Origin of the sequence: Kosakonia sp. S57 (genome assembly GCF_016516575.1) — a bacterium.
Lineage (GTDB): Bacteria > Pseudomonadota > Gammaproteobacteria > Enterobacterales > Enterobacteriaceae > Kosakonia > Kosakonia cowanii.
Window position 1 is genome coordinate 57672 of record NZ_JACVUL010000017.1, and the last position, 57384, is coordinate 115055.

55 protein-coding genes and 2 pseudogenes (2 of these 57 running past the window's edge) are annotated in these 57384 nt (G+C 55.7%); 35 read left to right on the forward strand and 22 right to left on the reverse strand.

Annotated features, from left to right (window positions below; translation table 11 throughout):
- Nucleotides 1–165, reverse strand: the 5' portion of a protein-coding gene (gorA, locus tag IAE48_RS16560) for a glutathione-disulfide reductase (RefSeq protein WP_200135025.1). 1188 nt of this gene lie to the left of the window's left edge; only the first 165 of its 1353 coding nucleotides appear in the window; its start codon is at nt 163–165; the stop codon falls past the left edge of the window.
- An 84-nt stretch (nt 166–249) separates the two neighbouring features.
- A complete protein-coding gene (locus IAE48_RS16565) occupies nt 250–1092 on the reverse strand; it encodes a 23S rRNA (adenine(2030)-N(6))-methyltransferase RlmJ (protein ID WP_200135026.1) in 843 nt (280 codons plus the stop codon).
- Nucleotides 1093–1272: 180 nt separating this feature from the next.
- Here IAE48_RS16565 and prlC point away from each other — a divergent pair, with 180 nt between their 5' ends.
- Together prlC and rsmJ are read left to right on the forward strand one after the other, a co-directional pair.
- On the forward strand, nt 1273–3315 hold the full coding sequence (prlC, locus tag IAE48_RS16570; RefSeq protein ID WP_023482076.1) for an oligopeptidase A: 2043 nt from the start codon (nt 1273–1275) through the stop codon (nt 3313–3315).
- 3 nt (nt 3316–3318) lie between these two features.
- Nucleotides 3319–4071, forward strand: a complete 753-nt coding sequence (rsmJ, locus tag IAE48_RS16575) for a 16S rRNA (guanine(1516)-N(2))-methyltransferase RsmJ (RefSeq protein ID WP_200135027.1) — start codon at nt 3319–3321, stop codon at nt 4069–4071.
- Between the two features lie 65 nt (nt 4072–4136).
- Here the strand turns inward: rsmJ and uspA are convergent, their stop codons facing one another.
- Complete coding sequence (gene uspA / locus IAE48_RS16580) at nt 4137–4574, reverse strand: universal stress protein UspA (RefSeq protein WP_042713217.1); 438 nt, start codon at nt 4572–4574, stop codon at nt 4137–4139.
- A 453-nt stretch (nt 4575–5027) separates the two neighbouring features.
- Between uspA and uspB the strand changes: the two genes are divergently transcribed.
- Nucleotides 5028–5363, forward strand: a complete 336-nt coding sequence (gene uspB, locus IAE48_RS16585) for a universal stress protein UspB (RefSeq protein ID WP_200135063.1) — start codon at nt 5028–5030, stop codon at nt 5361–5363.
- A 284-nt stretch (nt 5364–5647) separates the two neighbouring features.
- Here the strand turns inward: uspB and pitA are convergent, their stop codons facing one another.
- Entirely contained in the window at nt 5648–7144 is a 1497-nt protein-coding gene (gene pitA / locus IAE48_RS16590; RefSeq protein ID WP_042713216.1) for an inorganic phosphate transporter PitA, read from the reverse strand.
- Nucleotides 7145–7373: 229 nt separating this feature from the next.
- On the opposite strand from pitA, the gene IAE48_RS16595 reads away from it, so the two are divergent.
- The 6 genes and pseudogenes from IAE48_RS16595 to IAE48_RS16620 all read left to right on the forward strand — a co-directional run.
- A complete protein-coding gene (locus IAE48_RS16595) occupies nt 7374–8573 on the forward strand; it encodes an NAD(P)/FAD-dependent oxidoreductase (RefSeq protein WP_200135028.1) in 1200 nt (399 codons plus the stop codon).
- 387 nt (nt 8574–8960) lie between these two features.
- Nucleotides 8961–10883, forward strand: a complete 1923-nt coding sequence (locus IAE48_RS16600) for a type VI secretion system Vgr family protein (protein WP_200135029.1) — start codon at nt 8961–8963, stop codon at nt 10881–10883.
- Entirely contained in the window at nt 10883–11302 is a 420-nt protein-coding gene (locus IAE48_RS16605) for a DcrB-related protein (RefSeq protein WP_054802667.1), read from the forward strand. The genes IAE48_RS16600 and IAE48_RS16605 overlap by 1 nt, the downstream gene beginning before the upstream one ends.
- 2 nt (nt 11303–11304) lie before the next feature.
- Complete coding sequence (locus IAE48_RS16610; RefSeq protein ID WP_200135030.1) at nt 11305–15819, forward strand: RHS repeat-associated core domain-containing protein; 4515 nt, start codon at nt 11305–11307, stop codon at nt 15817–15819.
- Nucleotides 15816–16286: a hypothetical protein gene (locus tag IAE48_RS16615; protein ID WP_200135031.1), complete on the forward strand. Its 471-nt coding sequence runs from the start codon at nt 15816–15818 to the stop codon at nt 16284–16286. The genes IAE48_RS16610 and IAE48_RS16615 overlap by 4 nt, the downstream gene beginning before the upstream one ends.
- A gap of 152 nt (nt 16287–16438) precedes the next feature.
- Nucleotides 16439–16903: pseudogene (locus IAE48_RS16620) on the forward strand (RHS repeat-associated core domain-containing protein); the annotation flags it as partial.
- Between the two features lie 934 nt (nt 16904–17837).
- Here the strand turns inward: IAE48_RS16620 and IAE48_RS16625 are convergent.
- Entirely contained in the window at nt 17838–18434 is a 597-nt protein-coding gene (locus tag IAE48_RS16625; RefSeq protein ID WP_200135032.1) for a DUF4291 domain-containing protein, read from the reverse strand.
- 261 nt (nt 18435–18695) lie between these two features.
- Between IAE48_RS16625 and IAE48_RS24350 the strand changes: the two genes are divergently transcribed.
- From IAE48_RS24350 to IAE48_RS24355, 4 genes and pseudogenes are all read left to right on the forward strand, one after another.
- Nucleotides 18696–18938 (forward strand): HNH endonuclease, encoded by a 243-nt coding sequence (locus tag IAE48_RS24350; RefSeq protein WP_200135033.1) that lies wholly within the window; start codon nt 18696–18698, stop codon nt 18936–18938.
- 2 nt (nt 18939–18940) lie between these two features.
- A complete protein-coding gene (locus IAE48_RS16635; RefSeq protein ID WP_200135034.1) occupies nt 18941–19384 on the forward strand; it encodes an SMI1/KNR4 family protein in 444 nt (147 codons plus the stop codon).
- 165 nt (nt 19385–19549) lie between these two features.
- Nucleotides 19550–20074: a hypothetical protein gene (locus IAE48_RS16640; RefSeq protein WP_200135035.1), complete on the forward strand. Its 525-nt coding sequence runs from the start codon at nt 19550–19552 to the stop codon at nt 20072–20074.
- 156 nt (nt 20075–20230) lie between these two features.
- A pseudogene (locus IAE48_RS24355) lies at nt 20231–20278 on the forward strand (hypothetical protein); the annotation flags it as partial.
- 3 nt (nt 20279–20281) lie between these two features.
- Here IAE48_RS24355 and IAE48_RS24360 read toward each other — a convergent pair.
- The gene (locus IAE48_RS24360; protein WP_370569031.1) at nt 20282–20470 is read right to left on the reverse strand and encodes a hypothetical protein; all 189 of its coding nucleotides are present in this window, start codon (nt 20468–20470) and stop codon (nt 20282–20284) included.
- A gap of 100 nt (nt 20471–20570) precedes the next feature.
- On the opposite strand from IAE48_RS24360, the gene IAE48_RS16645 reads away from it, so the two are divergent.
- The 7 genes from IAE48_RS16645 (at nt 20571) to IAE48_RS16675 (ending at nt 27609) form a co-directional block, all read left to right on the forward strand.
- The gene (locus IAE48_RS16645) at nt 20571–21800 is read left to right on the forward strand and encodes an RHS repeat-associated core domain-containing protein (RefSeq protein ID WP_370569032.1); all 1230 of its coding nucleotides are present in this window, start codon (nt 20571–20573) and stop codon (nt 21798–21800) included.
- Nucleotides 21801–23288: 1488 nt separating this feature from the next.
- Complete coding sequence (locus IAE48_RS16650; RefSeq protein WP_200135036.1) at nt 23289–23615, forward strand: hypothetical protein; 327 nt, start codon at nt 23289–23291, stop codon at nt 23613–23615.
- Nucleotides 23616–23699: 84 nt separating this feature from the next.
- Nucleotides 23700–24074: a hypothetical protein gene (locus IAE48_RS16655; protein ID WP_200135037.1), complete on the forward strand. Its 375-nt coding sequence runs from the start codon at nt 23700–23702 to the stop codon at nt 24072–24074.
- Nucleotides 24075–24085: 11 nt separating this feature from the next.
- Entirely contained in the window at nt 24086–24589 is a 504-nt protein-coding gene (locus tag IAE48_RS16660) for a hypothetical protein (protein WP_233631624.1), read from the forward strand.
- A 76-nt stretch (nt 24590–24665) separates the two neighbouring features.
- Nucleotides 24666–25166, forward strand: a complete 501-nt coding sequence (locus tag IAE48_RS16665) for a hypothetical protein (protein WP_200135038.1) — start codon at nt 24666–24668, stop codon at nt 25164–25166.
- Nucleotides 25163–25516 (forward strand): SMI1/KNR4 family protein, encoded by a 354-nt coding sequence (locus IAE48_RS16670; RefSeq protein WP_200135039.1) that lies wholly within the window; start codon nt 25163–25165, stop codon nt 25514–25516. The genes IAE48_RS16665 and IAE48_RS16670 overlap by 4 nt, the downstream gene beginning before the upstream one ends.
- 200 nt (nt 25517–25716) lie before the next feature.
- Nucleotides 25717–27609, forward strand: coding sequence for a methyl-accepting chemotaxis protein (locus tag IAE48_RS16675; protein WP_370569033.1), 1893 nt, complete (start codon nt 25717–25719; stop codon nt 27607–27609).
- Between the two features lie 40 nt (nt 27610–27649).
- Here IAE48_RS16675 and IAE48_RS16680 read toward each other — a convergent pair whose 3' ends face one another.
- The 9 genes from IAE48_RS16680 to IAE48_RS16720 all read right to left on the reverse strand — a co-directional run bounded on the left by IAE48_RS16680 (nt 27650) and on the right by IAE48_RS16720 (nt 35874).
- Nucleotides 27650–28642, reverse strand: a complete 993-nt coding sequence (locus IAE48_RS16680; protein ID WP_200135041.1) for an alpha/beta fold hydrolase — start codon at nt 28640–28642, stop codon at nt 27650–27652.
- Nucleotides 28643–28659: 17 nt separating this feature from the next.
- The gene (locus IAE48_RS16685; protein ID WP_200135065.1) at nt 28660–29454 is read right to left on the reverse strand and encodes an SDR family NAD(P)-dependent oxidoreductase; all 795 of its coding nucleotides are present in this window, start codon (nt 29452–29454) and stop codon (nt 28660–28662) included.
- Between the two features lie 74 nt (nt 29455–29528).
- Nucleotides 29529–29942, reverse strand: coding sequence for a nickel-responsive transcriptional regulator NikR (gene nikR / locus IAE48_RS16690; RefSeq protein WP_200135042.1), 414 nt, complete (start codon nt 29940–29942; stop codon nt 29529–29531).
- On the reverse strand, nt 29930–30715 hold the full coding sequence (nikE, locus tag IAE48_RS16695) for a nickel import ATP-binding protein NikE (protein WP_200135043.1): 786 nt from the start codon (nt 30713–30715) through the stop codon (nt 29930–29932). Before nikE ends, nikR begins: the two co-directional genes overlap by 13 nt.
- On the reverse strand, nt 30712–31476 hold the full coding sequence (gene nikD, locus IAE48_RS16700; RefSeq protein ID WP_200135044.1) for a nickel import ATP-binding protein NikD: 765 nt from the start codon (nt 31474–31476) through the stop codon (nt 30712–30714). Before nikD ends, nikE begins: the two co-directional genes overlap by 4 nt.
- Nucleotides 31476–32309, reverse strand: a complete 834-nt coding sequence (gene nikC / locus IAE48_RS16705) for a nickel ABC transporter permease subunit NikC (protein ID WP_042713199.1) — start codon at nt 32307–32309, stop codon at nt 31476–31478. Before nikC ends, nikD begins: the two co-directional genes overlap by 1 nt.
- Nucleotides 32309–33250: a nickel ABC transporter permease subunit NikB gene (gene nikB, locus IAE48_RS16710; protein WP_200135045.1), complete on the reverse strand. Its 942-nt coding sequence runs from the start codon at nt 33248–33250 to the stop codon at nt 32309–32311. Before nikB ends, nikC begins: the two co-directional genes overlap by 1 nt.
- Nucleotides 33247–34818: a nickel ABC transporter substrate-binding protein gene (nikA, locus tag IAE48_RS16715; protein WP_370569034.1), complete on the reverse strand. Its 1572-nt coding sequence runs from the start codon at nt 34816–34818 to the stop codon at nt 33247–33249. Before nikA ends, nikB begins: the two co-directional genes overlap by 4 nt.
- A gap of 195 nt (nt 34819–35013) precedes the next feature.
- Nucleotides 35014–35874, reverse strand: coding sequence for a LysR family transcriptional regulator (locus IAE48_RS16720; RefSeq protein ID WP_200135047.1), 861 nt, complete (start codon nt 35872–35874; stop codon nt 35014–35016).
- A 98-nt stretch (nt 35875–35972) separates the two neighbouring features.
- Between IAE48_RS16720 and IAE48_RS16725 the strand changes: the two genes are divergently transcribed.
- From IAE48_RS16725 to arnF, 8 genes are all read left to right on the forward strand, one after another.
- Nucleotides 35973–36482: a phenolic acid decarboxylase gene (locus tag IAE48_RS16725; RefSeq protein WP_042713196.1), complete on the forward strand. Its 510-nt coding sequence runs from the start codon at nt 35973–35975 to the stop codon at nt 36480–36482.
- 410 nt (nt 36483–36892) lie between these two features.
- Nucleotides 36893–38029: a UDP-4-amino-4-deoxy-L-arabinose aminotransferase gene (gene arnB / locus IAE48_RS16730; protein ID WP_200135066.1), complete on the forward strand. Its 1137-nt coding sequence runs from the start codon at nt 36893–36895 to the stop codon at nt 38027–38029.
- A gap of 1 nt (nt 38030) precedes the next feature.
- Nucleotides 38031–39014 (forward strand): undecaprenyl-phosphate 4-deoxy-4-formamido-L-arabinose transferase, encoded by a 984-nt coding sequence (gene arnC, locus IAE48_RS16735; protein ID WP_042713194.1) that lies wholly within the window; start codon nt 38031–38033, stop codon nt 39012–39014.
- On the forward strand, nt 39011–40990 hold the full coding sequence (arnA, locus tag IAE48_RS16740; protein ID WP_200135048.1) for a bifunctional UDP-4-amino-4-deoxy-L-arabinose formyltransferase/UDP-glucuronic acid oxidase ArnA: 1980 nt from the start codon (nt 39011–39013) through the stop codon (nt 40988–40990). Before arnC ends, arnA begins: the two co-directional genes overlap by 4 nt.
- Nucleotides 40991–40992: 2 nt before the next feature.
- Complete coding sequence (gene arnD / locus IAE48_RS16745) at nt 40993–41895, forward strand: 4-deoxy-4-formamido-L-arabinose-phosphoundecaprenol deformylase (RefSeq protein WP_200135049.1); 903 nt, start codon at nt 40993–40995, stop codon at nt 41893–41895.
- Nucleotides 41892–43532 carry a lipid IV(A) 4-amino-4-deoxy-L-arabinosyltransferase gene (arnT, locus tag IAE48_RS16750; protein WP_200135050.1) on the forward strand — a complete coding sequence of 547 codons (1641 nt, stop codon included), beginning with the start codon at nt 41892–41894 and terminating at the stop codon, nt 43530–43532. The genes arnD and arnT overlap by 4 nt, the downstream gene beginning before the upstream one ends.
- Complete coding sequence (arnE, locus tag IAE48_RS16755) at nt 43529–43867, forward strand: 4-amino-4-deoxy-L-arabinose-phosphoundecaprenol flippase subunit ArnE (RefSeq protein WP_200135051.1); 339 nt, start codon at nt 43529–43531, stop codon at nt 43865–43867. Before arnT ends, arnE begins: the two co-directional genes overlap by 4 nt.
- Nucleotides 43864–44250 (forward strand): 4-amino-4-deoxy-L-arabinose-phosphoundecaprenol flippase subunit ArnF, encoded by a 387-nt coding sequence (gene arnF / locus IAE48_RS16760; protein WP_042713189.1) that lies wholly within the window; start codon nt 43864–43866, stop codon nt 44248–44250. The genes arnE and arnF overlap by 4 nt, the downstream gene beginning before the upstream one ends.
- Here arnF and IAE48_RS16765 read toward each other — a convergent pair.
- A complete protein-coding gene (locus tag IAE48_RS16765; RefSeq protein ID WP_200135052.1) occupies nt 44247–45296 on the reverse strand; it encodes an AI-2E family transporter in 1050 nt (349 codons plus the stop codon). The two genes, arnF and IAE48_RS16765, sit on opposite strands and share 4 nt — an antisense overlap.
- 147 nt (nt 45297–45443) lie before the next feature.
- Between IAE48_RS16765 and IAE48_RS16770 the strand changes: the two genes are divergently transcribed.
- The gene (locus IAE48_RS16770) at nt 45444–46634 is read left to right on the forward strand and encodes an MFS transporter (RefSeq protein WP_200135053.1); all 1191 of its coding nucleotides are present in this window, start codon (nt 45444–45446) and stop codon (nt 46632–46634) included.
- 68 nt (nt 46635–46702) lie between these two features.
- On the opposite strand, the gene IAE48_RS16775 is transcribed toward IAE48_RS16770, so the two are convergent.
- Together IAE48_RS16775 and IAE48_RS16780 are read right to left on the reverse strand one after the other, a co-directional pair.
- Nucleotides 46703–47260 (reverse strand): DcrB family lipoprotein, encoded by a 558-nt coding sequence (locus IAE48_RS16775; RefSeq protein ID WP_200135054.1) that lies wholly within the window; start codon nt 47258–47260, stop codon nt 46703–46705.
- A gap of 72 nt (nt 47261–47332) precedes the next feature.
- Nucleotides 47333–47998 (reverse strand): 7-cyano-7-deazaguanine/7-aminomethyl-7-deazaguanine transporter, encoded by a 666-nt coding sequence (locus IAE48_RS16780; protein WP_042713185.1) that lies wholly within the window; start codon nt 47996–47998, stop codon nt 47333–47335.
- A gap of 188 nt (nt 47999–48186) precedes the next feature.
- Between IAE48_RS16780 and tusA the strand changes: the two genes are divergently transcribed.
- Complete coding sequence (gene tusA / locus IAE48_RS16785; RefSeq protein WP_042713262.1) at nt 48187–48432, forward strand: sulfurtransferase TusA; 246 nt, start codon at nt 48187–48189, stop codon at nt 48430–48432.
- Here the strand turns inward: tusA and zntA are convergent.
- From zntA to rsmD, 4 genes are all read right to left on the reverse strand, one after another.
- Nucleotides 48429–50636: a Zn(II)/Cd(II)/Pb(II) translocating P-type ATPase ZntA gene (zntA, locus tag IAE48_RS16790; RefSeq protein ID WP_200135055.1), complete on the reverse strand. Its 2208-nt coding sequence runs from the start codon at nt 50634–50636 to the stop codon at nt 48429–48431. The genes tusA and zntA overlap by 4 nt on opposite strands.
- Before the next feature lie 75 nt (nt 50637–50711).
- The gene (locus IAE48_RS16795) at nt 50712–51338 is read right to left on the reverse strand and encodes a lysoplasmalogenase (protein WP_023482129.1); all 627 of its coding nucleotides are present in this window, start codon (nt 51336–51338) and stop codon (nt 50712–50714) included.
- Nucleotides 51339–51460: 122 nt separating this feature from the next.
- The gene (locus IAE48_RS16800) at nt 51461–51730 is read right to left on the reverse strand and encodes a DUF1145 family protein (RefSeq protein ID WP_223284346.1); all 270 of its coding nucleotides are present in this window, start codon (nt 51728–51730) and stop codon (nt 51461–51463) included.
- Nucleotides 51720–52322, reverse strand: coding sequence for a 16S rRNA (guanine(966)-N(2))-methyltransferase (gene rsmD, locus IAE48_RS16805; protein WP_128481967.1), 603 nt, complete (start codon nt 52320–52322; stop codon nt 51720–51722). Before rsmD ends, IAE48_RS16800 begins: the two co-directional genes overlap by 11 nt.
- A 190-nt stretch (nt 52323–52512) precedes the next feature.
- Here rsmD and ftsY point away from each other — a divergent pair, with 190 nt between their 5' ends.
- The 5 genes from ftsY to IAE48_RS16830 all read left to right on the forward strand — a co-directional run.
- Nucleotides 52513–54003: a signal recognition particle-docking protein FtsY gene (gene ftsY, locus IAE48_RS16810; RefSeq protein WP_200135056.1), complete on the forward strand. Its 1491-nt coding sequence runs from the start codon at nt 52513–52515 to the stop codon at nt 54001–54003.
- 2 nt (nt 54004–54005) lie between these two features.
- Nucleotides 54006–54674, forward strand: coding sequence for a cell division ATP-binding protein FtsE (gene ftsE / locus IAE48_RS16815; protein ID WP_023482101.1), 669 nt, complete (start codon nt 54006–54008; stop codon nt 54672–54674).
- The gene (gene ftsX / locus IAE48_RS16820; RefSeq protein WP_200135057.1) at nt 54667–55725 is read left to right on the forward strand and encodes a permease-like cell division protein FtsX; all 1059 of its coding nucleotides are present in this window, start codon (nt 54667–54669) and stop codon (nt 55723–55725) included. The genes ftsE and ftsX overlap by 8 nt, the downstream gene beginning before the upstream one ends.
- A 266-nt stretch (nt 55726–55991) precedes the next feature.
- Nucleotides 55992–56849 carry an RNA polymerase sigma factor RpoH gene (gene rpoH / locus IAE48_RS16825; RefSeq protein WP_023482062.1) on the forward strand — a complete coding sequence of 286 codons (858 nt, stop codon included), beginning with the start codon at nt 55992–55994 and terminating at the stop codon, nt 56847–56849.
- 148 nt (nt 56850–56997) lie between these two features.
- Nucleotides 56998–57384, forward strand: partial view of a 4-aminobutyrate--2-oxoglutarate transaminase gene (locus tag IAE48_RS16830; RefSeq protein ID WP_200135058.1) — the 5' end (the start) only. Its footprint extends 876 nt past the window's final position; 387 of the gene's 1263 nt are visible here — the first part of the coding sequence; its start codon is at nt 56998–57000; its stop codon lies off the right edge, out of view.

Here is a 57384-nt window from a genome sequence, read left to right on the forward strand (position 1 = left end):
ATGCCACATCACCTTTTTTGGCACGCAGCCAACGTTAACGCAGGTGCCGCCCAGCTCTTTAGCTTCGATCAGCGCGCATTTTTGACCATACATGGCGGCACGGTTGATCGAGGCGATTCCGCCGCTGCCGCCACCGATGGCGAGGTAGTCATAATGTTTGCTCATGGTCGTTTCCTTAATCCTGAACGAAGTCGACAGTCGTGGCGCGATTGTAACGCGCCGGGCGTAATGCGCCACCGATGGCTGCGATTACTCTGCTACTACCTGGTTTACCAGCGTATGGCCTGTACCGGCCGGGACCAGTTTCTTGTGCAGCCACGGCAGCACGCTGTTCATTTGTGCTTCAAGTTTCCACGGCGGGTTAATCACGATCATGCCGGAGGCGGTCATGCCGCGCTGGTCGCTGTCCGGGCGCACGCCCAGCTCGATTTGCAGGATATTGCGAATGCCGGTCGCTTCCAGATCGCGCAGCATGCGTTTGATTTGCTGGCGCATCACTACCGGATACCAGAGGGCGTACACGCCGGTGGCAAAACGTTTGTGGCCTTCGCTGATACCGCTCACTACCGCCTGATAGTCGGTTTTGATCTCATACGGCGGGTCGATCAGGATCAGACCACGGCGGGAGACCGGCGGCAGTTTAGCTTTTAACTGCTGATAGCCGTCGGCGCGCGCCACGCGAGTGCGTTCATCTTTCTGGAACTCCTGACGCAGCAGCGGGAAGTCGCTCGGATGCAGCTCGGTCAGCATCAATGTGTCCTGCTCGCGCAGCAGCTGGCGGGCAATCAGCGGTGAACCTGGGTAGTAACGCAGCTGCTCGCCACGGTTAAAGTGACGCACCACATTCATGTAGGGTTCCAGCTCGGCGGGCAGATCGTCCTGCTGCCAGATGCGCGCAATCCCTTCCATATATTCACCGGTGCGCTCCGCATGCTCGCCGGAGAGCTGATAACGCCCCGCGCCTGCGTGGGTGTCGAGATAGAGAAACGGTTTCTCTTTTTCTTTCAGCGCTTCGATGATCAGGCTCTGAACGGTGTGTTTGAGGACGTCGGCGTGGTTGCCCGCGTGGAAGCTGTGGCGATAACTGAGCATAGCGTTGGAGATTCCAGAAATTAAACGAGATTTCGCACAGTCTATCGCAGATCGCGGCGGATTACCGCTCAACCCTCCGCTTATTGCAGCGATACCCGGCTTAAGCGCACCCTCCGGCATTGAAATCTCCATAAGTTAGCCCCATGCTAATCAAACACCCTTTTCAACAGGACTGCGCATATGACCAACCCCCTTTTGACGCCTTTCGAGTTACCGCCGTTTTCCCACATTCGTCCTGAACACGTTGTCCCTGCGGTAACGAAAGCGCTGGACGACTGCCGAAACGCGGTTGAGAGCGTTGTCGCGCAGGGTGGCCCCTATACCTGGGCCAATCTTTGCCAGCCGCTGGCGGAAGTCGATGACCGCCTGGGTCGTCTCTTCTCTCCCGTCAGCCACCTGAATTCCGTGAAAAACAGCCCGGAACTGCGTGAAGCTTACGAACAGACCCTGCCGCTGCTCTCCGAGTACAGCACCTGGGTCGGCCAGCATGAAGGGCTCTATAACGCCTATCGCGATCTGCGCGACGGCGACCACTACGCTGAACTGAGCGTTGCCGAGAAAAAATCGGTCGATAACGCCCTGCGCGACTTTAAACTGTCGGGTATTGGCCTGCCGAAAGAGACGCAGAAACGCTATGGCGAAATCGCCGCGCGCCTCTCTGAACTGGGCAACCTCTACAGCAACAATGTGCTCGACGCCACCATGGGCTGGAGCAAGCTGGTTACTGACGAATCTGAACTCTCCGGCATGCCGGAAAGCGCCTTAGCGGCGGCGAAAGCGCAGGCTGAAGCTAAAGAGCAAGAGGGCTATCTGTTAACGCTCGATATTCCGAGCTACCTGCCGGTGATGACTTACTGCGACAACCAGGCGCTGCGCGAAGAGATGTACCGTGCGTACAGCACCCGCGCCTCCGATCAGGGGCCGAACGCCGGTAAATGGGATAACAGCCCGGTGATGGCAGAGATCCTAGCCCTGCGCCACGAACTGGCACAACTGCTTGGCTTTGAGAGCTATGCGGATAAATCGCTGGCGACCAAAATGGCGGAAAACCCGGCGCAGGTGCTGGAGTTTTTAACCGATCTGGCGAAACGCGCGCGTCCGCAGGGCGAAAAAGAGCTGGCGCAGCTGCGCGCTTTTGCGAAAGCGGAGTTTGGCGTCGACGATCTGCAACCGTGGGATATCGCCTACTACAGCGAAAAACAGAAGCAGCACCTCTACAGCATCAGCGATGAGCAGCTGCGCCCTTACTTCCCGGAAAACCGCGCCGTTAACGGCCTGTTCGAAGTGGTAAAACGCATTTACGGCATTACCGCTAAAGAGCGTACCGATGTTGATGTGTGGCATCCGGAAGTGCGCTTCTTCGAACTGTATGACGAAAACAACGAGCTGCGCGGCAGCTTCTACCTCGATCTCTATGCCCGCGAGCACAAACGCGGCGGGGCGTGGATGGATGATTGCGTCGGCCAGATGCGCCGCGCCGACGGCACGCTGCAAAAACCGGTCGCCTATCTCACCTGTAACTTTAACCGCCCGGTGAGCGGCAAACCGGCGCTCTTCACCCATGATGAAGTGATCACTCTGTTCCATGAGTTTGGTCACGGCCTGCACCATATGCTGACGCGGGTTGAAACCGCAGGCGTTGCGGGGATCAGCGGTGTGCCGTGGGATGCGGTTGAGCTGCCGAGCCAGTTTATGGAGAACTGGTGCTGGGAGCCGGAGGCGCTGGCGTTTATCTCCGGTCACTTTGAGACCGGCGAGCCGCTGCCGCAGGAGCTGCTGGATAAAATGCTGGCGGCGAAAAACTACCAGGCGGCAATGTTTATCCTGCGCCAGCTGGAGTTCGGCCTGTTCGACTTCCGTCTGCATGCGGAATTTAACCCGCAAGAGGGGGCGAAAATCCTCGAAACTCTGGCCGAGATCAAACGCCAGGTCGCGGTGATGCCTGGGCCGTCGTGGGGCCGTTTCCCGCACGCCTTCAGCCATATCTTCGCCGGCGGTTACGCCGCGGGTTACTACAGCTATCTGTGGGCCGATGTGCTGGCGGCCGACGCCTACTCCCGCTTCGAGGAAGAGGGGATTTTCAACCGCGAAACCGGGCAGTCGTTCCTCGATAACATCCTGACGCGCGGCGGTTCAGAAGAGCCGATGGAGCTGTTCAAACGCTTCCGTGGGCGCGAGCCGCAGATTGACGCGATGCTTGAGCATTATGGTATCGAAGGCTAACACTTGAAGATCTGCTTAGTGGATGAAACAGGCACCGGAGACGGTGCCTTATCCGATCTTATCGCCCGCTTTGGGCTGGAGCCGGATGACGACAACCTGATGGCGCTGGTTCGCACACCAACCCATCTTGAGCTGCGTAAACGCGATGAACCGAAACTCGGCGGTATTTTTGTCGATTTTGTCGCAGGCGCGATGGCGCACCGGCGCAAGTTTGGTGGCGGTCGCGGGGAAGCGGTGGCGAAAGCGGTCGGCGTTAAAGGCAGCTATCTGCCGGAGGTGGTGGATGCCACTGCCGGGCTTGGGCGCGATGCCTTTGTGCTCGCTTCCGTCGGTTGCCGGGTTCGCATGCTGGAGCGCAACCCGGTGGTTGCCGCTCTGCTGGAGGATGGTCTGCAGCGCGGCTATGCCGATGCGGAAGTCGGCCCGTGGCTGCGCGACCGGTTAACGCTTATTCACGCTTCAAGCCTCTCGGGGCTTGCTGATATTACGCCGCGCCCGCAGGTGGTCTATCTCGATCCGATGTTTCCGCACAAGCAGAAGAGCGCGCTGGTGAAAAAGGAGATGCGGGTTTTTCAGTCGCTGGTTGGCCCGGACCTTGATGCTGATGGCTTACTGGAGCCTGCGCGGCAGTTAGCGATTAAACGCGTGGTGGTTAAACGGCCCGACTATGCGCCGCCGCTGGCAGGCGTCGCTACGCAATCTGCGGTGGTGACCAAAAGCCACCGTTTCGATATTTACCCCGGCTCCGGGGAATAAAAAAGCCCGGTGGCGTTGCGCGCACCGGGCGGTATTCAGGCTACTGACGAAAGGTCAACGAACGATTATTCGTCCTCTTCATCGCGCAGCGGGACAATCAGCATATCCACATGAACGGTGTTAATCAGCTGGCGCGCAGAGGACATCAGTTTGCTCCAGAAGTCCTGATGATGGCCGCACACCACCAAATCCATATCATATTTTTTGATCGCGTCGACCAGCACCTGGCCCAGATCGCCGCTGCCGCTGAGGGTTTCGGTAATCGGATAACCTGCGTTGGTGGAGAGCTCCGTCAGCGCCTGGTGCGTTTCGTCGGAGATGCGCTTTTGCATATCGCCGAGGTTAACGTCGATAAGGCCGGTGTAGAGATCGGAGTAGTTCACATCGACATGAATCAGGGAAATCTTTGCGTTGTAAGGGCGCGCCATTGAGACGGCTTTATCAACCAGCAGCTTGCTTTCAGGGGAGAGATCGACGGCGATAAGGATGTGTTTGTAAGCCATAATATTACTCCTTCCATAAGTTGTCGATGGCCATCCGGGGGAAACCCTGATGGGGTTGCGCTGCGCTCGCATCCTGCGTTGTACGTGAGCGTTGCGCCCGACTTTTCAGGTCGTATTCAAAATGATTCCTACCTTATAACGCTCTAACAGCACCGTCAATCAACCTGGATCACGATTCACTTACGTAATATTTACAGCGAGATGCAGGGATATGCGTTCGCTTGTGGCAAAAAAAGAGCGCTATCTCCTACACTATTAAGAAACCGTACGGAAGAGAGAGACGATGTCCCGAAGTTGTCCTGATGCTTTGCGCGAGGTCAACTACGGAACATCGCCTTCGTTGTGGTCCGTCCGGAGCCTTGGTTACACTCTTTGTTGTCTACCTTAGTGGGGTTTTCAGGAGCGTGAGCGCTGGAGTGAAACTCTGTGGGCTCTCGCCGGGGAGGGGATATGGTGATCAGCACTGTTGCGCTGTTTTGGGCTTTGTGTGTGGTGTGTGTAGTGAACATGGCGCGTTATTACTCATCGCTGCGCGCCCTGTTGGTGGTACTCCGCGGGTGTGATCCTTTGCTGTATCAATATGTCGATGGCGGTGGGTTCTTTACCGCCCACGGTCAGCCGAGCAAGCAGATGCGGCTGGTGTGGTACATATACGCTCAACGTTACCGCGATCACCATGACGATGAGTTTATCCGCCGCTGCGAGCGGGTGCGTCACCTGTTTATTTTGACCAGTTCGTTATGCGGGCTGGTGGTGCTGAGCCTGGTTGGGCTGATGATTTGGCACTGAGCGCTGTTTTGATAAATGCCTGATGGCGCTACGCTTATCAGGCCTGCGGGCTACCGGGCTGGGCTTTCGCGTAGGCCGGATAAGGCGCCAGCCGCCATCCTGCAATGTGCACGGTTTCGGCCACTGCCTGATGGCGCTACGCTTATCAGGCCTACGGGTTACCGGGCCGGGCTTTCGGCGTAGGCCCGATAAGGCGCGATCCGCCATCCGGCAATCAGCACGGTTCCGGCAATAAAAAAACGGGTCAGTTTCCTGACCCGTTTTTTGTCTCTCTGAGGCTTACGTTAAATAAGCTTCAGCGCAATCCAGTACAGACCACCGGAGAGGATAATCGACGCCGGCAGCGTGAAGATCCAGGCCATCAGAATGTTGGTCACGGTTTTACGCTGCAGACCGCCGCCGTCGACAATCATCGTACCGGCTACGGACGAAGAGAGCACGTGGGTGGTCGAGACCGGCATACCGGTATAGCTTGCCAGACCAATCGACACCGCTGCGGTCATCTGCGCGGACATCCCCTGAGCGTAGGTCATGCCTTTCTTACCGATCTTCTCGCCGATGGTGGTGGCAACACGACGCCAGCCAATCATCGTCCCCAGACCCAGCGCCAGCGCGACCGCCATGATGATCCAGATTGGCGCGTACTCGATGGTGCTGAGCATATCGCCTTTCAGTTTCTTCAGCAGACGCTGATCGTCGGCGCTGATCTCCGGCTGCTTCGCCACTTTATCCGTGATATCGGAGAGGCAGAGCATAATCCGGCGCAGCTGTCCGCGCTGTTCCAGCGGGATTTGATCGTAGCTTTCAATCCCGGTGAGCATCGCTTTCGCACGGTCCAGCGCACTGATAGCGCGGCCCGCGTGGCAGTGAAACTCGCCAGGCTTAGTGGCTACTTCTTCCGGCGTTGGGATCAGCGGATCGACACCGGTCGCTTTTTGCAGCAGCGCCGGATGTTGCTGGAAGTAGGTTTCCACGTTGTTGACGGCATCCCGCGTACGGGTGATGTCATAACCGGAGGCGTTCATATTGACCACGAAGCCCGCCGGCGCAACGCCGATCAGCACCAGCATAATCAGGCCGATACCTTTCTGACCGTCGTTTGCCCCATGAGAGAAGCTGACGCCGATAGCAGAGAGGATCAGTGCGATACGCGTCCAGAAAGGCGGCTTTTTCTTGCCGTCGATCTTCTCACGTTCCGCAGGCGTCATATGGATGCGCGCACGTTTCTTGGTGCTGCTCCAGTAGCGACGCAGCAGGAACACCAGCCCACCGGCAAATACCAGGCCGACGATCGGTGAAACGATCAGCGAACCAAAGATATTCAGCACTTTCGGGATGTTCAGCGCGTCGACCACCGAGGTGCCGGTCATCAGTGCATTGGTTAAACCAATACCGATAATTGCGCCAATCAGGGTGTGAGAACTGGAAGCAGGCAGGCCCAGATACCAGGTGCCGAGGTTCCAGATAATGGCAGCCAGCAGCATGGAAAAGACCATCGCCAGGCCGTGTGCGGAGCTAACATTCAGCAACAGATCGGTTGGCAACATATGCACAATGGCATACGCAACGCTTAACCCGCCCAGCAAAACGCCGAAGAAGTTAAACACTGCCGCCATCACAACCGCCAGCTGAGAACGCATAGCGCGTGTATAAATCACGGTTGCAACGGCATTCGCTGTGTCGTGGAAGCCGTTAATGGCCTCGTAAAACAGAACAAAAACCAGTGCAAGCACGAGGAGTAGCCCGGTATGGAGATCCAGGCCGGCAAACAAATGTACCATAGGTCGTTAAGCCATTTTGGGGACACGAACGCCGCGCATTATCAGGGACATTGGCGGTATGGGCAAAGTGAAATATCGACTTTTTTTGACATCATCGCTTACATTCCGCTGAATTTTTAAAATTATCTTATAAATTTCAATGGTATGTTTCTTTTCTCACCACACCGCGCTGGTGTGACCAGCCTGAACTCTTTACAATTCGCGACCAGGTAAGAGAGAGGGTGAAGATGTGGAAAGCTTTGATGCCATTATAGTCGGTGCTGGCGCGGCGGGGATGTTTTGTGCGGCGCTGGCGGGGCAAGCGGGCCAGCGCGTGCTGCTGCTGGATAACGGCAAAAAGCCGGGGCGTAAGATCCTGATGTCCGGCGGCGGGCGCTGCAACTTCACCAATCTTTATGTCGAACCGGCGGCTTACTTAAGCCAGAACCCCCATTTTTGTAAATCTGCCCTCGCGCGCTACACCCAGTGGGATTTTATCGATCTGGTGGGTAAACACGGCATCGCCTGGCACGAAAAGACGCTCGGCCAGCTCTTTTGCGACGATTCCGCGCAGCAGATTGTTGATTTGCTGGTGGCGGAGTGCGAGAAGGGCAATGTCACCCAGCGCCTGCGCACGGAAATCCTCTCCGTCGAGCGTGATGATAACGGCTACACCTTACAGCTGAACGGCGGCACGGTGCAGGCGGTGAAACTGGTGATCGCCTCCGGCGGGCTATCGATGCCGGGGCTGGGCGCTTCGCCTTTCGGCTACAAAATCGCCGAGCAGTTTGGCCTGAAGGTGCTGCCGACCCGCGCCGGTCTGGTACCGTTTACCCTGCACAAACCTTTACTCGAGCAGGTGCAGACCCTCTCTGGCGTCTCTGTACCCTCTGTGATCACCGCTGAAAACGGCACGGTATTTCGCGAAAACCTGCTCTTTACCCATCGCGGTCTTTCGGGGCCTGCGGTGCTGCAAATTTCCAGCTACTGGCTGCCGGGCGAGTTTGTCACTATTAACTTAGTGCCCGAGTGCAATCTGGCGGATTTCCTCAATCAGCAGCGCGACGCGCACCCCAATCAGAGCCTGAAAAACACCCTCAGCATGCAGTTGCCCAAACGCCTGGTGGAGTGTTTACAGCAGCTTGGGCAGATCCCTGATGTGACGCTAAAACAGCTCAACGGCCGTGACCAGGAGAAGCTGGTCGAGACCCTGACCGCGTGGCGTGTCCAGCCCAATGGCACCGAAGGTTACCGCACCGCAGAGGTAACGCTCGGCGGCGTGGATACCCATGAGCTCTCGTCGCGCACAATGGAAGCGCGAAACGTGCCGGGGCTCTATTTTATTGGCGAAGTGATGGATGTGACCGGCTGGCTGGGGGGCTACAACTTCCAGTGGGCATGGTCCAGCGCGTGGGCCTGCGCACAGGCGCTAGCGGAGCAAGAGGCATAAGCGTTTTTCGATCGCCCACGGTTTGCCGCATGTAATGCATCTTTTTCAGGCAATAAATTGCGAGAGCCCTCGCGAAACCGCAATGTGAGCATTTGACTCTGCGGCTGCGCACTCACACAATTCTTTTCACTTAAAGCAAATTACGCTGAAGGCCATTGATTTAAGCGTCTTTATTTTTGCGGGGTATTTATTAACTCGCTAAAAACAGACGCTTTTTTTGGTAGGTTTGCTATGGATTAGGATAATTCCTGGCACTTATTTCGCCGAAAAATCAGACAATAGAGGCCTTTTCGCTTTCAGAAAGGGTGCGGTAGCTTTCTATCAAGCCCGCCACGTTAAACCGATGAACGCGCCTGGAGTGGTGCGTTTTATGTCAGGATCCGCTACATGAGCAATCGCATCACTGTTCAGTTACCTGCCGAGGGGCTGCTCTTCTGGAAAATTTCTGGTCGTGAAGCCCTGTCCGAAGCATTCTCCTTTACCCTGCAATTGCTCGGTACTGACGCGCGCATGGATCGCAGCCAGCTGCTCGGAAAACCGGTCACCGTCACCCTGCCAACCCAGGGTTTGTCCGGCAGCCGCTACCTTAACGGTAAAATCACCCGCGTCGCCGTAAGCGCCGTCGAACTGAGCGGTACGCGTTATGCCGTTTACCAACTTACCGTTGAGCCGGATCTCTGGCCGATGAAGCGCGACCGCAACCTGCGTATTTTCCAGGGACAGACGGTGCCGCAAATCGTGAAAACCCTGCTGGGCGAATACCAGGTCAATATTGAAGATAAGCTGACAGGCAGCTACCGCACGTGGGAGTACTGCGTGCAGTACCAGGAGAGCAGCTTCGATTTCATCAGCCGTCTGATGGAGCTGGAAGGCATCGCCTACCATTTCAGGCATGAAGCGGACAAACACACGCTGGTGCTGACCGACGCGGCTACCCAACATCAGCCCTTTAGCGGCTATGAATTTATTCCCTATCACCAGACGCCATCGGGCGGTAGCACCGATGAAGAGGGAATTAGCCAGTGGGCGCTGGAAGATAGCGTGACGCCAGGGATTTACAGCCTGGATGATTACGATTTCCGCAAACCGAACGCATGGCTTTTCCAGGCGCGGCAAAACCCGAACTCTCCGTCTCCCGGCGCTATTGATGTTTATGACTGGCCGGGCCGTTTCGTCGAGCATGGGCATGGCGAATTCTACGCCCGCATTCGCCAGGAGCGCTGGCAGGTTGAGCATCAACAAATCGAAGGCACCGCCACGGCAATCGGAATTGCGCCGGGCTGCACTTTCCAGCTCACCAACGCCGCGTTCTTTAATGACAATGGCGAATACCTTGTCACCGCCGCGCACTACAACTTTGAAGAGAACCGCTACGCCAGCGGTGCCGACAGCCAGACGGTGCACCGCATCGACTTCAGCGTTATTCCCTCCTCGGTGGTGTTTCGCCCGCCGCAGCACACTCCCTGGCCGCGCACTTATGGCCCGCAGACCGCGCGCGTCGTGGGGCCGCAGGGGGAGAGTATCTGGACGGATAAATATGGCCGCATAAAAGTGAAGTTCCACTGGGACCGCCTGGCGAAAGGCGATGACACCAGTTCCTGCTGGGTGCGCGTCTCCAGCGCCTGGGCTGGTCAGGGCTATGGTGGCGTACAGATCCCGCGCGTCGGCGACGAAGTGGTCATCGACTTTATCAACGGCGACCCGGACCGCCCGATTGTTACCGGTCGCGTATACAACGAAGCGAGTATGCCGCCCTGGGCGCTGCCTGCTGCCGCAACGCAGATGGGCTTCCTCAGCCGCTCGAAAGATGGCTCGGTAGATAACGCCAACGCCCTGCGCTTTGAAGATAAAGCGGGCGAAGAGCAGGTGTGGATCCAGGCCGAACGTAACCTCGATACCCATGTGAAAAACGATGAGACGCGCAGCGTTGGCGGCTCACAGACCGTGAACATCACACGCGATCACAGCGGCAAAGTGGCCGGAACCCACTTCCAGGCGACGCAGCTATCCCACGACGAGGTGATCGGCGGCGATTTTACGCAGAAAGTGCAGGGTAATCTGACACTTGCCTCTGGCTCGAGCATCAAACTCGTTACCGGACAATCAGCCCTAATACTGGGGGCCAACGGCACGGTCACACTGCAGTGCAATGATTTTAAAATCGACGCGCTGGGCAGTGGGCAGATTAATACCAAAGGATTGCTGGATTTGAACTTATCAACACCGCAAAAACATGACGATGTTGCCCCCACCATCGACCAAATCCAGGCCGCGGTTACAAAAGCATTTAATCAAGGGAAGGATAAATAATGGCGACCGCACAGTTTGTTGTTTCGGAAGGCATCCTCAACCTGCCGGAAGCATGCCAGGATCGCAGCATTAACGTGCTGCGCTTTAATGAGAGCAACGCGACGCTGGTGATCACCCGTGCGTGGGACATCAAGGCAGGCGAGGAAGAGGCGTTTATCAGCCAGCAGCTGGCGAAAGTGAAGCGCAGCATGAAGAAAGTCGTAATGGGCGAAGTGGGAGATAGCCAGGTGGCGAACCAGCCTGCCCGTGAAGTTTCGCTGCGCTTTGAAAACCAGGGCGTGCTGGTGCATGAGAAACTGGCCATCACCCGCGTGGAGGATCATCTTCTGGTGCTGACGTTCAGCCGTACCGCGCCGTTTGACGCGCCTGCTGATGCATTCTGGGCGTCGATCAAATCGGGCTTACAGTTAGGGGCGTAAGGATGACGGATTACATCGCGGCCCGTATTGATGACCCACTCATCCACAGTTCAGCGCTGGCGGATTTTGTTGGTGCTGTCGTTGAAGGGGCGATTATCGCCGGGCTCCTGTTTGCTTGCTCTACGCCTGTCGGTGCAGTGTTGGCTGGCACGGCAATTGCCGTTCTGGTCTTCGGCGGCGGTCTGCAGGAAATCGGTGACGCCGCCGGGAGGCTGGTCGACAGCCTGATAGACCCCGGGCCCCCCGACGCGCATATCGTCACCGGCTCTGAGAACGTGCATATCAAGGGCAAAAAAGCCGCGCGTGCCGCCGGAACCGTGGATCGCGATTATCTGCTCGCGCCTCCTGCTCCTGAAGAGAGCATCGACTGGGCGGCTGTTGGCGTGCTGGCGCTGGCCACTGCGGCTGAAGCGGCAAAGCTCATCCTGACGCCCGGCGGCGTGACGATGGCGCTTGCCGAACGCGCCAAAGGTCTCACCCTCGATGACATGAAAAAGTGGGGATCGAACCTGTGGGAATCACTTTCGCAACCACTGGTTGAAAGTGCCGATCCCCATGCGACCCCGATGCCACTCGATAACGTCGACTGCAAAAAAGGCCATGCGGTCACCAGCAGTAACTTTATCGCCCAGGGTTCCAAAAGCGTCCTAATCAATAATCAGCCCGCAGCGCGCAATGGTGAGAAAAGCACCTGCGAAGCGGAAATCAAAGTCAGTGAAGATCCGCGGGTTCGCATCGGTGGTGACACCATCACCGTTCGCGATATCCGGAGTGGCAAAAACCAGCTGGCCTATATGCTGGGCGCGATTGTCGGCTCGCTGGGGGTTGCTGAACTGCCCAATCTGGCAAGAATGCTCTGCCGACGCATGCTAACCCGCAGCGTGCTGAAAAATATCGTCTGTGCTTTTGGCAGCGCGGTAGTTTCAGATGCGGTTTCTTCCGTTCTTATCTCCGCAGCGAGCACCGCTTTTCCGGTCAATATTGCCAGCGGCGCAAAGATCCTCGCCAAAGAGGAGGATCTCGACTTTGTGCTGCCGGATCGTATGCCGCTCTACTGGCAGCGTATCTACAACAGCCGCAACCGCGCCTCCGGCATGTTTGGCCCCGGCTGGATGATGCCGTTTGAGACGCGTCTTTACCGTCTGGCGGACAATCAGCTGATTTTCAAAGACATGAGCGGGCGCGAGCTGGGGCTTGGTGAAGTGCTCAGCGGCGATATGATCTCCTATCCGGACGAGGGGCTCAGGCTCTTCTCCAGCCCGAACGGTGCGATCGCGATCCAGACCGGCGAAGGCGATCATCAGGTCTATGAGCCGGATCCCACCCGCCCGGGCGAGTGGCGCATGCACCTCATCTACGACCGCCATGAAAACGCCCACTACTTCAGCTGGAACGAGCAGGGCCAGTTGGCGCGTATCTCCAGTGACAACGAAGCGCTGGATGTCGAACTTGAGTACGACGCCCATAGCGGGCGCTTACGCGCGGTTTACCAGATTGTTGACGGCGCACGCCAGCTGCTGGTGAGCTATCGCTACAACGACCAGGCGCAGCTGATTGCGGTCATCGATGCCGATGATGTGGTAACCCGCCAGTTTGGCTGGGATCGCGCCAGCGATATGCTGGCCTGGCACAGCTTCTCGACCGGCCTGAAAGTGCATTACCAGTGGCAGCCGAGTGCAGATGCAGAACACTGGCGCGTGAAGGCTTACCAGGTTCACGACGAGCAGGGCGCGGTGCTGGAAAACTGGCGTATCGACGCCGATGAGAGCAGACGCTACGCCCGCGTCAGCAATGATGAAGGCGTGGTCAGCGAACACTACTGGGATGAGATCTACCGCATCACAGCGTACACCGATGTGCACGGCGGTAAGTGGCAGTTCAACTGGGCGGGACAGTCCGAACAGCTATTGTCAGCCGTTCAGCCCGACGGCGGGCGCTGGGAGTATGCCTGGGACGATCGCGGCAATATGACACTGGAGCACGACCCGCTCGAACGCGCAACGCTGAAAACCTGGCATCCGCTGTACGACTTCCCGTTAAAAGAGGTGCTGCCGGACGGCGGCGTCTGGCAGTACGAATACAACCTGGCAGGCGATGTGGTGGCGCTGACCGATCCTGAAGGCGGCGTGACGCGCTTTGAGTGGAACGATCAGGGCGACTTAATCCGCCGCATTGATGCGCTGGAGAACAGCCACCGTTTCTGGTGGGATGCGCTGGGCCAGCTGATCCGCGAGGAGGACTGCTCCGGTAACCAGAGCCAGAATCAGTATGATGGTGCCGGGCGCCTTATCCGCAGCACCGACCCGCTCGGCAATACTGACAGCTACGTCTGGAGCCCCGCCGGTCGCCTGCAGACCTATATCCGTGCCGACGGGCGCGAGACGCAGTTCAGCTACACAAAATCCGGCCTGCTCTGCGGACAGAGCGTCGACGGCGTCAGCACGCGCAGGGTAAAACTCAATGCGCGCGGCCAGGTGACGGAAGCCACCGACCCGGCAGGGCATGTGACCCGTTTCCGCTTCAACCGGGCGGGCCGTCTGGTGACGCTCACCAACGCTAACAACCAGGAGTGGCGTTTCGACTACACCCCGACCGGGCTGCTGACCTGTCAGCAGGATTACGCCGGGCGGCAGACGGAGTATCACTACAACGCCGCGCAGCAGGTGGCTTCGCTTGTACGCCACCCGGAGCGCGGCAGCGACCTGCCGGCGCAGGTGCTGAATTACGAATATGACGCCCTCGGGCGCATGACGGCGCGGGAAACCCCGGAGCACCGCACCGAGTACCGTTACAGCGCGCTGGCCACCGAAATCCGCCGTTATGCCTACACCGAGTGGCGTCAGGCCGCGGTGGAGATGCGCGAGCCGGCGCACAGCGAAGCCATCATCCTCGCGCGTAACAAGCGTGGCGACCTGGTCCGCGAGGAGAACCATTCCGGCGTTTATCAGCATGAATACGATGCCTTAAGCAACCTCAGCGCCACCACCTTCCCGGACGGGCGGGAACTGAAGTTCCTGCGCTACGGCACCGGGCACCTGCTGGAGATGCAGCTCTCCCTGAGCGGCAAAACGCTGCCGGTCACCGGCTACCAGCGTGACCGCCTGCACCGTGAAACGCACCGCACGATGGGTGCGCTGGAGCTGGAGACGCACTACGACATGGCCGGGCGCATCACGCACCGGCGCTGTACCGACAACCTGCGCGACCGTCTGGTCTCGGAGCGCCGCTACCAGTGGGACCGCGCGGACCAGATAATCCGCCGCATGTACACCGACGGCGCACCCTCCACTCCGGCAGAGAAGTACCGTCAGTCCCTGTGGGGCTACGACGCGGCCGGGCGCATGACGCAGAGCCTGCAGCCGGAAGGTGAAGAGCGTTTCTGGTATGACGCCGCGGACAACCGCACCACGCCGGAACTGCAGCCGGTGTGGAACAACCTGCTGAAACGCCTGGACGGCGTCAGCCGGGAGTACGACGGTTTCGGACGTATGGCCGTGCGGCACGACACGCAGCGCGGCGTGACTCAACGCTTCAGCTACGACGACGAGCACCGTATAAGCCGGGTGGAAATCGACGGTGACGCGGAGTTCACAAAAGCCGAATACCGCTATGATGCCCTGGGCCGCCGCACGGAGAAACAGGTGTGGCGACGCCATGCCCGGAAACCGGAGCGCACGCAGTACGCCTGGTCCGGCCTGCAGATGGTGGGTGAAACCAGCGACAGTCACCCGGACGCAGCGGTGCAGTACATCTACACCGAAAACAGCTATGAACCGCTGGCGCGCGTCGACAGCCACGGTGAGCATGCGGAAATTTTCTGGTACCACACGGAACTCAACGGCCTGCCGGACAGCGTGACCGACAGCAACGGCGACACCGTCTGGCGCGGTGCTTCCACGGCCTGGGGCCGCAGCCTGCGCGAGAGCACACCGGTCGAGTGGGACACCCCGCAGAACCTGCGCTTTCAGGGCCAGTACCTTGACCGTGAAACGGGCCTGCACTACAACACCTTCCGCTACTACGACCCGGCGGGCGGGTGCTATACGCAGATGGACCCGATTGGTCTGCTGGGCGGGCTGAATACGTATACGTATGTGGTTGATCCGCTGGGGTGGGTGGATCCGCTGGGGTTGATGTGTGGTAAAACAACTCCTGTTTATCGTGTCGAAACTGATGTTGTAGCAAGTCAAAGGATTTTTATTGATGAGTTAGGAAATATTACTATTCCCGATAGAGAAAGAATGTTGTTTTTAAACTTTGGTAGTAAAGAAAGAGCTGCTGAATTTCGTGGTATGGGTGATAAACAAGTTAAAACTTTCGAGGTTAAACAAACCTTCCTGGACAAACTACGGGAAACGTCTATGACTGAAAGAGAGTTAGGTAAATCTAAAAACAAAGCAGATCGAAACAGGCCATTACGAGTTGATAAAAAAACGCCTGATCAATATGGATTAAGGCCAGAGCAGATTAATGAATTATTGGAAAACATCATACAAGGTTCTGGGAGAACATTATGAATTATTTGGATGTGTTGAAAGTGTACTTAGAAGATGAGGGGGAGAGAATTTCCTCATCTTCTTGTCTTAAAAAAAATAATGGGTTTATCGTCGAGTATACTACAACTTGTCGTGCTGGTTGCGGCGATTTTATATTGCAAAAAGCGAGAGATATATTATTAACAATTAATCAGAATACTTTCCCTAAGTGGCCCGATCTAGATTTTTGGCTTGCAATTTTACCTAAGTGCTTTACTAGTTCTTTTTCAAGTGATGGTGACGATTGGACCTTTGAGAATTGGCTTTACTGGTTTGAACCTGAAAACAGATTCTGGTTTTTATGGAGCGTCAATGCGATAGACGAGACCCACTTAAAAATTAGTATATTAGTACACGAACACCCTTTTCCATCAGAAGCTTTAGAGGTTTTATTCATGAAATTGGGTACTGATGAATTGGAAGAGGTGAATATTTGTTCTTGTAAATAGCAAATCAGAGGAAATAATAATCATCATGTTTTTTTTATTAGAGTTAATTTTTGGATATGTTTATAAACATAACTAATTGCAATAACGACTTTAAGGAATAATCTTTTTTTGAATCGAAATTTCAGTATATTAATGATACCTATACCACACCGGAACGTATGCAGTACGCCTGGTCCGGCCTGCAGATGGTGGGCGAAACCAGCGACAGCCACCCGGACGCGGCGGTGCAGTATATCCACACCGAAAACAGCTATGAGCCGCTGGCGCGCGTCGACAGCCACGGTGAGCACGCTGATATCTTCTGGTATCACACGGAACTGAACGGCCTGCCGGACAGCGTGACCGACAGCAACGGCGAGACTGTCTGGCGCGGCGCATCAAGCGCCTGGGGCCGCAGCCTGCGGGAGAGCACACCGGTAAACTGGTACACCCCGCAGAACCTGCGCTTCCAGGGCCAGTACCTGGACCGCGAAACGGGCCTGCACTACAACACCTTCCGCTACTACGACCCGGCGGGCGGGTGTTACACCCAGATGGACCCGATAGGGCTGGCGGGCGGGCTGAATACCTATACCTATGTGGTTGACCCACTGGGGTGGGTGGATCCGTTGGGGTTAATGTGTAAAACAGTGAGTAGCAATACTACCGAATCTATTTTTAAGGTTCAGGGAAGTACTCCGTCTAACGTCAACCGGGTTAGAATCATTTTAGATGAGTCTCGGAGTCATAAGATTCAGCGTGGGACATTGAATATTAATATTGGAGATAGTGCACATGCTCAATATTTTCTTGATATAAGGGAGGTTAATGCACATTAACTAAGATGAAAATATTTTAGTTATCTTAAAAAGATTCCTATTTTAGTAGTTTATCGCTTTTAAAGAAATGTAAGTTTCGTGAAAAATGGTATTGACCATTTGGATTTTGATGTTCATCAAGAAAGATAAAGTATCCTATTGTTAATCAACAAAATGCAGATGAATTGATATACTGTTTGATTGAAGATGGATATCTTTATAAGAAAAACAAGATTGCTGATGAATTTTATAAGCGATTATCAATACAAAATTCATGGTGGGGTATTTACGATCTTATGTCTGATTTTTATATTAACTTCGACGAGGAAAAAACTTTACCCACAATATGTGAAAAATATGCACTATGAATAGTATGTGCCACGAGATTGGGTGGGAGAATTACTTTATTTTTGTGCTGAGGATTTGTTAAATGATTGTCAATGTTTTTGGATAAGAAATTGTGTCGATCATAGAAAAGAATTATTGAAAAATTTATTTTTTATAATTAAGAGAATTTAGAAGGTGTGGAGGTTTAAATTAAATAATATTTATAGACTTAAAATAACGTCATAATAGATGTTAGGAAAAAAAATTGAATTATTTGTTAGTTTATTGATTTTTGAGAGGGCTGAGTAGAACTAGCACATTAGATGGTCAAGCGTCATATTAGAGTAATTAACTCCCATTTGTTAAAGCTAAACGTACGATACTATTGTGCCAGCAGCTTACTAAGGCAGTTTTAATTGTTCATTTTTTATAAGGTAACAACATAAACACTTTCCTTTGGTAGAAGGCTTCTTGCTTCGCTGATATTATCTGATTTAATTAATTTGTGTATGTCTCTGACATCTTTAGTTAAATCTGATATGTTAACTATCCATTTTTGACAGTAGTCAATTACGGCTTGATTCCGTAATCCGATCTGTATCGTACGATAATTAAGTTTATTTAGAAATATGTCTCGCTCTGGATCCCATTGTATAACGACGTCTGATTCTTTTATTTTTCTCTTCCATTCTGTATTCTGTTCTGTCTCATGGTGTTGATGCTTACTTAGTATCCCTTGAGAAAGGATCTCTTTAAAGCCTTGGTGGCTGAGGTCGATTGCCAAAATACGACTTTGATTATAGTCTTTTTTCCCCCATCCAGAACGATACATCATCCATAAAAAAGAGGGTTTAATCCATGTCATTCTCGACATGCTAAAAGGAGGAGAAACAAAGCTTTTATTATCAAGAGCACTGTCTGCAATATTGTCAGAGTATGCCTGGTAAACGCGAATAAAGTCTTCTGTATAGAATGCTCTAATCTCTTTTTCTGGTTGAGGGGCATTTATTGTGTTTTTTTTCATGAAATTCTCGCTCCAACTTTTACTATATAAGCTATATTTGTACTATCTTACCACAAATCATATTAAATTGAATATGTTTAATATTTGATTTAGACAGCGAAGTTTCAGTTATTAAATTTTACAAATATCATTTTTAGTTAGATGACTTCATCTGTTAAGTATCAAAAATTGCGATAGTCATTGCCTTAAGCAACCTCAGCGCCACCAGCTTCCCGGACGGGCGGGAACTGAAGTCCCTGCCCTACCGGGCACCTGCTGGAGATGCGGCTCTCCCTGAGCAGCAACACGCTGTCTATTAAAAACGTGCGTATAATACTTGGTAAGATAAGAGATGATGTTGATTTTGGCCGCGCAGATATCGCTGCAGGTTACAGCCCAAATAATCCTAGACCTAGAGGTTATACATGGCATCATCATCAGGATTCTGGTTACATGCAACTTGTTCCTACTGAAATACATGACGCTGTAAGGCACTCTGGTGGCATTGCTACAAACAGGAGATAATAATGGTTAATATCGTGAACTATAATAGTCCAGCTAGTACAGAAGAAATCACAACTTTCGAAAAAAGAGTTGGCGGTTCCTTTCCTGAGGATTATAAAGATTTTTTAAAGAAATATAACGGAGGCCAACCAGTCCCGAATGCTTTCAGCTTTTATTCTGATAGAGATGATGGTTCTGCAGTTGATTGGTTTCTTAGTTTAGGGAAGGAGAAATATAGTAATTTACAAAAGTATTATGATCAGTATAAAGATAGGGTGCCTCAGGGATTAATACCAATCGCGCATGATGCTGGTGGTAACCTTGTGTTGATTGGTGTAAATGGACACCAAGGAATTTATTTCTGGGATCATGAGTTTGAGGCTGATTCGCCTGATATGTCTAATGTTTATAAAGTGAGTGAGACTTTTACTGAATTCCTGGGTAACCTTCACGAAATAGAGTTGTGATTTTGCAGTGACCAATATGTTGTTACCTGCCTTTATTTTTGATAAGCGAAATTGCTTTCAACGAGCTTCTGTTACTAGCAGAGCAAACTACAACATTCTTGAAAGAAGATGACTTGGTGAAGTTAACGACGTATGGGCCAAAATTTTCAGTAAAGGAGGGTGGTAATGAATACAAACTATGTATTTGAACCGATAGATTTTATTTTTACAAATTCTTTTTTTAAAGGTTTATCTGCAGAAGATGTTAAAAGTTATGTGATTACAGATTCTTTGAGGGACGCCTGTGAATTTGCTTTTGAGAAAAATCTACCCGCGCCATATAAAGTCTGGGAGGATGTTATTGAAAATAATATAAAAGATTTAAGGGTTCATGATAAGTTTGATGATGCGGAAGAGGTTGTTAATGAATATTTAGCAAACTTACAAATCCAACATGCTGGTGTTTTATTGGAACACAGGAAGAAAAAAGTAAAAAAACTCAACACCGGTTATGATGATTTTTTATTTTCTGATGCTCGCGAAGATGCTTTTTTTGTTCTCTCCACAGTGGCAATAAATAGATTCTTAGATAATCCTCTACGCAATAACCTTTTTGAGGAAATATTTGACTGCTATAAAAAAGGCGGCTGGCCCTGTGGTCTTAAAGGCCATGACCTGATCGTATTTGATCCCAGTGCTTTAAAGAAATAAGTGTTCTAACAGCCCCGTCGGACCCCGCCATTCTGCATTCGTACCGACGGGCGCGAAACACGGTTTGCCTACACCGAGTGGCGTCAGGCCGCGGTGGAGATGCGCGAGCCGGCGCACAGCTAAGCCATCATCCTGGCGCGTAACAAGCTTGGCGACCTGGTCCGCGAGGAGAACCATTCCGGCGTTTATCAGCATCAATACGATGCCTTAAGCAACCTCAGCGCCACCACCTTCCCGGACGGGCGGGAGCTGAAGTTCCTGCGCTACGGCACCGGGCACCTGCTGGAGATGCAGCTCTCCCTGAGCGGCAAAACGCTGCCGGTCACCGGCTACCAGCGTGACCGCCTGCACCGTGAAACGCACCGCACGATGGGCGCGATGGAGCTGGAGACGCACTACGACATGGCCGGGCGCATTCACGCACCGGCGCTGCACGGACAACCTGCGCGACCGTCTGGTCTCCGAGCGCCGCTACCAGTGGGACCGCGCGGACCAGATGATCCGCCGCATGTACACCGACGGCGCACCCTCCACTCCGGCGGAGAAGTACCGTCAGTCCCTGTGGGGCTACGACGCGGCCGGGCGCATGACGCAGAGCCTGCAGCCGGAAGGGGAAGAGCGTTTCTGGTATGACGCCGCGGATAACCGCACCACGCCGGAACTGCAGCCAGTGTGGAACAACCTGCTGAAACGCCTGGACGGCGTCAGCCGGGAGTACGACGGCTTCGGGCGTATTACCGTGCGCCACGACACGCACCGGAGAGTGACGCAGCGCTTCAGCTACGACGACGAGCACCGCATCAGCCGGGTGGAAATCGACGGCGATGCGGAGTTCACAAAAGCAGAATACCGCTACGACGCGCTGGGCCGCCGCACGGAGAAACAGGTGTGGCGACGCCATGCCCGGAAACCGGAACGTACGCAGTACGCCTGGTCCGGCCTGCAGATGGTGGGCGAAACCAGCGACAGTCACCCGGACGCGGCGGTGCAGTATATCCACACCGAAAACAGCTATGAACCGCTGGCGCGCGTCGACAGCCACGGTGAGCACGCGGACATCTTCTGGTACCACACGGAACTGAACGGCCTGCCGGACAGCGTGACCGACAGCAACGGCGAGACCGTCTGGCGCGGAGCTTCCACGGCCTGGGGCCGCAGCCTGCGCGAGAGCACACCGGTAAACTGGGACACCCCTCAGAACCTGCGCTTCCAGGGCCAGTACCTGGACCGCGAAACGGGCCTGCACTACAACACCTTCCGCTACTACGACCCCGCGGGCGGGTGTTACACCCAGATGGACCCGATTGGTCTGGCGGGCGGGCTTAACACCTATACCTATGTGGTTGACCCAATAGGTTGGGTGGATCCGTGGGGACTGGCTGGCTGTTCATTACCGAAAAAAATTAATTTAACACATGAAGGTGTTCATCATGTGAAGCAAAGGCATGTAGGTAATAAGAGTGGTTGGGATCATAAAAGTAAATGGACCATAAGCAATGCGGAATGGAAGTCGACAGTCAGGGATGTTTTCCGTAAACCTGACAGAATAACACGTGATGGTTCTCGTTTTGTTTATGAAAAAACATTATCCAGAACAGTAGGACAAACTCCTGAAGGCGAAGCTTTGACGAAAGTCAGAGTAGTTGTTGAGGCGAACGGCGATTTAGTGACTGCATTCCCTCAGAGCGTATTCAGGGATGCGAAGATAGATGATCTAATATTTTGAGGTAATTATGTCTCTAGACTTACATGTAAAATGCAAAGATGAAGTTTTTTATTTTGAAATTAGCGAGACGCTACACTCATCAATATTTTCAAATTCGACAAGGTGGAGTTATTTTAAACGGTTACGGAAAATAAAAGATTATTATCGAGCTGATTGTTTATTCAAAAATGATGAAGGAGTCGCGTTCCTTCAAGAGTTTATTAGTGTTTGCGAGTTGGTTGATTCTTCAGGATTTAATATTGCGGAGATGAAATCATTAATGCAATCAAATAAAATAGAGTATGTAAGAATCAGTGGTGATTAAATAAGAAAGTTGGGATGCTAGAGGCGCGCCAGAATATTCTAATTTTTAATGAATAGGTAGTCATTCAAGAACCGCTGGCGCGCGTCGACAGGCATGGTGAGCATGCGGAAATCTTCTGGTATTACAAGGAAGTCTAAAGATCCGCGAATGATTGTAATCCAGAGTAAGATGAAAACTTTGGATATACAAATTAATACTGCCGAAAATGGAATTTTGTTGCCTTCTACTAGTAAAGTACAATTTTCTAAAGGAAGCACTATATCTAACGAATTCTTATAAAGAAGAACTTTTTGACCGCTTAAGTTCTATAAACAACATTAAATACTCCTTGGGTGAACTTAATAAAATAAATCCAGAAATGGATAGCGGTACATTATAAATTTTAGGAAGTATCATGTGTGAATTGTCAGCGCTTGAGAAAAGATATTTTGAAGTAAGCTCGGATTGTGAGAAATACTTGTCTGAATATACATCTTGCATATCGTCAAATTTGAATGACACTGTAATAAGTAAAGGTCCTTTGTATAACCTGCGGCCTATGAAATAGAACGAGTTGGTTTAAAAAAACAAGATAACTTAACAAGTTACCATCAGCTATAAAAAATACACACGTTTACTATTATGATAAATTAGATCGCATAATATTAGTTGAGATATATGGGCAACCTGAAAATATAGTTAATAGAGAATTCTGTGTATATGGTGATAATTGCTTGGAGCGTGTATGTTTTACAAGTGCAGGGACATTGAGGAATATATCTGTTTCCTTCTTTGAAGGTTCAGTAGTTAAAAAAGATGTTAATTGGGAGATGTATGGATGTAGCATATCTAATTACATATATAATGGATCTGTTTTAGAAAAAAATAACTGTGCAGCAAAAGGAGCATGATGATCCTTCATTTTCAGAGTTTGATGTCATCTTTAAGTATAAAAATAATGAGCTGGAAAATATTACAAATATTTTCCCTAACGGTTATCAGGAACAGCGATTCCCATAGTTCTACCTAAAAACAATCCATATAAGAAAATAAAGTTCCGTTTTTTTATTTTGCTGATTTTTAGTTATGTTTTAAACATAGCTCTGTCTTTCTTATCTCTCAAGTTATGGCCTGAAATCATCAAGCGTATTGCTCTTGATGGTTATTTGGTCTGGATTTATCAATAACATCCAGGAGGCAGTGAATTGAAATTGTTAGAAGAAAATGAAGAGATCTCTTTATCAGGAGAGGAGGCCGTTAAAATATTAACAGATGTTGAATATATTCTTATTTCATTAAGAGATATCGCCAGACATTATTACGATAATGTCGATGGTGAGATTACATCTGAGGGTAGATCTGCATATCGTGAAGAAACCACAAGATTTATAGATGAAAACGAGATTACTAAAAAATTAGCAAATATAAGAAGAGTAATTAGTGAAAAGTTTAACCTTGAGCCAGGTGATGATGAGATGGATGATATTGAAAGAGAATTAGAAAATATTCGTTATTGGAGGTCACGTTCGTAGTAAGGTACTGATAAATCGTAATTTTGTAGGGTTCTTTATCAGCGCTACTTTTTGTAAATAGTAATATTATATTGGATTTTTATCGTGGTTATTAAAAAGAGCACTCTTAAAGATGGTTTGTTTTTTATAAATGACGATAACCCAGGCGAGTCAGTTATAGTTAATTTCTACACGTTTGTTAGCCTTATCAAAGGCATAATGGTCGCTTATGGTAAGAAATCAGAAGGCGAGGCAGAATCTATAATTAATAACTCACCTATGCTAACCGTACCACCCCAAAATTATCTGGAAGCTTGCTTGCTGGGACATGAGGAGGAATATTATTGGGCTATGGTTATTTCGCACGGTGATCGCTATTTTGAAAAGGGATTTAGTTATGCTGCGCCCGATAGCTATGATGAGTGGGAAAGCAAATATATAAAAGATAACAATCTTAAAACTAATACTTTGATATATTAAGATGGGGAGTGATGGAATTGCTGGCAAATAAAAAAGCGCTGATTCTAGAGCTAATGATGAAGCAAATTAATCTCTCTGAATTTCTATGCCAGTTTGGTGATGGTTCCGGAGAGTTAGATCTCTGTAAGGAGTTAACCCTTGCGCGAGAAGCCAAAGACGCCGAGCTGGTTGACCTTCTTCTTTATCTCAGCGCGGTAGTAAAATTTGATTACTACGATGTCGACATATTAAACCAGCTTTTGACAGATCCCTGGCATCAGAAACATGAAGAGATCGTAAGATTGTTAGATCATTATCGGCAGCCCTCCAGCGTGAACCCTCTTTATAAAGCCGCGCTGCTCAATCTTGATTACAGGGATTACGATGAAGATTTCATACTGGCAAATAAATGCATACGGGCGTTGGAGAAAATCCAGGACCAGAATGCTATTGAGAAAATGGAGTTATTAGCCAGCGCTGATAATGAGTTAATCCGTCAATATGCACAAAAACACTTAAACAGAATGCGTCGCTAAAGCAGAGCAAGGTGACTGGATTGACAACCACACCTCGCCACGCTAGTTTTCCCGAAAGCCCTCGACCTGTAAAACCATGATTGATTTTAACGCCGACATCATTAGCTTTACCTCGCTTGCCGATATCTGTCTCGGACATTCCGTGGATATTTACCTTGAGGAGATGCTTACCCGCTTTACCGTCGAGACGAAAACGTACCCCTCTTCATCGCCATTGGGCGGCGATATGCACGGCTATTTTCTTGATGACAACACGATATCGATCTTCACCGATGCGAACGACATTATCGTCTCCGTCGTCTGTAACCAGAACTACCACGGGAGATATCAGAACAGGCTCTATGCCGGTATCACCATGGAGCGGCTTACGCTTCTCAGCAAAAGCGTCCTGCTGATTAACGGCGCTCTGATTGTTGATGGTGATTACGGGCTCGCTTTCTCTCTCCCTTCGCCCTATGACGAAATTGCCGATCATCTTCAGCACATCCCCGGCGATCTGCAACTCAATGAGATTGTCGTCAGCGACCACTCTTCCTGGGCACCACAAGCTTCACGCAGAGGACGTAAAAAAAGATGAATAACAGCCTGTTGCAAACCACCCTGGACGCTTTCAAAAGCACTCACCATTTAACTTTCCCCGAACGTTACACGCGCTTTCTCGCCGCGCAGCTCGACGCTACTGAAATCACCACGCCGGAAGGTGATGCTATCTATTTATATGCCCACGGCGATCTGCTGGAGCGAAACGACACCTACGCCATCCAGCAGGCGGAGCCTGAGTATCTGCTGATTGGTCAGGATGGCGATATTGGCTACTTTATCCACGGTCAATCAGGCCGCGAGACGATTTACCGTCAGGATCTGGGCGCGCTTGGCGCACTGCCGCTAGAGCCTGCCGCTGAGAGTATCGACCAGCTGCTCGCCTGAGCGTTTTGCCTTTGATTTTCCTCACAAAGCCCTTTCCAGTACTGCCCGCCCGCGCATCACACAAAAATTTAATTTAAAGCCGGTATAACTTTTGCGCACATTCTTCCGATATATCCGTCATGCGCCCCGCGCCACGCCATATCGGAGAAGTTATGTCAGTCAAAAGAAACACCGGGAAAAAGCTCAAAGCCAGGACGCTGATGTTGATATCCATCTTTGTCACGATAACCGCCGGTTTTCTTGTGACCATTGGCCTGCTGATATGGCAAGCGATGGCGCAGCAGGAGGCGGTAGCAAAGAAACATCTGCAACAGATAGCTCAAACCGAAGCCCTGCAGGTCAGCCAGCAGCTTGATTCCGCGCTGGTTGCGGCACGCGATGTCGGCAACAGCGCCTGGTCACTGCGCGAAGCAGGCCTTGCGGATCGTAAAGGGCTGGACCAACTCCTGCGCGATTACTTGCATGCGCACAGCGATTTCCTCTCGATGTCGCTGGCCTTTGAACCGAACGCTTTCGACGGCAAAGATGCCGAATTCGCTGGCAAACCGGAGCAGGATCCTGCCGGGCGTTACGCCCGTTATGTTGATCGCGACTCGGCAGGCAACCCGGCGCTGCACAACCTGCTCGATTACGAAACGCCGGGCAGCGGCAACTACTATGTGCTGCCGCGCCAGCGCCAAAAAGAGGTGATCATCGAGCCCTATATCTACCCCTACAACGGGGTCGATGTGATGCTTACCTCCATCGCCGCGCCGATTATGCGCAACGGTAAATTCCAGGGGTCGGTCACGTCCGACTTCTCACTGGCGACGCTGCAAAAACGGATTGGTGCCATCAAACCGTGGGATGGCGTCGGCTATGCCGTGCTGCTGTCGGCGGAGAATAACGTCGTCTCCAGCCCGGACAAAGCGGCCATCGGCAAGCCCTACAAGGGCACCATTACGGGCAGTGAGGTGGTGCGTTTTGACGATCCGCAGCTTGGCGAACCGGCATTCATCACCTGGCGCACCATTGCGGTCGGCAACAGCGGCACGCCGTGGAAACTGGCGATTATCACCCCGGTCAGCGTGGTGATGGCGGAAGCCTGGCACTTCCTGATGAATGCGATTGTGATGATGGTGCTGAGCATTATTATCGTCAGCCTGGTGGTGGCGCTGGTCTTTACCCGCAAAGTCGCGCGCCCGGTGGGCGGTGAGCCATCCGAAGCGGCGGAGATCGCTCTCTCGGTTGCGCAGGGCGATCTTAGCAGCACCATCCCCGTGCAGAGGGGTGACAGCAGCAGCATCTTCTACGCGCTGCACGCCATGCAGGGGCAGTTGCACCGCATTGTCAGCACCATCACCGATGCCAGTAACTCGGTGCGTGCGGGCAGTAGCGAAATTGCCGCCGGTAACCTCGATCTCGCTTCACGTACCGAAGAGCAGGCGGCGGCGATTGTACAAACCGCGGCGAGCATGGAGCAGATTGCCGTCACGGTGAAAAATAACGCCGATAACGCCCACAAAGCGACGCGTCTTACCGAGCAGGCGACCGACATTGCCGGGCAGGGCGAAGCGCTGGTCGACGAAGTGGTCGATGTCATCAATAAAATCGACGAAAGCGCGCAGAAGATCGGCGATATCAACAGCATCATCGACGGTATTGCTTTCCAGACCAATATCCTTGCGCTGAACGCCGCCGTGGAAGCGGCGCGCGCCGGTGAGCAGGGGCGTGGCTTTGCGGTGGTTGCGGGTGAAGTGCGCAGCCTGGCGCAGCGCAGCGCCAATGCGGCGAAAGAGATCTCAACGCTGATTGATGAGTCGACCGGCCGCGTCAGCAAAGGCGTGGCGCTGGTGAATGAAACTGGCGCGATGATGAAGCAGATCATCGAGGCGGTGACCAATGTCCACCTGGTGATCAACGAAATCGTGCAGGCGCTGGATGAGCAGACCAAGGGCATCAACCAGGTCAGCGTGGCGGTAAACCAGATGGATAGCGCCACCCAGCAGAACGCCTCGCTGGTGCAGCAGATCTCCGCCGCGGCCATGTCGCTGGAGGAGCAGGCGAAATCACTGGAAGAGACGCTGGCCTTCTTCGCCGCGCGTCAGGTGTAATGCAAAGGCCCGCCTGGCGCGGGCCTTTCTCTTTAATGCGTCACTTTGCCAGATCGTCGAGCAGCGCCCGGTGAAACGTCGCCGGGTCCTGCATCTGCGGCGCATGGCCTAAACCATCAAACTCCACCAGCCGGGCATTGGGGATCAGCTCCGCCGCCTCTTTGCCCAATACCTTGTAGTTGCCGACCGCCTTTTTCACCTCCGGCGGCGCATCATCGCTGCCGGGCGCGGTTGTATCGCCGGTGCCGATAAACAGCGTAGTAGGCACGCGTAAATCCTTGAACTCATAGAACACCGGCTGGGTGTAGATCATGTCGTAGATCAGCGCCGAGTTCCACGCCACCCGCGTCTTGCCCGGCCCGTTGTTTAACCCCGCCAGCATCTCAACCCATTTATTGTATTCCGGCTTCCATTCACCCATGTAATAGGTCTTCTGCTCGTAGGCTTTAATGCTCTGCGCGGTAGTTTTTAGCTCGCGCTGATACCACGCGTCCACGCTGCGATAGGGCACGCCCTTCGCCTTCCAGTCCTCAAGGCCAATCGGGTTAACCATCACCAGCTTCTGCGTCTCTTGCGGGTACATCAGCGCATAGCGCGTCGCCAGCATGCCGCCGGTGGAGTGGCCGATAATTACCGCTTTTTTCACTCCCAGCTTCGCCAGCAGCTGATGGGTATTCTCCGCCAGTTGCTGGAAGCTGTACTGGTAATTGGCCGGTTTAGTGGAGGTGCAAAAGCCAATCTGGTCCGGGGCAATCACCCGATAACCGGCCTCATGCAGCGCGGTAATGGTGCTCTCCCAGGTGGCGGCGCAAAAGTTTTTGCCATGCAGCAATACCACGATTTCACCGTTCGGTTTATCGGCGGAGATATCCATATACCCCATGCTTAAGGGCTGGCGCTGGGACTGAAACTCAAAGTGCATCAGCGGCCACGGGTAGGTGAACCCTTCAAGCTGGCCACCATACTCTGCGGCCTGTGCCGCACTGGTGAAGAGCAACGCGAGCAGTAGCGCGCGGCGGGGAAAACGTCGCATACAACCTCCTGGCTCGTTTAAACGATATCGTCCACCACGCCGCCATCGACGCGCAGCGCTGCGCCGGAGGTTGCCGACGCCTGCGTTGAGCAGACATAAACCACCATATTCGCCACCTCTTCAACGGTGGCGGCGCGCTGGATAACCGATGAGGGGCGATTCGCCATCACAAACTCTTTTGCCAGCGTCTCCAGAGACTTACCGGTTCTCTCCATCTCTTCCTGCATCATGGCCGCGAAACCGTCGGACATCGTTGGCCCCGGTAATACGCTGTTAACCGTGACGCCGCTACCGGCAACAAACTTCGCCAGCCCGCGCGCCAGCGACAGCTGTGCCGTTTTGGTCACGCCGTAGTGGATCATATCCGCCGGAATATTCAGGGCAGACTCGGAGGAGATAAACACCACGCGGCCCCAGCCCTTATCGACCATCGCGGGCAGCAGCGCGCGCGCCAGCCGCACGCCGGACATCACGTTGGTCTGCCAGTAACTCTCCCAGGTCTCATCATCGGTGGCGTAGAAATCCTGCGGGCCATAAATACCGGCATTATTAACCAGGATATCAACGTCAGAGGCGGCTTTAAGCAGGGAAGCCACGCCTTCCGCCGAGCCAAGATCGGCAACGGCGGTGCGCACACGCGCGCCGCTCACGTGCTGGGTTAACGCCGCTTTGGCCTTGTTGACTGACTCGTCGCTGCGCCCGTTGAGGATCACCTCTGCACCGCTCTGGGCTAGCCCGGTCGCAATCGCGAAACCAATCCCGCCCGTCGAGGCGGTGACCAGCGCCACTTTTCCGCTCAGATCAATCTTCATCATTCGCTCCTTATCACGTGGATTTGGCAAATAAATAATCCTGGCACATGTGGCGCGGTGCGGGCGAAAAAGCATCAGCTGTGGGGATGGGGTTCCTGCGCCAGACACTGTAAATGGCCGTGGCGCACGCCGCGCTGGGCGATCACCTCATCGGCGAAATGCTCAATCTCGCCGCGTTTGCCTTTTAGGACGGCGATCTCAAGGCAGTCGTCATGGCTGATGTGCACGTGCAGGGTGGCCACCGAGAGATCATGATGGTGGTGCTGAGTGGCGACCAGCCGGCTTGCCAGCTCGCGCTTCTCATGTTCATACACGTAGGTCAGCACACCGAAGCCCGGTTTATCCTGATCGGCTGGAGCCTCCTGCGCCAGCGCGCCGCGCAGCAGATCGCGTGCGGCTTCTGAGCGGTTGTGGTAGCCGCGCCGCTGGCTTAGCGCGTCCAGGGCGGCGAGCAGATCGTCATCAAGCGTTAGGGTTACGCGTTGCATAGCGGATTCCTCGGGCGAAGTGAAGGGAGGGCGGGTAACACCGCCTGTTGTAGCGCCCGGCCTGCAAGGGAGCTAAAGCGCAGCGGCGCGCTGACGGTGACGTTTTCGACGATCTGCCCGGCGTGCATCACCAGCACCCGCTGGCAGAAGCGCTCCACCAGGCGCAGATCGTGGGTGATAAACAGGCACGCCGCGCCGGAGCGCTGTTGCAAGCGTTGCAGCAGGGCGATGATGCCGCTTTGCACCACGCGATCGAGGCTGGAGACCGCTTCATCCAGGATCAGTAACTCTGGCGCGACCACCAGCGCCCGGGCGAGGCAGACACGTTGCAGCTGACCGCCGCTCAGCTGCATAGGGCGTTTCTCCAATAAATCAGGTTCCAACTCGACATCTGCGAGCAATTGCATGATGCGCTGTAGCTGCTGCGCTTTACTGAGCTTTGCCAGGTGGCGCAGCGGTTCACGCACGATGTCGCGCACCGTCATGCGCGGGTTAACCGCGCTAATCGGGTCCTGAAACACCATCTGTACATCGCGGCGAAAATCGCGCCGTGCCGCGGCGGTAAGCTTCGGAAGTGGCGTTCCACGCCAGCAAACGTGGCCTTGTTCTGGTGCTTCCAGCCCGACCAGCAGGCGCGCCAGCGTGCTCTTGCCGCAGCCGCTGCGCCCGAGCAGGGCGACGGTTTCACCCTGCTTCAGCGTCAGGGAGATATCGCTCAGCACCTGTTGGTGACGGTAAGCGTGAGAGAGTTGGTTAACGGTAAGAATCGTCATTGCGCAAGCTCCATGCCGTAGAGCGCCAGATGCGCGCTCACTAACTGTCGGGTCAGCGGGTGCTGCGGCGCGTGAAAAATAGTCCCGACCGCGCCGCGCTCGATGATGCGCCCGTTATCCATCACCGCCACCTCATCGGCGAGACGCGCCACCACGCCCATATCGTGCGTTACCAGCAGCATGCCCGGCTGGCGTTGCTGCATCAGGGAATCGAGCAGGTCGAGGATACTGGCCTGGGCGATGGCGTCGAGATCGGTGGTCGGCTCATCGGCGATAAGAAAGGGCGCCTCGGCCAGCAGCGCCAGCGCAATCATCACCCGTTGCAGCATGCCGCCGCTCATCTCAAAAGGGTGAAGGGCGAGAACGCGGCGCGCATCGCGCAGGCCGACCTGCTCCAGCGCGGTGATAACGCGCGCTTCACTGAATGGTTTACCCAGCGCCAGGCACGTCTCCCGTGCGTGGTCAGCCATGGTTCGCAGCGGGTTAAAGGCGCTGCGTGGGTTTTGCATCACCGTTGCCACCGTCACGCCGCGCAGCGCCTGGGGGGAAACCGGCTGGCCGTCGATCAGCACCGCGCCCGCCGTTTGTCGAACGCCTGCGGGCAATACGCCAAGCGCTGCCGCGCAGGTGAGGGATTTACCGCTGCCGCTGGCACCGACCAGCGCCAGCACCTGGCCGCGGCGTAGGGTAAGAGAGAGATCGGCAACCAGCGGTCGCGTTGCGGAAAGCGTGAGATTTTGCAGGCTCAATTGCGTAGCCATCAGTGGGCGTGCTCCGTAACCAGATGTGGGTCGAGATGGTCGCGCAGCGCGTCGCCCACCAGGTTGAAGGCCATGACGCTCAGAAACAGCGCCAGCCCCGGCCACAGCATTTGCAGCGGCTGCGTCCAGATAAACTGCCGCGCGTCATTAATCATCACGCCCCACTCCGGCGTCGGCGCGCTGACCCCGAGGCCGAGAAAGGACATCCCGGCGACATGCAGCATCATATGGCCGATATCCAGCGTCGCCAGCACCAGCAGCGACGGCACAATCGCGCCCGCCAGGTGGTCGCGAAAAAGATGCAGATAACCCGCTCCGCTGAGCCGCGCTGCCAGCACATATTCACGGCTACGCAGCGACAGCACCAGGCTGCGCACCATGCGCGCATACCATGCCCAGTGAGAGAGCGCGATGGCGATAATCACATTGGTCAGGCCGGTGCCGAGCACGCCCACCATAAAAAACGACAGGATCGAGGTGGGAAAGGTCATAAAGAGGTCGGCGATGCGCATGATGAATTGATCCACGCGACCGCCAAGCAGCCCGGCGCAGCCGCCAGCACTCAGGCCGAGGATCAGCACCAGCAGCAGGCAGCAGAGCACCGATCCGAGCGACACGCGGGTGGCGGCCAGCAGCCGGGAGAAGATATCGCGCCCGAGATGATCCGTGCCGAGCCAGTGCTGGCTATCGGGCGGCAGCAGCCGCGCAGGCAGGTCGATAGCCTGCGGATCGAAGGGCAGCCACCACTGGCAGCTCAGGGCGATGATAAACAGCAACGCCAGTATCAGCAGGGCGAGGCGCACCGGCCAGCGCGCAGTGTGGAGAAAGTGCATCAGCGCGCTCCTTCATGATGACGGACGCGCGGATCGAGCGCGGCGCTCAGCAGATCCACCGCCAGGTTGCAGAGGGCGAAAACCATCACCATCACCAGCGTAAAGCACTGGATCACCGGGTAGTCGCGGTTGAAGATCGCCGACACGGCATAGCGGCCAATACCAGGCCAGGCGAAGATGCTCTCAATAATCATCGTGCCGCCAATCAGCTCACCAATGTGCATCCCCAGCGCGGTGATCACCGGCAGCGACGCGTTGCGTAAAATATGCCGCCGCTCGGTCTGCTTCTCGCTTAACCCGCGTAGCCGTGCCCAGGTGACGTGGCGCTGCCCGGCGGCCTCCAGCAGGCTGGCGCGCAGCAGACGCGCGTTGATGGCCAGCGACATCAGCGCGATGGAGACGGCGGGCAGAATCAGGTGCTGCCCGCCGCCGTAACCGAGCGCGGGCAGCCAGTGCAGATGCACGGAAAAGAGCATCACCAGCAGAAAGGCGAGCCAGAAGTTGGGCATTGAGACACCAAGAAACGCCACCGCGCGGACAACAAAATCGGGCCACTTATCGCGGTGTCGCGCTGCCCAGATGCCGAGCGGCAGCGATGTCAGCAGGATCAGCACCAGCGCCGCCCCCGCCAGCTGCAAGGTGGCGGGCAGAAAGCGCAGCACATCCTCCAGCACCGGGCGCTGGGTGGCATAGGAGAGGCCAAAGTCGAGATGCAGCGCGCGCCATAACCAGTGGGCGTACTGATCGGCTAACGGCTGATCCAGCCCGAGCGCCACGCGCGTGGCGGCAATCATTTCCGGCGTCGGTGGCAGGTTCGACAAGCGCAGGTAATCGAGCGCCGGGTCGCCGGTGCCGAGGCGCAGCAGCAGGAAAATCACCACCGAGGCGGCAAGGATCATCGGGATCAGTAGCAGCAAACGCTTTATCACGTAGCGGCTCATTGCGCGCTGCCCGGTTTGATCTGATCAAACGGGATCTCGGCGGCAACGGGCGCAAACGGGATCGTCCCCAGCTCCGGCTTTGCCACTACCATCGTCGACACATAGCTGATGGGCAGATAGACGGCATCGTTATGCAAGCGGGTGAGAATATCGCGATAGAGTGCCTGCCTGGTGGCCTCATCTCGGGCGGTGAGCACTTCGCCAATCTCTTTGTCGATCAGTGGCTTGTCAGGCAAACCCTGCTGCGCCTGGTAATCGGCGTGCGAGGGCACACGCATCGAACTGATAAACGCGTGGGGATCGTAGGGTGCGCCCCAGCTGCGGTTGAAGATCATGCTGAAACGGCCGTCGCGCTGGCGGGCGTAGATGCTGCTCTCCTCTTCACCGACCAACGCGATATCCACACCCACCTGGCGCAGATTGGCCTGAATGATCTCCGCCATCGATTTGCTCAGCGCGTCGGTGCCGGTAAAGGCCAGCTCAATATGCAGCGGCTGGCCCGCTTTTTCGCGAATGGTTTTCCCGGCGGGCAATAACCAGCCCGCGTTTTCCAGCAGCGCATTCGCCCGGGCGGGATCGTACTGACGCGCTTTAAGACCAATATTGGCGTAGGGCACGCCCGGAGCAAAAAGCGTATCGGCGACCTGCTGCGTACCGTACAGGGAGCCGTCGATAAGAGTTTTTTTATCCACCGCGTAGTTCAGCGCTTCGCGCACTGCCAGTTCGTTGGTCGGCGCACGGGCAGAGTTGAGCGCCAGCATCACCGTTTCCACTGGTGCAGAGAGTTGGGTACGCCACTGCGGGTTCTGGCGATAGCGGGCAAAGGTATCGAGCGTCAGCAGCCCTTCGTTGCCATACAACAGGTCAATCTCGCCAGTTTCAAACGCCACGGCGCGGCTGGTGGCATCGGGGATCACCTTAATCACCACTTTCGCCAGCGCCGGTTTCGCGCCCCAGTAGCGCTCGTTGCGCACCATCACGTCATACTGATTCAGGCGTGACTCCTGCAAGATCCACGGCCCGGTGCCGACGGGGGCGACAATGCCGTTCAGGGTTTCGTGGTTTTTAAACTGCGACGGGGCGATAAAGCGAAACGGGCGGGGCAGGGCGAGCTCTTGCAAGAAAGGGTAATAGGCGCTTTTCAGCGTGATTTGTAACTGATTGGGGCTTAACGCTTTCACTTCGCTTATCTGGTTCACCAACTCCAGCCAGGCGTGGCGCGAGCGGTTATCCAGCACCGCGCGGAAGTTTTCCGCTGCCGCTTCGGCGTTAAAGGGTTCTCCGTTGGAGAAGGTCACGCCGTCGCGCAGGGTGAAGACCCAGGTTTTGCCATCGTCCGAATGGCGCCAGCCTGTTGCCAGCCACGGGCGCACCGTGCCGTCGGCCTGGTATTTCACCAGCGGTTCATAAACCATGCTTTGCGCGAACATCTGGTTCGGGGTGTAGAGGTGAGGGTTGAGCGGGCCGACATTCACCGGCCAGGCGGTGGTGAGAGTATCCGTTGCCGCGAAAGGGGCAAACGATGCGCAGAGCAGCAGCAGAGCGCCAGCATAACGGAAGAAAAACACGTAAGCGTCCTGACGAAACGTCATTGGCGGGAAAGTATGACGATTTTAGTTATTCATCATACGAATGAGATGTTCTGGATCAAATGGTGGGCGGTTGGGCGGGATTAATTTTCAGTGGGTGAAAGTGCGAATTGCCGGATGGCGGCTGCGCCTTATCCGGCCTACGGGTACGGGGCTGTTTGTCGGCATGATGGTTCATTGTGCCTTAAACAGCTGCAACAGCATCTCTACCTGCTCATCAAGCGGGGCGAGATCCTTTTTGACGATCAGATGCAGCGGTGTGGCGCGCCGCGCGCCGTGGTTGAGCGGCAACGCTTTCAGCTGCCCGCTCGCCAGCAGCGGCGCAATCCGCTCCTGCGGCAGCCAGCCGTAACCGACCTGATACTGCACTGCTTCGATGGCGGCATCAATGGTGGAAAAGGTCCACGCCTCCTGCGCAACCGGCGTCTGGCGGGCGTCGCTTTCGGCGATGCGGATCTGCGGCCAGGCGGCAAGCATCGCTTCGCTCACCTGCTGCGCCGCGCTGAGAGGATGATCGCGGTGCGCCACGCAAACAAAATCGATATTCATCAGCCACTCGCCGCGCCCGGTCATATCCTGGCGGCGGGTCAGCACCATCACATCCGCCTGCGCGTATCTTGGCGCATCGTCCGGAGCGGTCTCCAGCACTTCAGTCAGGCGTACCTGGGTTTGCGGGTAACAGTGCTGGAACTGGCGCAGGATGGCGAACAGTCGCGCGCGCGGAAAGATGCTGTCGACCACCAGATCCAGCCGGGTACGCATACCGTTACGCAGCGTAGCGGCGCGGGTCTCCACCCACTCAAACGCTTTCAGCAGCGGCTTCACCTGGCTGAGCAGCAGTTCGCCCGCAGGCGTCAGTACCGCCCGTCGCCCCTCCGGCACCAGCAGCGCAACGCCGAGCCGCTCCTGCAGGAGCGCCAGGTTATAGCTGACCGAAGACTGGCTGCGGTGTGTCTCTTCCGCCGCTTTAGCAAAGCTGCCCAGTTCGACCACTTTTTGCAGCAGCGACCATTGTTCCAGCGTGCTCTTGTGCATGACTCATCTAATTTTTGAATGAATTTGATGCAAATATAGCGTTATTCATTGGTTTTTTGCAGAGGTACGATCTCCTCAACAACAAGAGGAGATGAGATATGAGCAGCTTTGATAAACATGATTTGAGTGGCTTTGTCGGTAAACATCTGGTCTACACCTACGATAATGGCTGGAACTACGAGCTGTATGTAAAAAATGCCAACACCATTGATTACCGCATTCACAGCGGGATTGTGGCCAACCGTTGGGTGAAAGATCAGCGGGTCTATATCGTTCGCGTTGGCGAAAGCATCTATAAAATTTCCTGGACTGAGCCGACCGGCACCGACGTCAGCCTGATTGCCAACCTCGGCGATCGCCTGTTCCACGGCACCATCTTCTTCCCGCGCTGGGTGATCAACAATCCGGAGAAAACCGTCTGCTTCCAGAACGAGCATATTGCGCTGATGGAATCCCTGCGCGAGGCAGGCCCCGCTTACCCGACAGAAGTGATTGATGAGTTTGCCACCATCACCTTTGTGCGCGACTGCGGCGAGAATAATGAGCAGGTGATTGCCTGCCCGGCTAGTGAATTACCGGCTAATTTCCCGCGAAACTTATCAGAATAGTTTCACATTTATGACGCTATTAACGTTGTGGCTAATGAAATAATTGTTTGCAGAAAAATAAGACTATTTTTGCTTTGTTGTCATTCCGTTTAAATAATTAAGATAACGCCCGTTCATTGACTGAATGGGCGTTTTTTATTGCACTTTTTTGACAGGAATCACAGTATAAGAAACCTGTTGTATTATATATCACAATGTTTTTAAAGGTTTTTATATTTTTATCTGAAGGTTAATTTCTTAATCTTGTCCTAATCTTTTATTGCTACCCTCACCATTATCACTTTTTCGGTAAAAAGCACTGAAATCGTAGGTTCATTCTATTTTCATTTAAGTTTTGTGCGCCATTTTATTCCCATTACATGTTTCACTGTGGCAGTTTTTTAATATGCCGTTGATGCCAGGAAAAAATGATGAGTGAATTTTTACCCTTTTCACGCCCATCGATGGGAGAGGATGAACTCGCCGCCATTCAGCAAGTGCTGGTGTCGGGCTGGATCACCACCGGGCCGAAGAATCAGGCACTTGAAGCCGCGTTTTGCACACTGACCGGCAACCAGCACGCCATTGCCGTTAGCTCCGCCACGGCGGGGATGCACGTCACGTTAATGGCGCTGGGTATTGGCGCGGGCGATGAAGTGATTACTCCCTCAATGACCTGGGTCTCCACTCTCAACATGATCGTGCTGCTCGGCGCGACGCCGGTGATGATCGATGTCGATCGCGACACGCTGATGGTGACGCCTGAGGCGATTGAAGCGGCGATCACGCCACGTACCAAAGCAATTGTGCCGGTGCACTACGCCGGCGCGCCGGTGGATATCGACGCCATCCATGCCCTCGGTGAAAAGTACGGCATTCCGGTGATTGAAGATGCGGCGCACGCGGCGGGCACGTACTACAAAGGCCACCACGTTGGCGCGCGCGGTTGCGCAATCTTCTCCTTCCACGCCATCAAAAATATGACCTGCGCCGAAGGCGGGCTGGTGGTGACCGATGACGAAGCGCTGGCAAACCGCATTCGCAGCCTGAAGTTTCATGGCCTCGGCGTCGATGCCTATGACCGCCAGACCCACGGCCGCGCGCCGCAGGCCGAGGTGATCTCGCCGGGCTTTAAATACAACCTCGCGGATATCAACGCCGCTATTGCGCTGGTGCAGCTCGATAAACTGCCGGCCGCCAACGCCCGCCGTCAGGAAATTGCCCACCGTTATCTGACTGAACTGGCAACGACGCCGTTTCAGCCACTGGCGCTGCCGTCGTGGCCGCATCAGCACGCCTGGCATCTGTTTATTATTCGCGTCGACGAGCAGCGCTGCGGCCTCTCTCGCGATGCATTGATGGAGCGGCTAAAAGCGCAGGGTATCGGCACCGGCCTCCATTTTCGTGCGGCGCATACCCAGAAGTACTACCGCGAAAACTTCCCGACCGAACTTCCCAACACGGAGTGGAACAGCGCGCGTATCTGTTCCCTGCCGCTCTTTCCGGACATGACCCATGACGACACAACCCGCGTCATTGACGCGCTTAAACAGATTGCAGGCTGCTGATATGTTCACCCTCCCGCTTATTGAAAAAGTCTCGGTGGTGATCCCGGTTTATAACGAACAGGAGAGCCTGCCGGAGCTGATCCGCCGCACCACCACCAGCTGCGCGCAAATCGGTATCGATTACGAAATCCTGCTGGTGGATGACGGCAGCAGCGATGACTCTGCGCGTATGCTGACCGACGCGGCAGAGCAGCCCGACAGCCATATCGTCGCGGTGCTGCTCAACCGCAACTACGGCCAGCACTCGGCGATCATGGCCGGTTTCAGCCATGTTACCGGCGATCTGGTTATTACGCTGGATGCGGATCTGCAAAACCCGCCGGAAGAGATCCCGCGGCTGGTGGCGAAAGCCAACGAAGGGTATGACGTGGTGGGCACCGTGCGGCAAAACCGCCAGGACAGCCTGTTTCGCAAGCTGGCGTCGCGCGGCGTTAACCACCTGATCCAGCGCGCTACCGGGAAAGCGATGGGCGACTACGGCTGCATGCTGCGCGCCTATCGCCGCCATATCGTTGACGCGATGCTGCGCTGCCACGAGCGCAGCACCTTTATCCCGATCCTCGCCAACACCTTTGCCCGCCGGGCGGTTGAGATCCCGGTGCAGCACGCCGAGCGCGAATTTGGCGACTCGAAATATAGCTTTATGCGCCTGATTAACCTGATGTACGACCTGGTGACCTGCCTGACCACCACGCCGCTGCGTCTGCTCAGCGTGTTTGGCAGCGCCATTGCCCTGTTTGGCTTTTCGCTGTCACTGCTGCTGGTCATTCTGCGGCTGGCGTTTGGCGCACAGTGGGCGGGAGAAGGGGTATTCACGCTCTTCGCCATTCTCTTCACCTTTATCGGCGCACAGTTTATCGGCATGGGCCTGCTTGGGGAGTATATCGGGCGCATCTACAACGATGTGCGCGCCCGTCCCCGCTACTTTATTCAACGCGTTGTCCGCCAGGATCATGACGTTTCGCAAGAGGAAAAGAACCAATGAAAGCCGTTGTTTTTGCTTATCACGATATGGGATGCGTCGGTGTACAGGCGTTACTGGATGCCGGGTTTGATATCGCCGCGATTTTCACCCATGCCGACAACGCACAGGAAAACGCCTTTTTCGGCTCGGTGGCGCGCCTTGCCGCCGAGCGCGGTATCCCGGTTTATGCCCCGGATGACGTTAACCATCCGCTGTGGGTTGACCGCATTGCCGAGATGAAGCCGGAGGTTATTTTCTCGTTCTACTACCGTAACCTGCTTGGCGAAGCGATTTTGAACAGCGCGCGCATCGGCGCGTTTAACCTGCACGGTTCGCTGCTGCCCGCCTATCGCGGACGCGCACCGCTGAACTGGGTGCTGGTGAATGGCGAAACGCAAACCGGCGTCACGCTGCACCGGATGATCTCCCGCGCGGATGCCGGAGCGATCATCGCCCAGCGCGCGGTCGAGATTGCCGACGCCGATGATGCGCTGTCGCTGCACCGTAAACTGACCGAGAGCGCCAAACATCTGCTGGAAGGCGCTTTACCGACGCTGAAAAGCGGCACCTTCAGCGAAACCGCGCAGGATGAGAGCAAGGCGAGCTATGTTGGCCGCCGCACGCCGGAAGATGGGCGGCTGGAGTGGGAAAAACCGGCACAAACCCTGCACAACCTGGTGCGCGCGGTGAGCGATCCGTGGCCGGGCGCGTTCAGCTTTGTTGGCACGCACAAATTTATCGTCTGGAAATCCCGCGTGCGCAGCGACGTGGCGCCAGCACGAGCGGGAACCGTTATCTCCGTCGCGCCGCTGATTATCGCCTGCGGCGAGGGGGCGCTGGAGGTGATGACCGGCCAGACTGAGAAAGGCGTTTATATGCAGGGCGCGCAGCTAGCGCAGTCGCTGGGGCTGGTGGCCGGAGCGCTGTTGAGCAGCAAACCCGTGGTGGCGGTAAAACGCCGCACCCGCGTGCTGATCCTTGGGGTAAACGGCTTTATCGGCAACCACCTGACCGAGCGCCTGCTGCGCGACGATAACTACGAGATTTACGGCCTCGACATCGGTTCCGATGCCATCGGTCGTTTTCTCGACTGCCCGCGTTTTCACTTTGTCGAAGGCGATATCAGCATCCATTCCGAATGGATTGAGTACCACATTAAAAAATGCGACGTGGTGCTGCCGCTGGTGGCGATCGCCACGCCGATTGAGTATACCCGCAACCCGCTGCGCGTCTTCGAGCTCGATTTTGAAGAGAACCTGAAGATCATCCGCGACTGCGTGAAGTACAACAAACGCATCATTTTCCCGTCGACCTCGGAAGTGTACGGCATGTGCACCGACAAAGTGTTTGATGAGGATAACTCGAACCTGGTGGTCGGGCCGGTAAGCAAACAGCGCTGGATCTACTCGGTGTCGAAACAGCTTCTCGACCGCGTAATTTGGGCATACGGCGAGAAAGAGGGGCTGCGGTTTACGCTCTTCCGTCCGTTTAACTGGATGGGCCCGCGTCTGGATAACCTCAATGCCGCGCGCATCGGCAGTTCGCGTGCCATCACTCAGTTGATCCTCAACCTGGTGGAAGGCTCGCCGATCAAGCTGGTTGAGGGCGGAAAACAGAAGCGCTGCTTTACTGATATCAGCGATGGTATCGAAGCGCTGTTCCGCATTATTGAAAACCGCGACGGCCGCTGCGACGGGGAGATTATCAATATCGGCAACCCGGAGAACGAAGCCAGTATCAAGGAGCTTGCCGAGATGCTGCTGGAGAGCTTTGAGCAGCATCCGCTGCGCCACCGCTTCCCGCCTTTTGCCGGTTTCCGCGACGTTGAGAGCAGCAGCTATTACGGTAAAGGCTACCAGGATGTTGAGCACCGCAAACCGAGCATTCGCAACGCCAAACGCTGCCTGCAATGGGAGCCGACGGTGGCAATGCGCCAGACGGTTGACGAGACGCTCGACTTCTTCCTGCGTACGGTCGAACTGACGGATGAGCAATAAGCATGAAAAAAATCGGCTTACGTATTGATGTCGATACCTTTCGCGGCACGCAGCAGGGCATGCCGCGTCTGCTACAGCTGCTGGAGAAGCACCAGATTCAGGCGAGCGTCTTTTTTAGCGTCGGCCCGGACAATATGGGGCGGCATATCTGGCGTCTGCTGAAGCCGAAATTTTTCTGGAAGATGCTGCGCTCGCGCGCGGCGTCGCTATATGGCTGGGATATTCTGCTGGCGGGTACCGCCTGGCCGGGGCGCATTATTGGCGATGCCAATGCAGAGATCATTCGCCAGACGGCGAGCATACATGAAGTGGGGCTGCACGCCTGGGATCACCACGCCTGGCAAAGCTGGAGCGGCGTCTGGGATCAGGCGCGGCTGGAGACGGAGATCGCACGTGGCCTTTCGGCGCTGGAGCGGATTATCGGCCAGCCGGTCACCTGCTCGGCGGCGGCGGGCTGGCGGGCGGATCAGCGGGTGGTGAAAGCGAAAGCGGTCTTCCCGTTCCGCTATAACAGCGACTGTCGCGGCAGCCAGCCTTTCCGCCCGCAGCTGACAGAGAAAACCTATGCCGCGCCGCAAATTCCCGTTTCGTTACCCACCTGGGATGAGGTGGTTGGTTCCTCGGTAAGCGCTGAGGGCTTCAACCGCTTTATCCTCGATCGCATGCATCGCGCCCAGGGTACGCCGGTCTACACCATCCATGCCGAAGTGGAGGGGATTATCGGCGCCGATGCGTTTGATCAGCTGCTGACGCTGGCGGCGCAGGAGGAGATTACCTTTTGCCCGCTGGGGCAGTTGCTACCGGACGATGTCACGACACTGCCGCCCGGCAAAGTGGTACGCGGCGAAGTAGTTGGCCGCGAAGGGTGGCTGGGATGCCAAAAACTGTTGAGTGCACAACGATGAAACCTGTTCATTATGGTTTAGCGCTGCTGGCGCTGTTTGCCCTTTATTACCTTGCGCCGCTGGAGTATCGCCTGCTCTGGCAACCGGATGAGACCCGCTATGCGGAGATCAGCCGCGAGATGTTGCAAAGCGGCGACTGGATAGTGCCCCATTTCCTCGGGCTGCGCTATTTTGAAAAACCGATCGCCGGGTACTGGATCAACACCCTTGCGCAGTGGGTATTTGGTCACAACAACTTCGCGGTACGCTTTGGCGCGGTCTTCTCCACCACCGTTTCCGCTCTTCTGGTTGGTGCGTTAGCGTGGAAAATGTGGCGCGACAAAGCGACGGCGCTGCTCTCCGGCGTGATCTACCTGACCGTGCTGCTCGTCTACGGTGTTGGTACTTATGCCGTGCTGGATCCGATGATCGCCTTATGGATGACGCTGGCGATGTTCAGCTTCTGGCTGGCGGCGCAGGCCACCAGCAGACGTGGGAAAGCGGGCGGCTATCTGCTGCTCGGTATTGCCTGCGGCATGGGGGTGATGACCAAAGGGTTCCTGGCACTGGCGCTGCCGGTTATCGGCGTGTTGCCGTGGGTGATTGCGCAGCGGCGCTGGAAAGAGGTGCTGATCTGGGGCTGGCTGGCGGTGCTGGCATGCGTGCTGACGGTGCTGCCGTGGGGGCTGACCATTGCGGCGCGCGAGCCGGATTTCTGGCGCTACTTCTTCTGGGTTGAGCATATTCAGCGCTTTGCCCAGGAGGACGCGCAGCATAAAGCGCCGTTCTGGTACTACATTCCCTGTTTACTTGCCGGTTCGCTGCCGTGGCTCGGCCTGCTGCCCGGCGCGCTGAAAACCGGCTGGCGCGCGCGCAGTGATGCTTTCTACCTGCTCGGCTGGGTGGTAATGCCGCTGATCTTCTTCAGCATCGCTCAGGGAAAATTGCTGACCTATATTCTGCCCTGCTTTGCGCCGCTGGCGATATTGATGGCGCGTTACGCGCGCACCGCCGCGAGCGTGAAAGTGCTGCGCATCAACGCCGGGATCAATATCGCCTTTGGGGTCACTGGCGCGATCGCCGCGCTGGTGGTGTCGCCGTGGGGGATGTTGAAGCATCCCGTCTGGCTGCCGATCGAAGATTATAAAGCCGCGCTTGCTGCCTTTATCTTCCTGATGTGGGCGCTGGTCGGGCTGTTTACCATCAGGGCCAGTGCCGAGCGTTGGTTCTTCGCCGCGCTTTCGCCACTGACGCTGGCTCTGCTGGTGGGGTTTGCCATTCCGGATAAAGTGATGGATTCCAAACAGCCGCAGTTCCTGATCGCCTGTATTGATGACGCGCTGGCGGAGAGCCGCTATGTGCTGTCGGATAATCCCGGCGTCGCCTCCGGTCTCGCCTGGGAGCTGAAGCGCAGCGATATTCTGCTGTTCGGTTCGCGCGGTGAGCTGGCTTATGGTCTGGATTATCCTGATGCGAAAGGGCGCTTTGTCGCCGAGCGTGATTTCACCGACTGGCTGGCCGGGCATCGCCAACAGGGAATTGTTTCCCTGGTGCTGCATCAGTCGCAGGCCGATGAGTTTATGCGTCTACCCATTCCAAAACCGGATAATGTCTATCAGCAGGGGCGGATGGTGTTATTGCAGTACTTTCCGCAATGAGTAGCTGGATCTGGCTCGGTGCCGCCAGCCTGTTGAGCTGCCTTGGGCAGCTGTGCCAGAAGCAGGCGACGCGCCCGGCGAGCGGGGCATCGCGCGGCAGGCACGTTGGTCTGTGGCTGGCGCTGGCACTGCTGGCGCTGGGCGCGGGAATGGTGCTGTGGCTGCTGGTGTTGCAGCGCATTCCGGTCGGCGTCGCTTACCCGATGCTGAGCCTCAATTTTGTCTGGGTGACCCTGGCGGCGAGGGCGATCTGGCATGAGCGCATTACGTTGCGCCATGCCTTTGGCCTGGCGTTGATTATTGCCGGCGTGGCGCTGCTCGGGAGTTCATTATGAAGGGGCTACACTGGGCGCTTCTTAGCGTGCTGCTGGTGAGCGGGGCGCAACTGTTACTGCGTGATGGCATGCTGTCGCTGCCGCCGTTAACCGATCTGCGCGCCTTTTTGCTGGCGCTGCTGCACGCACAGGCTGGCACGCTGGCGCTGCTGTTGGGGTTGATGGGCTACGTGGCATCGATGGGCTGTTGGTATCTGGCCCTGCACCGGATGGCGCTGAGCAAAGCGTATGCCCTGCTCAGCCTGAGTTACATTCTGGTGTGGGCCGCCGCCATCTGGCTGCCTGGCTGGCATGAACCCTTCACGCTGCGCGGTGCATTTGGCGTGGCGCTGATTGTGGCGGGCGTGCTGGTTATCTTCCTGCCCGCCCGCAGTAGAGCTTAACCGGGTAATCGCGACTTCGGTCGGCCTGGGCCAAGCAGAATCGCCAGCTTGCTGCCGCCGGTGGTGGTCTCCATCCAGATTTTGCACACGCTGGTGAGCGGCACCGAGAGCAGCATCCCCACCGGGCCGAGCAGCCATCCCCAGATTAATAATGAGAGGAACACCACCAGCGTCGACATGCCGAGGCGGTGGCCCATCATGCGCGGTTCAAGGATGTTGCCAATCAGCATGTGCACCACCAGGAAGAGGGCACCGACTAACAGGCACTCATAAGTGCCGTTGAACAGCAGGGCCTGGATCATTGGCGGAATGGCGGAGATCACCGACCCGATATTCGGCACGTAGTTCAGCAAGAAGGCGAGCACGCCCCACATCAGCGCAAACTGCACATCCAGCGCCACCAGCCCGACCCAGACAATCAGCCCGGTCCAGACGCTGAGCAGCGTTTTCAGCGCCAGGTAGTGCGACACCCCTTTCAGTGCGCGGTGCAGGCCAGCAATGTGAATCTGTGGATTATTCAGGGCGAAGCGCATTTTGTACGGCACGTGGCGCACTTCAAACAGCATAAACACCACTGTCATCACCAGCAGCACAACGCTTGCCATCGCATTTGATAACTGCGTCGCCATGGTAGTGGCGAAAGACATCATGCGGTCCGAGTCCATGCGTTGCAGCATGCGCTCCGGGGAGAGATGCAGATGCAGGAACGGCAGCGCATCCTGAAGCTGCAAAAACTTGCGTGTCAGCTCGCGGTTGTACTTCGGCAGCAGGGTCATAAAGTCGTTCATCGACGCGGCAAGCACGGCGAGTAACGCGGTCAGAAAGACCAGCATCACTACTACCACAATGGCAATGGCGGCCGGGCGCTTGATGCCGCGGCGCAGAAACCAGGTCACTAGCGGGTTGAGAACAATGGCGAAGAAGAGCGCCAGCAGGAGTTGCACAATAATATCGGCTGCGGCGTGGATACCGGCGAGTATTACCACCAGTGACGCCAGTTTGAGAAGAATGTGGAGGCCCGCCCGGTCTGGCTGAGGTTGCATCATGATTAATTCCTTTTTTTTCTTATTGCCAGTAAGTGTAGTGCGCCGCGCCACCTTCGCCTGACAGAGATAATCTTAAAGTCGTGCTGCTTTCTACCTTGTGTCGTGGTAATAGTGAAATACTGTTGTAAAAAATCTGAGTAAATCCTGATGCCTGAACACCGCGCTGAACCGGCGCCGAGCGGATTGCGCCTCAATCTGCGGATTTTGTCCGTCGTAATTTTTAACTTCGCCAGCTATCTCACCATTGGTTTACCGCTGGCGGTGCTGCCCGGCTTTGTCCATGACGTGATGGGCTACAGCGCCTTTTGGGCCGGGCTGGTGATAAGCCTCCAGTACTTCGCCACGTTGCTCAGCCGCCCGCATGCCGGGCGCTATGCCGATCTGCTGGGGCCAAAAAAAGTGGTGATTTTCGGCCTCTGCGGCGCGTTTCTCAGCGGGCTGTGTTATCTGCTGGCGGGAATGCAGTCTGGCGTGATGAGCCTGGTGCTGCTCTGCCTTGGGCGGGTGATTTTAGGCATTGGCCAGAGTTTTGCCGGTACCGGTGCGACGCTGTGGGGCGTCGGTGTGGTCGGTAATGTTCATATTGGACGCGTGATCTCGTGGAATGGTATTGCCACCTACGGGGCGATGGCGCTTGGCGCACCGCTCGGCGTGCTCTGTTATCACTATGGCGGCCTGCACGGGCTGGCGCTGACGATTATGGCCGTCGCGCTGCTGGCGGTGGTGCTTGCGCTGCCGCGCGCGGCGGTGAAAGCCAGCAAAGGCAAACCGCTGCCGTTTCGCGCCGTGCTCGGCCGCGTCTGGCTCTACGGGATGGCGCTGGCCCTCGGTTCGGCCGGTTTTGGCGTCATCGCCACCTTTATTACCCTCTATTACGATGCCAGAGGCTGGGATGGGGCGGCGTTCGCTCTGACGCTCTTCAGCGTGGCGTTTGTTGGCGCACGGCTGCTGTTTCCCAATGGTACCAACCGTTTTGGTGGCCTCAATGTGGCGCTGATCTGCTTTGCGGTGGAGACCTGCGGGCTGCTGCTGGTGGGCCTGGCAGTCGATCCGTGGATGGTGAAACTGGGCGTTTTCCTGACCGGGGCCGGTTTCTCGCTGGTCTTCCCGGCGCTGGGCGTGGTGGCTGTAAAAGCGGTGCCGCAGCACAATCAGGGCTCCGCGCTGGCGACCTATACGGTGTTTATGGATCTCTCGCTAGGCGTGACCGGCCCGCTGGCAGGGCTGCTGATGGCCTGGGCGGGCGTCTCTTCCATTTACCTTGCTGCCGCCGGGCTGGTGGCGGTTGCGCTGCTGTTGGCGTGGCGGTTAAAGCAGAGAGTATCGGATAACGCGTAAACGCTTATCTGGCCGGGCATAAAAAAGGGAACCCGCAGGTTCCCTTTCTCTTTTCGATTGTTGCGGCGTTATTTCACCACGATGGTGTTGATAATGTTCTCGGCAGCGGTCTGCGCCTGCTGCTGATTTTCCGCTGGCAGCGTCACCTGAAGCGTTACCAGATGGTTATCAATTTTTCCCAGCACCACGGAGGACCATGCGGTCTGGCCTTTGGCGGAGATCACGCTGTCGAGCTGCTGCAGGGTCTGCCCTTTCAGCTCAATCGCACGGTTGGTCACAACCTGCAACTGCGGGTCGCGGCTGCGCTGCTGATCTTCCAGACGTTTCGCCAGCACGCTCAGATCTTCCTGCGTGTTGTCGCCAACGATCACGATCACCGCTTTCTGGCCGGTGGCGTCAGAGTAGACGTGCATGTTGTTGGATTGCGTGCCCAGCTTGCCGCTCTGATCGGTCATATCCGCAGGCAGCGAGAAGCTGAGTTTACCGTCGAGCAGGGTCACCGGCTGGCCGGAGGCGTTACTCTCTGCGGCGGCACCCTGTGCGGGCTTCTTGCTGTCGCTGTTATCACAGGCAGCCAGCCCCATCACCAGCAGGCCAATACCGACATATTTCACCAGATTGCGCATTGACTTCATCCTTTCAATAAACAGCCATAATGGCTCGTTGTTCCATATTATCACAACTGATAAGTCGTACCTTTAACCCGCCTGTAATGCAGAGATTTCAGATTTGTCTGCCAGTCTTTTCAGCAACATATTCAACAGCACGCCGTACATCGGCAGGAAGAAAGCGATGCTGATAAGCACCTTGAAGCTGTAATCCACCAGCGCGATTTCGGTCCAGTGCTGCGCCATAAAGGGATCCGGGCTGCGCCAGAAGGCGATAAAGAAGAAGGCCACCGTATCGCTGGCGTTACCAAAAATGGTCGAGGCGGTTGGCGCAAGCCACCAGCGGCGGCTCTGGCGCAGGCGGTTAAAGACGTGTACATCGAGGATCTGCCCCAGCGCATAGGCCATAAAGCTGGCGGCGGCGATACGCGCCACAAACAGGTTAAAGTGGGCGAGCGCGCCGAAACCTTGCCAGCTGCCCATATAAAACAGCGACGAGATAACGTATGAGGCGAGCAGGGCGGGCACCATCACGGCAAAAATAATCCGCCGTGCTAAAGGCGCGCCGAAGATGCGCACGGTGAGATCCGTTGCCAGGAAGATAAACGGAAAACTGAATGCACCCCAGGTGGTGTGGAAGCCGAAAATGGCGACCGGGAGCTGCACCAGATAGTTACTGGAGATAATCACCAGCAGGTGGAATAGCGATAGCCAGACCAGCGCCTTCATGCGCTGTGCGTTGGAAAAGTGCGTCATATTGTGACCTTTTTGGTAAATGGGGTGAGGGAACCCAGTTCAATTTATGCTCTGCCAGGCAGAAGCCGCCGCATGATACTGCAATCATCGCGCGATGCAATGGCTAATTTTAACGCAATCGTTAACCTCCCTTGCGCCCTGAAAATGGCAGCGTAAACTAGGGCGGTTTTTTCACTTGTGAGATGAAGATGAGCGATCCGTTTTCTACCGCCGACCACACTCTTGATGCCCTTGGCCTGCGCTGTCCGGAGCCGGTAATGATGGTGCGCAAAACCGTGCGTAACATGCAGGTTGGCGAAACTGTACTGATTATCGCCGACGATCCGGCAACCACCCGCGATATTCCCGGCTTCTGCCGTTTTATGGAACATGAGCTGGTTGCCGATCAAACCGACACGCTGCCCTACCGCTATTTAGTGCGTAAAAGCCACTAATCTTTGCGACGTAACAGGCGCAGCGCGTTGGCTGTCACCAGCACCGTTGCGCCGGTATCCGCCAGCACCGCCAGCCATAATCCGGTGATCCCCAAAAGCGTGGTGACCAGGAAGATCCCCTTCAGCCCCAGCGCAATGGCGATGTTCTGACGAATATTACGGTGCGTGGCGCGCGCCAGGCGGATCATCTGCCCAAGACCGGCGAGCCGGTTATGGGTTAACGCCGCATCGGCGCTCTCCAGCGCGACATCGGTACCGCTGCCCATTGCAATGCCGAGGGTTGCCGCTTTCATCGCCGGAGCATCGTTGATGCCGTCGCCGACCATCGCCAGCGGGGCCTCTTTATTCAGTGCGCGCACGGCGCTAACTTTATCCTCCGGCAGCAGCCCGGCACGAAACTCCAGCCCCAGTTCTCCGGCAATCGCTGCCGCTGCCCGCGGGTTATCGCCAGTGAGGATCACCCCCGAGATGCCAAGGGCATGCAGTTCCGCCACCGCGGCTTTTGCATCGTCGCGCAGGGTGTCCTGTAGCGCCAGCGTACCGATTACGGCGTTATCGCGCAGAACCACTACCACCGTTTGCCCCTGTGCTTCCTGCTGCTCAATCTGCTTGCGCCCGGCGTCATTAAGCAGGCCCGCTGGCACCTTTTCCGGTGCGCAGATGTGAATGTCATGCGCGCCGATACGCGCTTCAATACCCTTCCCGGCCAGCGCGCGCTGCCCGTCAGCCTGCGGAATAGCGATGCCACGACGCTGCGCCTCCTGCACAATAGCCAGCGCCAGCGGGTGCGTCGAGCCCTGCTCAACCCCGGCGCTGAGCGCCAGCAGTTCCTGCTCCTCTGTAGCCGGAAATGCCTGAATGGCGACCAGTTGCGGTTTGCCGAGGGTCAGGGTGCCGGTCTTATCAAACGCCACCTGACGCAGAGTGCCGAGCTGCTCCAGCGCCGCGCCGCCTTTGATCAGCGCGCCGCGACGTGCGGCGGCTGCCAGCCCGGAGGTGATGGCCGCCGGGGTGGAGATCACCAGCGCGCAGGGGCAGCCAATCAGCAGCAGCGCCAGCCCTTTATAGACCCACTCCAGCCACGGAGCGGAAAAGAGCAGGGGGGGAACCACCGCCACCAGCAGCGCCACGGCCATAATTGTCGGCGTATAAATATGGCTGAAGCGATCGATAAAGCGCTCAATGGGCGCGCGGCGCTCTTCCGCCTCCTCAATCAGTTTCAGGATGCGGTCGATGGCGCTTTCGCCCGCTTTTGACACGACTTCGAGGGTAATCAGCCGATCAACGCTGGTAGCGCCTGCGGGCACGCTTTCGCCCGCGCTGCGCTCGACGGGCAGTGACTCGCCGGTTAAGGCACTCTCATCAAAACTGGCGAACGGCGAGATAAGGCGGCCATCTGCCGGTAAGCGCCCGCCCGCCGGCACTTCAATAGTATCGCCGGGTTGCAGCTGGCTGGCTGGGACGGTTTCACGCACGCCGTTACGCATGCGAATGGCGCTGTCAGGTTTTAACGCCATCAGTGCGCTTACGCCTCTGCGCGCGCGGCTGGCGGCCCAGCCTTCAAGCCGTTCGCCAATTAAAAACAGCAGCAGCACCATCGCCGCTTCGGCGGTCGCGCCGATAAACAGCGCGCCAATCGCCGCCACGCTCATCAACGTTTCGATGGCGAACCAACTGCCGCTTCTCATCAGGCGCACGGCCTGGCGGGCAATCGGCCACAAACCGACCAGCGTGGTGAGAATAAACGCCGCCTGGCCGAAGGGGTGATTGAACTGCTCCAGCCCCCAGCTCAGGGCCATCATGACGATGAGCAGGATCAGCGGCAGGTTTTCGCGCAGGGATGAAGGCGCAGGCGCGGGCGCGCTGTTTTCGCTGCGAAGCTGGTAGCCCGCGTTTTGAACGGCTTTTTCTACACGCTCGCGAATATCACTCTGTGCGATGACAATCAGCTTTTCGGTGGCAAAGGCGACCTGCACCTGCGTGATGCCCTCGATCTGGCGCACCGCGTTTTCCACTTTACGGGCGCAGGCGGCGCAATCCATGCCGCTCACTTGCCAGCTAAAGCGATCGCCTGCGGCGTTTATTTCCGGCGCGGAACGGGTTTCACAGCTTGTATCGCTGCAACAGGGGGCATTGCTTTCACTAACGGGACGCAGTTTGAGCGCGGCAAAGTGCGGCGTTTTCTTGAGTTCGGGAGCAGCCATCGCATCCTCCGGTGAATGATAATTTTCTCATTAACCGGAGGATACACTCTGGAGTCGACTCCAGAGTCAAGCGCTTTAGATATAGAGCGAACGAACGATCAGGAAGTGGCCTGCGAAGTAGCAGGCAGAGGAGATGGCGTTATCCGCGCTAAAGCGTTTACGGTAGTGGCTGCCGAGCCAGACAATATTGCCGATAAGCAGCAGTGACGCGCCGATAAATGCCGACAGCGCCTGGCTGGTCGGACGGAAGAACCACAGCTCACCGGCCAGCCACACCATTACCAGCGTCATGGCGACAAAGGTGGAGACGGCCATGCGCAGCTCTTCAAGACGCGTCCAGATCACCGCCAGCAGCAGGGCACCAATCACCAGCAGCACCAGCGGCAGCGGCCAGAAGAAGGTGAGCGTCATCTGGCTGGCGAAGTAGATGGTATAGAGCAGATGGGCCAGGAAGAAAGCGCCGATGGCGTAAAGTAACTTTTGGCGCGGCAGCAGCGTCAGGGCATCGCCCACCAGCGAGGCGCACAGACCTGCCAGCACCAGATAGCTGATGGCGTCGAACATGGGCGCTTGCCAGGCGAGCAGGAGTAACAGCAGAAGGGTTACGGGTTTGAACACCCAGCGTTGCCACACCGGGCCACGATAGGAAGCGTCGACGTATAACCAGCCGGAAAAGCAGACAGCAATAAATGACCACAGCATAATTAAGTCCCTGTAACTGTTATTGTTGCGTAAAACTCTCCCCTCAAGTGTAGTGGCGTAAAAAGGGGGATGACAATGCGAACTTCCCCCAATGCCCTGCAATTCCGCTTAATCTGACAGAGTTATCTCTTTGCTTTCAGCTTCTTCTGCCAGACCAGCAGTTCAAAGACGCCGAAAAGAAAAATGCGCAGCTGCTCGACTTTGGTCATTTGCGGCCCCTCTTTCGGCAGCGCGGTTTTCATCATCGTCGCCTGCAAGGCATGCATAAAGAAGGTAAAAACCAGCGCGACGTTGACGAAAATATTCAACGGGCGCGGAAAGGGGTGGATCAGATTGAAGATCAGAAAGGCCCAGATGCAGAGCATCATCAGACGGCCCAGATTAATCAGCAACGGCATGCTTCTCTCCTTGTGCTTCGCGGTGATACAAACGGTAAGCCACCTGGCCCGCGACTTTTTCCCGGTGTAAATGCCAGTGCGCAGGCACTGACGGTAAACCATTTTCCACTTCGCTCTCGATATAAATGAGCGCGTCATCCGCCAGCCAGCCGTTGTTCTCCAGCAAACGCACGGTGTCGTCCAGCATCCCTTTGCGAAACGGCGGATCGATAAACACAATGGTGTGCGGCGTACCGGCTGCGGCTAAAAAGCTCAGCGTGTTACTGTTAACGACTTTCGCGTTGGTAGCTTTAAGCGTAGCGAGGTTTTGCTGGAGCTGCTGGGCGACGCTGCGCTCCATCTCAACTAACGTCGCGCTGGCGGCGTAGCGGGAGAGCGCTTCCAGCCCGAGCGCGCCGCTGCCCGCGAAGCAGTCGAGACAGCGGGCGTCAACCATTGACGGTGCCAGCCAGTTAAAGAGGGTTTCGCGCACGCGATCGGTGGTCGGGCGCAGGCCTGGGCTGTCGGGAACCGGTAATTTACGGCCCCGCCACTGCCCGCCAATAATACGAATTTGTCCGCTGGCGGCACGGTTGGGTTTCTTCATGGTCTTCGCTTTGCTCATCATTTCGGCCTGCTATTCTAGCGGGCGGATGAATTGCGTTAAACCCTAATCCTCAGGCCGTGATGAGAGATAAGGAAAGTGTTAGACTATCCGACTAATTCACCAATGATTTCAGTCCTGGTCGAGCAGACAGGCTGCGCTATAGAATCAACAGCGAGGAGTGTAGTCGCCAATGGCAAATGAAAAGAAACGTGGCTTTTTTTCCTGGCTGGGCTTTGGGCAGAAAGAGCGGGCCGATGAGGCGCAAGCTGAAGAGCAGAAAACGGCAGAACAACAGGTAGAAGAGACGCCGGTTGCCGAGCCTGCCGCCGACAGCGAAAAGTTCGCCGAAGAGGTTGTCGAGGTCAGCGAGCAGCTGGCGCATGAAGAGGCACCGCAGCCGGTCACTGAAGAGCGCGTTGCAGAAGAGCCGGTTGCCGAAGAACAGGTTATAGAAGAAGCGGCTGTTGAAGAGCCCGTCGAAGAGATTATCGAAGCCGCACCCGTTGCCGCCGTTGAACATGAAGCGCTGCCGCTGCCGGAAGAGCTTAGCGAACAGAGCATTGACGCCGAAGAGTGGCAGGCCGAAGCCGAGCCGCTGGTTACGGCGGACGTTGAAGTCGACGAGCCAGAAGTTGAAGAGATAGAAGACGAGACGCTGCCGAGCGAGGAAGAGCTGGATGCGCTGGCGGCCGAAGCGGCGGAAGAAGCGGTGATGGTTGTGCCGGTCGACGAGCCGGTTCAGGAGCAGGAGAAGCCAACCAAAGAGGGTTTCTTCGCGCGTTTGAAGCGCAGCCTGCTGAAAACTAAAGAGAATCTCGGTTCCGGATTTATCAGTCTGTTCCGCGGTAAAAAAATCGATGATGATCTCTTCGAAGAGCTGGAAGAGCAGCTGTTGATTGCCGATGTCGGCGTTGAGACCACGCGGAAAATCATCACTAACCTGACGGAAGGGGCCAGCCGCAAGCAGTTGCGCGACGCGGAAGCGCTGTATGGCCTGCTGAAAGAGGAGATGAGCGAGATCCTCGCGAAGGTGGACGAGCCGCTGAATGTCGAAGGCAAAACGCCGTTCGTTATTCTGATGGTCGGCGTTAACGGCGTCGGTAAAACCACTACCATCGGCAAGCTGGCGCGCCAGTTTGAGCAGCAGGGCAAATCGGTGATGCTGGCGGCGGGCGATACCTTCCGCGCAGCGGCGGTTGAACAGTTGCAGGTGTGGGGCCAGCGCAATGATATTCCGGTGATTGCCCAGCATACCGGCGCGGATTCCGCTTCGGTTATCTTTGATGCTATTCAGGCAGCGAAGGCGCGTAATGTCGATGTGCTGATTGCGGATACCGCCGGCCGTCTGCAGAATAAATCGCACCTGATGGAAGAGCTGAAAAAGATTGTGCGCGTGATGAAGAAGCTTGATGAAAATGCGCCGCACGAAGTGATGCTCACGATTGATGCCAGCACCGGGCAAAATGCGGTAAGCCAGGCCAAACTGTTCCACGAAGCGGTCGGTTTAACCGGCATCACGCTAACCAAGCTTGACGGCACCGCAAAAGGCGGGGTGATCTTCTCGGTAGCGGATCAGTTCGGTATCCCAATTCGCTATATCGGTGTTGGCGAACGTATTGAAGATTTGCGTCCGTTTAATGCGGGCGATTTTATTGAGGCGCTTTTTGCCCGAGAGGATTAACAATGATTCGCTTTGAACATGTCAGCAAAGCCTATCTCGGTGGGAGACAAGCGCTGCAGGGAGTGACCTTTCACCTGCAGCAGGGCGAGATGGCGTTTCTGACCGGGCACTCCGGCGCGGGGAAAAGTACCCTGCTGAAGCTGATCTGTGGGATTGAGCGGCCAAGCGCCGGGAAAATCTTCTTCAGCGGCCACGATATTTCCCGGCTGAAAAGCCGCGAAGTGCCGTTTTTGCGCCGCCAGATCGGCATGATTTTCCAGGATCACCATCTGCTGATGGATCGCACGGTGTTTGATAACGTCGCGATCCCGCTGATTATCGCCGGTGCCAGCGGGGATGACATTCGTCGTCGCGTGTCGGCGGCGCTGGATAAAGTCGGGCTGCTGGACAAAGCGAAAAGCTTCCCGATCCAGCTCTCCGGCGGTGAACAGCAGCGTGTGGGCATCGCCCGTGCGGTAGTGAATAAACCTGCCGTACTGCTGGCGGATGAACCGACCGGGAACCTGGATGAAGCCCTGTCTGAAGGGATTTTACGTCTGTTTGAAGAGTTTAACCGCGTTGGGGTGACGGTACTGATGGCGACGCACGACATGGGGCTGATTTCCCGGCGTTCGTACCGCATGCTGAGCCTGAGCGACGGCCATTTGCATGGAGGCCTGGCGGGTGAATAAGCGCGACGCAATCAATCATATTCGGCAATTCGGCAGCAAGCTCGACCGTTTTCGCAAATCCGCCTCGTCGGCGGGCGAAGGCAGCCGCAGCGCGCCGAGACGCAGCAAGCAGGCCCCCCGACCGCCTGCGCGTAAAACCAATGTTTTCAACGAGCAGATGCGCTACGCCTGGCACGGTGCGCTGCAGGATCTGAAGAGTAAACCGCTGGCAACGTTCCTGACAGTGATGGTGATTGCCATCTCGCTGACGCTGCCGAGCGTCTGCTATATGGTCTACAAAAACGTCAGCCATGCGGCGTCGCAGTATTATCCTTCGCCGCAAATTACCGTCTACTTCGATAAAGCGCTGGATGACAACGCCGCGCAGCAGGTGGTCGGGCAGTTGCAGTCCGAACCGGGCGTTGAGAAGGTGAACTATCTCTCCCGCGAAGATGCGCTCGGTGAGTTTCGTAACTGGTCTGGCTTTGGCGGCGCGTTAGATATGCTGGAAGAGAACCCGCTGCCGGCAGTGGCGGTGGTGGTACCGAAAATTGATTTCCAGAGCACCGAGGCGCTGAACACGCTGCGCGATCGCATTACGCGCGTGCAGGGCATTGACGAAGTGCGTATGGACGATAGCTGGTTTGCGCGTCTGTCGGCGCTGACCGGGCTGGTTGGGCGCGTTTCGGCCATGATTGGCGTGTTGATGATCGCCGCCGTCTTCCTGGTGATCGGCAACAGCGTGCGTCTCAGCATCTTTGCCCGTCGTGACACCATTAATGTGCAGAAGCTGATTGGCGCAACGGACGGGTTTATCCTGCGCCCGTTCCTTTACGGCGGCGCGCTTCTTGGCTTCTCCGGCGCGTTTTTATCACTCATTTTGTCTGAAATTTTAGTGATGCGACTCTCGTCGGCGGTGACGGATGTGGCGAAGGTCTTCGGCACGCAGTTTGAGTTAAGTGGCTTATCTTTCGATGAATGTTTGCTGCTATTGCTGGTCTGTTCGATGATTGGCTGGATTGCCGCCTGGCTGGCGACGGTGCAACATTTACGTCACTTTACTCCGGACTAACGATTCTCTGGTATACTCCTCCCCTGCAATGACGAATACCGTTGCAGGGAGAGCGTATCCAACTATCTTGCTGTTCCCCGCGTCGGCTGTTCATCCGGATGTCACAATTTGTGCGTAATTTATTCACACGCCTACAAGGAACTTGTGGATAAAATCACTGTCTGATAAAAAAGTGAATGCTATTCTCGTTGCTCAAAAATGCTGGCATGTTTGTTGCCTGATGGGGACAGACCGCCGCCAGTTGATAGTGAATTGAGAGGATTTGAATGACCAAAGAAATGCAAACTTTAGCTTTAGCCCCTGTTGGCAACCTGGAATCTTACGTCCGGGCCGCTAACGCATGGCCGATGTTGACGGCTGATGAAGAGCGGGCGCTGGCTGAAAAGCTGCATTACCAGGGCGATCTGGAAGCAGCGAAAAAGCTGATCCTGTCTCACCTGCGCTTTGTTGTTCATATTGCTCGTAACTACTCGGGCTATGGTCTGCCGCAGGCGGATCTGATCCAGGAAGGAAATATCGGCCTGATGAAAGCGGTACGCCGCTTCAATCCTGAAGTCGGTGTGCGTCTGGTCTCTTTCGCCGTGCACTGGATCAAAGCTGAGATCCACGAGTATGTGCTGCGCAACTGGCGTATCGTGAAAGTCGCGACCACCAAAGCACAGCGTAAGCTGTTCTTTAACCTGCGTAAGGCCAAACAGCGTCTCGGCTGGTTTAACCAGGACGAAGTCGAAATGGTCGCCCGCGAACTGGGTGTGACCAGCAAAGACGTGCGTGAAATGGAGTCGCGTATGGCGGCCCAGGACATGACGTTTGATATGTCTTCCGATGACGATGCGCAGGACGGCCAGCCGATGGCACCGGTGCTCTACTTACAGGACAAAACATCTAACTTTGCTGACGGCATTGAAGATGATAACTGGGAAGAGCAGGCAGCCAACAAGCTGACCGATGCGATGCAGGGTCTCGACGAACGTAGTCAGCAGATCATCCGCGCCCGCTGGCTGGACGAAGATAACAAGTCCACGCTGCAGGAGCTGGCCGACCGTTACGGCGTTTCCGCCGAACGCGTACGCCAGCTTGAAAAGAACGCGATGAAAAAATTGCGCGCCGCTATCGAAGCGTAAGCGCCAGCCGCAAACAGACCGGGTCAGCGAAAGCTCACCCGGTTTTTTATTATCTGAATTTCCTCTTACTCCCGGCGCTGGTTAAAACGTCGTCTTAACGAAGGCGCTATATACTTACTCTGTGGGTTGGCACAGAGAGGGGAAAAAGGTGAAGAATAGTGAATTACATCAGCGGCGTGTAGCCGCGACGCCGCGCGGGGTTGGCGTGATGTGCGGCTTCTACGCCGAGAAAGCAGAAAACGCCACGCTGTGGGATGTGGAAGGCAACGAGGTGATTGATTTTGCCGCCGGGATCGCGGTGCTAAACACCGGCCATCGACATCCAAAAGTAATGGCCGCAGTCGAAAAACAGCTCCAGGCCTTTACGCACACCGCGTACCAAATCGTTCCTTACGAAAGCTATGTCTCGCTTGCCGAGCGCATCAACGGGCTGGTTCCCATTGATGGCCCGGCGAAAACCGCCTTCTTCTCTACCGGCGCCGAAGCGGTTGAAAACGCGGTGAAAATCGCCCGCGCTTATACTAAACGTCCGGGC

Excerpts from the sequence above, each read along its gene's own strand:
- IAE48_RS16565 (WP_200135026.1), bottom strand. The coding sequence starts at position 1,092 with ATGCTCAGTTATCGCCACAGCTTCCACGCGGGCAACCACGCCGACGTC.
- prlC (WP_023482076.1), top strand. The coding sequence starts at position 1,273 with ATGACCAACCCCCTTTTGACGCCTTTCGAGTTACCGCCGTTTTCCCAC.
- uspA (WP_042713217.1), bottom strand. The coding sequence starts at position 4,574 with ATGGCTTACAAACACATCCTTATCGCCGTCGATCTCTCCCCTGAAAGC.
- pitA (WP_042713216.1), bottom strand. The coding sequence starts at position 7,144 with ATGGTACATTTGTTTGCCGGCCTGGATCTCCATACCGGGCTACTCCTC.
- IAE48_RS16600 (WP_200135029.1), top strand. The coding sequence starts at position 8,961 with ATGAGCAATCGCATCACTGTTCAGTTACCTGCCGAGGGGCTGCTCTTC.
- IAE48_RS16605 (WP_054802667.1), top strand. The coding sequence starts at position 10,883 with ATGGCGACCGCACAGTTTGTTGTTTCGGAAGGCATCCTCAACCTGCCG.
- IAE48_RS16610 (WP_200135030.1), top strand. The coding sequence starts at position 11,305 with ATGACGGATTACATCGCGGCCCGTATTGATGACCCACTCATCCACAGT.
- IAE48_RS16615 (WP_200135031.1), top strand. The coding sequence starts at position 15,816 with ATGAATTATTTGGATGTGTTGAAAGTGTACTTAGAAGATGAGGGGGAG.
- IAE48_RS16625 (WP_200135032.1), bottom strand. The coding sequence starts at position 18,434 with ATGAAAAAAAACACAATAAATGCCCCTCAACCAGAAAAAGAGATTAGA.
- IAE48_RS24350 (WP_200135033.1), top strand. The coding sequence starts at position 18,696 with ATGCGGCTCTCCCTGAGCAGCAACACGCTGTCTATTAAAAACGTGCGT.
- IAE48_RS16635 (WP_200135034.1), top strand. The coding sequence starts at position 18,941 with ATGGTTAATATCGTGAACTATAATAGTCCAGCTAGTACAGAAGAAATC.
- IAE48_RS16640 (WP_200135035.1), top strand. The coding sequence starts at position 19,550 with ATGAATACAAACTATGTATTTGAACCGATAGATTTTATTTTTACAAAT.
- IAE48_RS16645 (WP_370569032.1), top strand. The coding sequence starts at position 20,571 with ATGATCCGCCGCATGTACACCGACGGCGCACCCTCCACTCCGGCGGAG.
- IAE48_RS16660 (WP_233631624.1), top strand. The coding sequence starts at position 24,086 with ATGGAATTGCTGGCAAATAAAAAAGCGCTGATTCTAGAGCTAATGATG.
- IAE48_RS16665 (WP_200135038.1), top strand. The coding sequence starts at position 24,666 with ATGATTGATTTTAACGCCGACATCATTAGCTTTACCTCGCTTGCCGAT.
- IAE48_RS16670 (WP_200135039.1), top strand. The coding sequence starts at position 25,163 with ATGAATAACAGCCTGTTGCAAACCACCCTGGACGCTTTCAAAAGCACT.
- IAE48_RS16675 (WP_370569033.1), top strand. The coding sequence starts at position 25,717 with ATGTTGATATCCATCTTTGTCACGATAACCGCCGGTTTTCTTGTGACC.
- IAE48_RS16680 (WP_200135041.1), bottom strand. The coding sequence starts at position 28,642 with ATGCGACGTTTTCCCCGCCGCGCGCTACTGCTCGCGTTGCTCTTCACC.
- IAE48_RS16685 (WP_200135065.1), bottom strand. The coding sequence starts at position 29,454 with ATGAAGATTGATCTGAGCGGAAAAGTGGCGCTGGTCACCGCCTCGACG.
- nikR (WP_200135042.1), bottom strand. The coding sequence starts at position 29,942 with ATGCAACGCGTAACCCTAACGCTTGATGACGATCTGCTCGCCGCCCTG.
- nikE (WP_200135043.1), bottom strand. The coding sequence starts at position 30,715 with ATGACGATTCTTACCGTTAACCAACTCTCTCACGCTTACCGTCACCAA.
- nikD (WP_200135044.1), bottom strand. The coding sequence starts at position 31,476 with ATGGCTACGCAATTGAGCCTGCAAAATCTCACGCTTTCCGCAACGCGA.
- nikC (WP_042713199.1), bottom strand. The coding sequence starts at position 32,309 with ATGCACTTTCTCCACACTGCGCGCTGGCCGGTGCGCCTCGCCCTGCTG.
- nikB (WP_200135045.1), bottom strand. The coding sequence starts at position 33,250 with ATGAGCCGCTACGTGATAAAGCGTTTGCTGCTACTGATCCCGATGATC.
- IAE48_RS16720 (WP_200135047.1), bottom strand. The coding sequence starts at position 35,874 with ATGCACAAGAGCACGCTGGAACAATGGTCGCTGCTGCAAAAAGTGGTC.
- IAE48_RS16725 (WP_042713196.1), top strand. The coding sequence starts at position 35,973 with ATGAGCAGCTTTGATAAACATGATTTGAGTGGCTTTGTCGGTAAACAT.
- arnB (WP_200135066.1), top strand. The coding sequence starts at position 36,893 with ATGAGTGAATTTTTACCCTTTTCACGCCCATCGATGGGAGAGGATGAA.
- arnC (WP_042713194.1), top strand. The coding sequence starts at position 38,031 with ATGTTCACCCTCCCGCTTATTGAAAAAGTCTCGGTGGTGATCCCGGTT.
- arnA (WP_200135048.1), top strand. The coding sequence starts at position 39,011 with ATGAAAGCCGTTGTTTTTGCTTATCACGATATGGGATGCGTCGGTGTA.
- arnD (WP_200135049.1), top strand. The coding sequence starts at position 40,993 with ATGAAAAAAATCGGCTTACGTATTGATGTCGATACCTTTCGCGGCACG.
- arnT (WP_200135050.1), top strand. The coding sequence starts at position 41,892 with ATGAAACCTGTTCATTATGGTTTAGCGCTGCTGGCGCTGTTTGCCCTT.
- arnE (WP_200135051.1), top strand. The coding sequence starts at position 43,529 with ATGAGTAGCTGGATCTGGCTCGGTGCCGCCAGCCTGTTGAGCTGCCTT.
- arnF (WP_042713189.1), top strand. The coding sequence starts at position 43,864 with ATGAAGGGGCTACACTGGGCGCTTCTTAGCGTGCTGCTGGTGAGCGGG.
- IAE48_RS16765 (WP_200135052.1), bottom strand. The coding sequence starts at position 45,296 with ATGATGCAACCTCAGCCAGACCGGGCGGGCCTCCACATTCTTCTCAAA.
- IAE48_RS16770 (WP_200135053.1), top strand. The coding sequence starts at position 45,444 with ATGCCTGAACACCGCGCTGAACCGGCGCCGAGCGGATTGCGCCTCAAT.
- IAE48_RS16775 (WP_200135054.1), bottom strand. The coding sequence starts at position 47,260 with ATGCGCAATCTGGTGAAATATGTCGGTATTGGCCTGCTGGTGATGGGG.
- IAE48_RS16780 (WP_042713185.1), bottom strand. The coding sequence starts at position 47,998 with ATGACGCACTTTTCCAACGCACAGCGCATGAAGGCGCTGGTCTGGCTA.
- tusA (WP_042713262.1), top strand. The coding sequence starts at position 48,187 with ATGAGCGATCCGTTTTCTACCGCCGACCACACTCTTGATGCCCTTGGC.
- zntA (WP_200135055.1), bottom strand. The coding sequence starts at position 50,636 with ATGGCTGCTCCCGAACTCAAGAAAACGCCGCACTTTGCCGCGCTCAAA.
- IAE48_RS16795 (WP_023482129.1), bottom strand. The coding sequence starts at position 51,338 with ATGCTGTGGTCATTTATTGCTGTCTGCTTTTCCGGCTGGTTATACGTC.
- rsmD (WP_128481967.1), bottom strand. The coding sequence starts at position 52,322 with ATGAAGAAACCCAACCGTGCCGCCAGCGGACAAATTCGTATTATTGGC.
- ftsY (WP_200135056.1), top strand. The coding sequence starts at position 52,513 with ATGGCAAATGAAAAGAAACGTGGCTTTTTTTCCTGGCTGGGCTTTGGG.
- ftsE (WP_023482101.1), top strand. The coding sequence starts at position 54,006 with ATGATTCGCTTTGAACATGTCAGCAAAGCCTATCTCGGTGGGAGACAA.
- rpoH (WP_023482062.1), top strand. The coding sequence starts at position 55,992 with ATGACCAAAGAAATGCAAACTTTAGCTTTAGCCCCTGTTGGCAACCTG.